Raw genomic sequence first — 55,037 nt, 5'->3', positions numbered from 1 at the left:
TGGAAGCCGATCCAGCAGGCGATGCCGGCCGCCGCGACCCGACCGAACACGTCCTCGCTGGCGGCCGCGATGCGCAGGGCACGCCAGACGACCAGGCAGAGCAGGGCGATCAGCACACCGGCGCCGGCCAGGCCAAGCTCCTCCCCCGCCACGGTGAAGACGAAGTCGGTGTGCTGCTCGGGCACGAAGCCGGCCCGGGTCTGGGAGCCGTGGAAGAGGCCCTGGCCGAAGAGCCCGCCGTTGCCTACCGCGATCCGCGCCTGCTCGGTGTTGTAGCCGGCGCCGCGCGGGTCGAGGTCGGGATTGGTGAAGGCCAGGAATCGGTCCAGCTGGTAGGGCTTGAGCACTCCCCCGACCACGGCGGCCACAGCGGCGACCGCGCCGCCGGCCACCAGGAGACCTAGCCACCGCCGGGTCACCCCGGCAGCGGCCAGCACGCCGAACACCGTCGCTGACAGCACCAGCATGGTGCCGAGGTCGGGCTGCAACAAGATCAGCACGCCGGGCAGGCCGGCGATCGCCAGCATCCCGAGCACGTCCCCGAGGTTGGGCTGATGCCGCCACCGGCCCTCGGAGCGCTCGGCGACGAACAGGGCCATGCCCACCACCACCGCCAACTTGGCCAACTCGGAGGGCTGCAGAGACAGACCGCCGATGTCCAGCCAGGAGCGGGAGCCGTTGACGGTCGACCCGATGAGCAGCGCGAGCACCAGGCCCACGAGGGCGGCGAGGTAGGCGACCGGGGTGAGGATGCGGACGCAGCGGTGATCGGTCACCGCGACGACGGCCAGCAGACCCAGCCCGATGGCGACGTTGACCAGCTGCTTGCTCAGATAGGCACGATCATCGGTCGCCGACCACACCAGCATGACGCCGAGTGTCACGAGACCGAGCACAGCCGCGAGCAGCACCCAGTCGAGCCCGAGCAGTCGTCTGGAATTGATGGTCATCGGCTGCCTTTCCCGGTGGGCGGCAGGATGGATCCGTCTCGGGTGAAGGTCGGCAGGCCGTGCGGCGGTACGACGCCGGGGATCGCTGCTTTGCCACGGTCCACGGTGTCGCCGCGGACGCCGTACAGCGCCTCCCAGATCTTGCGGACCGCAGGCCCGGAGGTGCCCGACCCGGTGCCGCCCTGGCTCACCATCATCACGACGACGTAGTTCTCGTCGTAGGACGCCACCCAGGATGTCGACTGCTTGCCGTGCACTTCCGCAGAGCCCGTCTTGGCCCGGATGTGCACCCGGTCCAACGGGAAGCCGGTCATCTTCCAGGCCATCGTGCCGACCTTGGCGGTCCCCAGGAGAGCCTGGTCGACGTAGCGCAGCGAAGCGGCAGTGGCCGGCACATGGCCCGCCACCTTGGGCTTGATCTCACGCACGACGGAGCCGTCCGGCGAGACGATTGCCTTGCCGACCCGCGGCTCGTAGAGCGTGCCCCCGTTGCTCAACGCGGCGTAGGCGCGCGCGAGCTGCAGAGGGGTCACCACGGTGTCGCCTTGCCCGATCGAGAAGTTCACCGCATCTCCGGCCCGGTAGTAGTTGCCTTCCAGGCAGAACTCGTGGGCGAACAGGTGCAGGAAGTCGTTGCCGGGCTCCTGGTCGAGCTTGCAGTAGTAGTCCTTCATGGCGTGGTAGTACTGCAGCTTCCACTTCCGGTCGGCGATCCGACCGGCGGCCTCGCCGGGGACGTCGATGCCGGTCCGCTTGCCGAAGCCGAAGTCCTTCGCCTCCTGCACGAGCGGGTCCTTGGCGTGGACGTCGGTCGGGTCGGAGCCGTAGCGCTGCCAGAACGACAGCCCGACCCGATAGAAGAACGTGTCGCAGGAGAGCTGGAGCGCGCGGTCGAAGCCGATCATCCCGTAGGACGCGGACTCGTAGTTCTTGAAGTAGCGGCTGCCGACCTGCAGGCCGGAGCTGCAGTTCAACTGCGTGCTGGTCGTGAAGCCGTTGTCGAGAGCACCGACCGTCATGATCGGCTTCCAGGTCGATCCCGGTGCGAACTGGCCCTGAGTGGCACGGCTCAGCAGCGGCGTCCCCGCCTTGGCGGAGTAGAGATGCTCGAGCTGGCTCTTGGTCACCCCGCCCACCCAGGTGTCGGGGTCGTACGTCGGCTGGCTGGCCATCGCCACGATCCGACCGGTCTTGGCCTCCATCACCACCACTGCACCCGAGTCGGCCACATAGTTCTTGTGGGTGACCTCGTCGTAGGTGTGTCGTGCGGTGCGGATGGTGCCGGCCAGCTGCCGCTCGACCACCCCTTGCACCTTGGCGTCCAAGGAGGTCACCAACGTGTCGCCGGGCGTGCTGTCGACGAGTGAGTCGTCCCCGAGCACGCGTCCTACCGAGTCCACGGCCACGCTGCGGTAGCCGGGCACCCCGCGTAGCCACTTGTCGTAGCTCTTCTCGACACCGGCCCGGCCGACCACCGAGGCCGCGTTGAGCGACTGGTCGTCCTGCTGGGTCGCCTCGTCGAGCTCCCCTTCGGTGATCGGGCTGAGGTAGCCCAGCACGTGGGCGAGGTTCACTCCGAACGGCTGCGGGTAGGCGCGCACGCTCTGCTGCTCCGCAACGACGGCCGGGAAGTCCTCTGGCTGCTCGAGCACGCGCAGTGCGGCCGCCCGTGAGACGTCTTGGGCGATGGGGACCGGCTGGTAGGGCGAGCCGTTCCAACACCGATTCGCCACCGCGTGGTCGGCCGTGCAGGGCACCAGCCGTTGGTCGATCTCGCGGCGGCTGACGTCGGCGACCTGGGCCAGACGCGCGAGCAGGCGCTTGCGGTCACCGGCGGACATCTTGTCGAGCAGGGTCGTGTCGATCGTCAGCACCCAGGAGGAGCGGTTGGCCACGAGCGGCCTCCCCTCGGCGTCCACGATCAGCCCGCGGTCGGGCTGCTGCACGATCTCGCGGACCGACTGCGAGGCAGCCTCGGCACGATAGTGCTCCCCGCCGACGACCTGGAGGTAGTACATCCGGGCGAAGAGGGTCGCGAACAGCGAGAACGCCAGCGCCTGGATCACCACCAGCCGCAGGCGGCTCCGCTCGGACGCCCTGGCCGCCCTGGACATCCTCGCCATCACGCGGCCACCGGCACCGGGTCGGCGCGGTCGAACAGCCGCACCAGCGGCGGCACGACCAGCAACCCGACGACGACGTCGAGGACGGCGGCGACCAGCACCACACCGAGAGAGCCCGTCACGCCGAGGGTCGACTCACCCAACAGCAGTCCGGTGAGTGCGAACACCGAGCCGCCCACGACGCTGCAGACCCCGATGATGGCGGCCAAGGAGGACCGCGCCGGGGGTTGGTCCTGACGCGCCGACCCGGCGACGAAGCCGACCAGGACCAACGCCAGCGCCCAACGGCCCGCGGCGTGGTCGGCCGGGGGCGCGAGATCGAGCAACAGACCGGTGCCGAAGCCGACGAGCATCGCGAACCGGGCGTCCTTGGCCAGTCCGGCAGCCACCACGACCAGCAGGCAGAGGTCGGGCACGATTCCGCGCCAGCTGAACGGCGGCAGCAGCGATGCCTGCAGCACCAGCGCGATCAGGACCGTTACCGAGACGACGGCGAGTCGGCCGGCCCTCATCGCATGCTCCCGTCGGCTCGCACCAGCGATCGGTCGCTGTCGGTCGAGGACGGCACGACGACGCCCACCACGTCCAGCGCGGTGAAGTCGACGTAGGGCTCCACGACCGCACGCCGCGAGCTGTCCCGCAGGCTGGCGAACACCTGGGTGACGGTGCCGATCGGCACACCGGAGGCGTACGGCGCTCCGCCGCGGCTGCCCCAGGTGACCACGACGTCCCCCTTCGCCGGTGCCGCCGTGTCGTCGACCAGCTCGAGGTCGAAGCGGCCGTCGTCACCGACGACACCCCGACCGCTCAGGAAGCCGACCTCCATGCTCGAGCCGACCCGTGCGCCGACCACCGAGCGGCTGTCCAGCGCGAGCAGGACCGTCGCCGAGGTTGCGGTCACTCGCAGCACCCGACCCACCAGCCCGTCGCCGTTGAGCACGGTCTGGTCGGGCCGCACGCCGGCGTCGCGACCGGCGTCGATGGTGACCGTGCGGGTGAACGACTGGGCCGGACCGATCGCGATCACCCGCGCCGGGACCAGCGTGCGCCCACTCGTCCGAGCAGCGGTGGCGAGGCCGTCGTACTCCGCCAACCGGTTCCTGTCCACGCCGCTGGTCTCCACCTGCTGGCGCAGGTCGGCGTTCTCCGCCGACAGTCTGGCCACGTCCTCACGGAGGTCGGACCGGCTGTCGAACCAGTCCGGCACCGCATCGAACGGGCGGGCCGCGGCGGCAGCGGCCGCCTCGGCCGGGCCGAACGCCTCCCCCAACACGCTCCGGGCCGAGTCGAGCGGCGAACCGGAGTCGTGATGCAGGTCCAGCGTCATCGCCGTCACCGAGGCGAGCACCAGCGCGATCAGCAGCGATCGCGTCCCCGTCACGCCGACCTCCGTCGATCCGCGACCAGGACCTGCTGCAGCGCGTCGTACTCCTCCACGCAGCGACCGGCGCCCACGACGACCGAGGTCAGCGGATGGTCGGCCACATGCACCGGCATCCCCGTCTCGTCACCGAGACGCTCGCCGAGGCCGGCCAGCAAGGCCCCTCCCCCGGTGACCACCATGCCGCGGTCGACGATGTCGCCGACCAGCTCCGGTGGAGTCTGGTCCAGGGTCTCCCGGACCGCGTCGACGATGGCGTTCAGCGGGTCGTCCAACGCCCGCCGCACCTCCGCGCTCGACACCACGACGGTGCGCGGCAGCCCCGAGACCAGATCCCGGCCCCGCACATCGGCGTCCGGCTCGGCCAGGCGCGGCCAAGCGGAGCCCACCGCGATCTTGAGCTGCTCGGCCGTGCTCTCGCCGAGCATCAGCGAGTGTTCTTTCTTGAACCAGCCGAGGATCGCCTGGTCGAGGTCGTCGCCGGCCGTCCTGACCGAGGTCGAGGCAACGATGCCGCCCAGGGAGATGACGGCCACCTCGGTGGTGCCGCCGCCGATGTCGACGATCATGTTGCCGGTCGCCTCGTGCACCGGGAGGCCGGCACCGATCGCGGCGGCCATCGGCTCCTCGATCACCGAGACGCGGCGGGCTCCCGCGAGGTAGCCCACCTCCTTGACCGCTCGCTGCTCGACAGCCGTGATACCGCTCGGCACGCAGATGACCAGGCGTGGTTTGGCGAGATAGCGCCGCCGGTGGATCTGGGCGATGAAGAACCGCAGCATCTGCTCGGTGGCCTCGAAGTCGGCGATCACGCCGTCGCGCAGGGGGCGCACCACCGAGATCGGACCCGGCGTGCGACCGGTCATCTGCTTGGCCTCGTGGCCCACGGCGAGCACCTCGCCGGTGGACTCGTTGACCGCCACGACCGAGGGCTCGTCGAGCACGACCCCGCGACCACGGACATAGACCAGCGTGTTAGCCGTGCCGAGATCCACGGCCATGTCACGGCCGATCAAGCTGTTCGCCATGCGGTCGCCTCGCCTGTGCTTCGGGGAAGAAGGGTCGGCGCAGGCTGGCACCGGCCCAGCCTCAGCGTAGGGAGCAGCTCACCCGGATCACGGGAGGACACGCGCGAGGGTGGGCACGAGGACCGGCGACCTCGTGCCCACCCCTTCAGGCTTCAGCCCAGGTTCCAGGCCTTCCCGTCCATCCGCGAGATGGGTTCGATGCCCATCCGGCGCAGGACGGTCGGCATGATGTCGACCGACCTGACCGGCGCGCGGGTGTCACGCGAGGGGACCCCGCCATAGGCGAACACGATGGGGATCTGCTGCGACCTGCGCTGCAGTCCGCCGTGGTCGCCGGCAGCCGAGTAGGTCGTGTCGTCGACCAACGACCCGATCACATCGGGCCCGCTCGGGGAGGCCTCGGTGTTGATCAACTCCTGGGCGTGGGTGGCAAACCACGTGCGTTCTGCCCGGCTGGGCATCAGATCCCAGCGCACCGGTGTGCTCCGCACGTAGTGCTTGCCGTGGCGCACCCACACCGCCGAAACGCCCGGCATCCTCTTGACGATGCCCACCGCCTGGCGGGTCTTCGTCGCCGAGGTGTCGGCGAGCCAGAACGACAGCTGGCTGTCGCTGTAGGCCTGGGCCAGGTTGCCGGTGTCGACGAGCGGCTGCAGGGCCGGCTGCGGGCTGTTGTAGCTCCCGTTGGCGCCCTCGCCGTAGTACCAGTTGTTGTAGCCGCGGTCCGCGGTGCCGTCGTCGAGGCCGTAGAAGTGCCTGCCTGGCACGGAGCCGTGGTCGGCGGTGAGCACGACCAGCGTGTTGTCCAACTCGCCCGTGTCGCGCAGGTGATCCACGATCTTGCCGACCTGGTCGTCGGCGACCTTCGCGGCGTTGGCAAGGTGCGTCATCGGGTCCGGGCCCCCCGGGTCGTCGACGCTGCCCCACATGTGCGCGGCCTTGTCGACTCCCGGGAGGGTGACGAAGATCCCGCTCCAGTCGGACTCGTTGTCCATCGCCGCAATCGCCGCGTCGGCTGCCCAGACATCGCCACCGTAGTGAGCCGGGTCCTTCCCGATGGTGTAGCGATCGCCGTCGAGGGGGTAGAGCCGCGCCGGCGACAGATAGGTGTCGTAGGTCTTCGAGCTCGCCGAGTCGACGTACCACCGACCGCACACCGGGCTGGACAGGTAGTCGGGCACGTTGACGCCGGACGGGCCGCGCCAGTTGTTCACGCCGTCACCATCGCAGTCATAGCTGCGCCCGGAGAAGGTGACGATGTGATCGGAACTGGGGCCACCGAAGGCATAGCCGGCATAGCCCTTGGGGCTGATGGTGACCACGGTCGAGTCGGGCCTGGCCTGATGCAGGTAGTCCGCGAGCTTCGGGTAGGCCTCGTGTTGCTGGACCGCGAACATCTGCTCCTTGGTCCAGTCACTGGTGAACCAGTACGGCGACCCGTTGGGCGACATCGAGGTGAGCGCGCCCTCGGCGTCTCGATAGCCCTCCGAGGACCAGCCCATGTTCTTGGGAAGCATCCCGGCGGTGATGACATTGTGGGTGACCACGGTGACGGACCCGAGGTGGCCGAGATAGGCGTTCGGTGCGTTCACGCCCGACCGCATCAGGTTCTTCACATTGGTCATGCCGTACTTGTCCACGATCTCGCGGGACAGGGCGTCGACCACGATGATCACCACGCGGTCGGGCTTGGTCTGGTGCTTCTCCGCCGAGCCGGAGGCACGATCAGCGGCTGGGGACGGACCCGCCCCGAGCACTGCCACCACTGCGGCTCCCGTGACCGCGGTCAAAGCACGGAAAACGGTCGAATGTGATATGCGTCTCATTTGGGGAGACTAGTGGGCGGTCACCCCGTTAGGCGAGCCCCGGGAACCAGAGCGCGATCTCGCGGGCCGCCGACTCTGCCGAGTCCGATCCGTGCACGAGGTTCTCCCGGTTGGACGTGGACAGGTCTCCGCGCACCGATCCGGGAGCCGCCTGACGCCCGTCCGTGGCACCGTTGACGGCCCGGACGCAGTCCACGGCGGAGTCTCCCTCCAGCACCATCGCAACGAGCGGACCGCTGGTCACGAACGCCCGCAACGGCGGGTAGAAGTCCTTCTCGACGTGCTCGGCGTAGTGCCGATCGGCCATCGCCGCGTCGATGGTGCGCAACTCCATCGCCACCAGGTCGAGGCCCTTGGCCTCGTAGCGGCGCACGACCTCACCGACCAGCCCGCGAGCGACGGCATCGGGCTTGAGCAGGACGAGGGTGCGTTCGGTCATGCGGGCAGACTACCGAGCCGATCCGTCGCCTCCCAGGGCGGCATAGGCAACAGCCCGGTCGCGCTCGATCTTGCGGCCGAGGAAGTAGGCCGTCGTCCACAATGTCGCGAAGACGACGCCGAGCACGAACATCATCGGGACCAGCAGGCCGAGCGCGATGGCGGCCACCTGCAGCACGAAACCGACCAGGTAGGCACCCTCCCAGCGCAGCAGCCCGGCCAGCACCAGGCACGCGAGCGCCAGGCCGAGTCCGAGCAGGAGCGCCTTGCCGACCGAGACGTCGGACAGGGCGATCATCACCGGTGTCGACAGGCCGACAGCGATGCCTTCCAAACTGAGCACGGCAGCGCACATCCCCCGCCGTGGGGACCGCTCCTGGACCACGGGCCCGCTCACGACCGCTTCCTCAACATCGCCCGCGCCTCCCCGACCGTGACGACCGACCCGGTGACCAGGACGGCACCGGAACCCAACGCCTCACCGTATGCCTCCCCGCGCTCGGCCAGCGCGGTCGCCTCGTCGATCGCGTCGGCGAGCCGCGTCCGGACCAGCACCCGGTCCTCACCGAAGACCTCGCGAGCGACCTCGGCCAGCCGCTCGGCCGGCATCGAGCGGGCATCCGAGTTCTGCGTGCACACCACCTGCGCCAACTGTGGCTCGAAGGCGGCCAGCACCCCTTCGTAGTCCTTGTCCGCCATCACCCCGATCACCCCGATCAGGGGGGAGAAGCTGAACGAGTCGGCCAGCGCCGCCGCGCTCGCCTCGGCGCCGTGCGGGTTGTGGGCGGCATCGAGCAGGATGGTGGGGCTGCGCCGGATCACCTCCAACCGGCCCGGCGAGCTGACCTCGCCCAGCGCGGCTCGCACCACCTCGTCGTCGAGAGGCTCCTCACCGACGAAGGCCTCGACGGCCGCGATCGCGGTGGCTGCGTTGTGGGCCTGGTGCGCGCCGTACAACGGCAAGAAGACCTCGTCGTAGTTGCCGCGAAGGCTGCGCAGAGACACCACCTGACCGCCGACCGCAGCGACCCGGCGCAGCACACCGAACTCGACGCCCTCCCTCACCACGGTGGCCTCCACCTCGGCCGCGCGCCGCAGCAGCACCTCCGCGACCGCCGGAGTCTGCTCGGCGAGCACGGCGGTGGCACCGGGCTTGATGATCCCGGCCTTCTCCACCGCGATGCCCGTGGGGTCGGCGCCGAGGTAGCGCTCATGGTCGACGGCCACTGGCAGCACCACGGCCACCTTCCCGTCGGCGACGTTGGTCGCGTCCCACAGCCCGCCCATACCGACCTCGACCACGGCCACGTCGACCGGAGCGTCGGCGAACGCTGCATAGGCCATCCCCACGATGGTCTCGAAGAACGACAAGGGGAACGGCTGGGTCGTGTCGACCAGATGGGTGTAGGGCGCCACGTCGTTGAAGGCCCGCACGAACTCCTCGTCGGTCAGCGGTGAGCCGTCGATGCAGATCCGCTCACTCATCCGCTCCAGATGGGGCGAGGTGAACCGGCCGGTGCGCAGCTCCAGCGTCCGTAGCAACGTGTCGATCATCCGGGAGGTGGAGGTCTTGCCGTTGGTGCCGGTCAGGTGGATGACGGGGTACGCCGTCTGCGGGTCGCCCAGCAGGTCCAGGAAGGCGCGGACCCGGTCCAACGACGGCTCGAGCTTGGACTCCGGCCAGCGCGACAGCAACGCGTCCTCGGCCTCGGCGAAGGTGGCCGCCGGACGCGCGGAGAGCTCGGACATGGTTCCGTGAGTCTAGATGAGCGCGGTAGCGTCCACCCTGGTGCCCGGCCACCGGAGCCGATCACCTGGAACGGGGGAACCATGACATCCACGCCGGGCCGCCGGGCGGCCATCGTCTTAGCCGCTGTCGGCGGTCTCGTGCTGGGCGCGCTCGGGGCGGTTCCTGGCGCCGCCACCGCTGCCCCACACACGACGGCCAAGCAGGTGAACGCACCCGTGCCCACGCTGGACTGGTCGCACTGCAGCCCGGGGAGCGACGCGATGTGCGCCACCGCCGCCGCGCCGCTGGACTACGACGACCCCACCGGAGCCACGGTGCTCCTGGATCTGGTCAAGATCCCGGCCAACAATCCCGGCCAGAAGCTCGGGACTCTGTTCGTCAACCCCGGTGGCCCGGGCGGCAGCGCCACCCAGTTCGCACCCTTCGCCGGTGAACTGCTCGGCAAGACGGTCCGCAACCGTTACGACGTCATCGGCATCGACCCGCGTGGTGTGGGCGAGCACTCGACGATCGTCTGCCGCGCCACCCAGCCGGCCCCGCGGGTCCGGGTCACCTTCCCGGTCACGCAGGCCCAGTCCAAGCAGGTGTGGCGGGCAGCGACCTGGGAGCGGACGGCCTGCCAGCAGAAGCCCAACCAGATCGTCGCGCACATGTCGACCGCCGACACGGCCCGCGACATGGATCTGATCCGTCAGGCCGTCGGTGAGGACCACCTCGACTACTACGGGATCTCCTACGGCACCTACCTCGGTGCGACCTACGCCGCTCTCTTCCCCGACCGGGTCGGCCGGTTCGTCGTCGACGGGGTCCTCGATCCGGTGGCCTGGGCCACCACGGCCGGGGCCGCGGCGAAGCCGTTCAGCACGCGGATCAACAGCGCCCAGGGTGCCTACGAGGCGCTGACCAGCGCGTTGACCGAGTGCGACCGGATGGGCGCCGCCCACTGTCGCCTCGCCGGCGACGCGACGGCCAAGTGGCACTGGATGATCCGCAAGGCCAAGCAGGGCAAACTGCGCGTCAGCGGCGCGCGGATCGCCTATCAGGACCTGGTCGACGCGACGCTCTACATGATGTACGACAACACCAGCTACCGCGATCTGGCCTCGGTGCTCCAACGGGTCTGGAAGAAGGCCCACCACGGCAAGCCGCACAAGGCCGGTGACCCGACCGCCGCGCACCTGCGGAAGATGGCCGACCGCTTCCGCGACGCCCCCTACGCCGCCCGCCAGGTCAAGATCTCCGACGCGTTCGCCGGGGTGGCCTGCGCCGACACTCCGAACCCCACCACCCGGGCGGCCTGGTGGAAGGCGGGACGGGCACAGGATCGGCAGTCCCCGTGGTTCGGATCGAGCTGGACTTGGGCATCGGCACCCTGTGCGAAGTGGCCCACCGCCTATGGTCAGGACAGTTTCCGCGGCCCGTTCGACACGACCACGGCCAACCCGATCCTGGTGGTCGGCAACAGCCACGACCCGGCCACGCCGGTCTCCGGAGCACGGCGCTTCACCACGCTGTTCGAGGGGTCACGCTTCCTGCTGATGGATGGCTGGGGCCACGGCGCGATCGGCAACAGCTGCGTCACTGCGGCCTTCAACAGCTACTACGCCGACGGTTCCCTCCCGCGGGAGGGAACCGTCTGCCCCAAGGACCGGCCGCTGTTCAGGCGCTGACGAGTTCGAGGCTGACCAGGTCGGCGACCGGCTCGTAGCCGAGCGCTGTGTAGATCTTGTTCGAGGTCGGGTTGGCCTGATCGGTGAACAGACAGACCCGAGCCCCGGAAGACCGGATCAGCCCAGACACCTCGGCCACGGCGGCGCTCGCGTAGCCGTGGCCGCGGTGCTCGGGCGGGGTGTAGACCGGTCCGACCCTGGACACCCCGAAACTCGGCGGGTTGGCCGCCGTCAGGTGAACCACCTCCCCGTCGGGGAGCTCCCACAGCCAGATCCGCTGGTCGGCGATGCGGCGCTGCATCTCCTCCAACGTGTGCGCGCCGATCTCCGGGCTTGAGCCCCGCTCACGGCCGGCCTGTTCGTCGGCGTCGGCGAGGAACGCGACGAACCAGGCCAGGCACAGCTCGGCGTCCGCCCCCTCGGCCAGTCGCAGCGCACCGGACGGTGAGGCGAGTGGTGGGCGCAACTCGCCGAGCTCGAAGAGCCGGGTCCGTTGGCTCTCGACCACCGACCGGCCAGCGCCCCGGGCGAGATGGTCAGCCACGACGCGGGTGGCCGGGAGGACTCCGTTGGCGGCGGTCACCTCCTCGCCCCGGTCGACCAGAGCCTGCGCGAAGGCGGCTGCGGCCTCGCCCGGCATCTGGAGCACGTAGAGCGGGTACGGCGGGCCGAGGGCGGTGCGCATCGCCACGCCCACCACCTCATGATCCTCGCTCGCCTCGTCGGTCAGCACAGCCCACCAGCGGGGCACGTCGGGATCGCGCTCGACGCCCAGCGCGTCCTCGGCAACGGCGCGGGTAGTCACCGATGCCACCACCGTGTTGAGCAGTCCGTCACGCGCCAAGAACTCGCCCGCTCGCTCGAGCACGAGGGCCGGATCGTCGAGAAACTCCACACGCACCATGCAGCGACCGTACGGCGCGACCGGGGCAGGCGTGAACTCGTTTTCGTCAGCCCGGCCCCGGCTCATAGGATTCGACGTTATGACCGATCGGATCCAGCAGCCCCAGTCCACGACGACGAGCCGCACCCGGCCCGTCGTCGTACCGGACCGGCCGGCGCTGGAGGGGCTCGAGGAGCGATGGTCGGCGACCTGGCAGGCCGACCAGACCTATCGGTTCGACCGCAGTCGCGAGCGCGCGGACGTCTACAGCATCGACACTCCCCCACCGACCGTCTCGGGCAGCCTGCACGTCGGCCACGTCTACTCCTACACCCACACCGACCTGATCGCTCGCTTCCACCGGATGCGCGGCAAGGCCGTCTTCTACCCGATGGGCTGGGACGACAACGGACTTCCCACCGAGCGCCGGGTGCAGAACTACTACGGCGTCCGCTGCGACCCGTCGCTGCCCTACGACCCCGACTTCACGCCGCCGGAGAAGCCGGACCCCAAGCGGCAGGTGCCGGTCGATCGGCCCAACTTCGTCCGCCTCTGCGAGCAGTTGGTCGAGGAGGACGAGCAGGTCTTCGAGGCGCTGTGGCGCACGCTCGGTCTGTCGGTGGACTGGGCGGAGTCCTACACCACCGCCGGGACGAAGTCCCGGCTGGTCAGCCAGACCGCCTTCTTGCGCAACTTCGCCCGCGGCGAGGCCTACCTGGCCGAGGCGCCGACGATGTGGGACGTCACCTTCCAGACCGCGGTTGCGCAAGCCGAGTTGGAGGCGCGGGAGTACGCCGGCGCCTACCACCGGGTCGCCTTCCACCGGCCCGACGGCGGCCCCGTCTACATCGAGACGACCCGGCCCGAGCTCATCGTGAGCTGCGTGGCCCTGATCGCGCACCCCGACGACGAGCGCTATCAGCCGCTGTTCGGCAGCACCGTCACCTCGCCGGTCTTCGGCGTCGAGCTTCCGGTGTTCGCCCACCACCTCGCCGAACCCGACAAGGGCTCCGGCCTGGTGATGTGCTGCACCTTCGGCGACCTGACCGACGTGCAGTGGTGGCGCGAGCTGCAGTTGCCGATGCGCACGATCGTGGGTCGCGACGGCCGGCTGCTGCGGGAGACACCCGAGTGGCTGAGCGACGCCGGCGCCTCGGCGTACGACCGGCTGGCCGGCAAGACCACCTTCTCGGCGCGCGCAGAGATGGTGGAGATGCTCGGGGAGACCGGCGACCTGGACGGTGAGCCGGTGCCCACGCAGCGGATGGCGAACTTCTACGAGAAGGGCGACAAGCCACTAGAGATCGTCGCCACCCGCCAGTGGTACATCACCAACGGTGGTCGGGATCCCGAGCTGCGCGCCGAGCTCCTCGCTCGGGGAGCGGAGATCGAGTGGATCCCCGCGCACATGAAGCACCGCTACGACAACTGGGTGGGCGGCCTCAACGGCGACTGGCTGATCTCGCGTCAACGGTTCTTCGGGATCCCCTTCCCGGTCTGGTATCCCCTCGACGGGGACGGCGAGCCCGACTACGACCACCCCCTGCTGCCCAGCGAGGCGGAGCTCCCCGTCGACCCGTCCACCGATGCACCACGGGGCTACGACGAGGACCAGCGCGGGAAGGCCGGCGGGTTCGTGGGCGACCCAGACGTGATGGACACCTGGGCCACGTCGTCGTTGACCCCGCAGATCGCCGGCGGCTGGCTGACCGACGAGGATCTGTGGGGTCGGGTCTTCCCGATGGATCTGGCCACCCAGGCCCACGACATCATCCGCACCTGGCTGTTCAGCCGGGTCGTCCGCGCCGACTTCGAGAACCACGTCGCTCCGTGGAGCCATGCCTTGATCTCGGGCTTCATCGTCGACCCGGACCGCAAGAAGATGTCGAAGTCCAAGGGCAACGTGGTGGTGCCCACGGAGATCCTCGACAAGTACGGCGCTGACGCCGTCCGCTGGCGCGCCGCGATCGGCCGGCCCGGGCTGGACTCCCCCTTCGACGAGTCGCAGATGAAGGTCGGTCGCCGGCTGGCGATGAAGGTGCTCAACGCCTCCAAGTTCGTCCTCGGTGGCGTCGGTGCCGTCGATCCGGACCCCGCAGCCGTCACGGAGCCGCTGGACCGGGCGCTGCTGGCGCGGCTCGGGCAGGTGGTCGACGAGGCGACCACCGCGTTCGAGGCCTACGACTACACCACCGCCCTGGAGACCACCGAGCGGTTCTTCTGGAGCTTCTGCGACGACTACCTCGAGCTGGTCAAGGAGAGGGCGTACGCCGAGGACGGTGGCGCCGCCACCGCATCGGCCCGGGCGACGTTGTCACTGGCCTTGCATGTCCAGCTGCGGCTGCTGGCGCCGTTCTTGTGCTACGTGACCGAAGAGGTCTGGTCGTGGTGGCAGGACGGCTCGATCCACCGAGCCGCCTGGCCGACCACCACCGAGCTCGGCGGCCACGACGGCGATCCGACCCTGCTCACCCATGTGGCTGCCGCCCTGACCGGGATCCGGGGAGCCAAGTCTCAGGCGAAGGCCTCGATGCGCACGCCGGTCGCGGCTGCCGAGATCACCGGCTCCACGGTCGCGATCGCGGCCGTGGACGCCGCCCGGGTGGACGTGACCAATGCCGGGAAGATCGTCGGCGCGCTGACGCTGGTGCGCGACGACAGTGCCGATCAGGTCACGGTGCGGGCGGAGTTGGCTCCGACGGAGGAGTGATCGCCGGGTCCGCGCCGGGCGGCTGCCACGGTTGTGCCCGGGCACGGCGGTGCCTGCGGTGTCCGTCAGCCTTCTTGGCCTGCATGGTGTGGTTGGACTCGCCGGTCTGATCGCGCTGCTGCCCTGCCGCTGGAACGCCGGGCGGCTTCGCTCGGGGAGACCCGGGGATCGAGGTGCCCTGCGTCTGCGACGGTGGCACGGTCGTCGGCAGCGTCGTCGGTGGAGCCGTCGCCGGCCGTGAGGGCGACGTCACCTCGAGCTCGGCAGCCGCCGTTGAGCGAGCGGCGGGAAGCCGCCCGCTGTGCTCGGAGGCCGCGGCGGCAGGCACTCGGGAGGGATGCAGCAGATCGGTGCCTGCGCGACCTCTGCTCTCGTGGAACAGCAGACCGGCGCAGACCAGCGCAACCACCATGAAGGCCACCATCGGGCCTCGGTGTTGTCCACTCACGCTCTGCCTCATCCCTCCCGGGTGCCGGTCCCCCGGCCCAGTCGAACCAGCCCATCTGTCCAGACCAGTCTGGTGGGGGCGGCGAGGCTCACCAACCCGCGCACGGAGTGTCGCGCCGAAATGACCCGAAGGGACTAGACCGGTCTAGTCCGTTGGGGCTATCTGCCAAGAGATCGCACCGATGAGAGCTGCCGTCGTGAGCGCCCGATCGGTCGAGAAGCTGTCGCAACTTCGTCCGTCGACACGCGTGGCGATCGCCGGGAGTGGCGGTGTCTGCCGCGGTGTTCTTGCGTCTCCTGCGGTCTTGTGGTGGCAAAGTGGCCTGTCTACGGGGTCCTCAGCCACCACAGCACCGCGGAAGACGGGCACCACTTTCCCGTAGGAGCCCTGTCGGTCGCACCCCAGACCACCGGAAGCTCCCGCCGGGCAGGAGCCTGCCGAATCAGGCAGACTTCTTCTTCTTCGCCTCGGACTCGCGCGGGATCAGGGTCGGGGCGACACCGTCGGTGACGGTCTCGCCGGTCACGATGACCCTGGCGACGTCGCCGCGCGAGGGCACGTCGTACATCACGTGGAGCAGGATCTCCTCGATGATGGCGCGCAGACCGCGCGCGCCGGTGCCCCGCTCCATCGCCTGGTCGGCGACGGCGGCGATGGCGTCCTCGGTGAACTCCAGCTCGACACCGTCGAGCTCGAAGAGCTTCTGATATTGCTTGACCAGAGCGTTGCGTGGCTCGGTGAGGATCTGGGTCAGGGCCTCACGGTCGAGCTTGCTGACGCTGGCGATCAGCGGCAGGCGGCCGATGAACTCGGGGATCAGACCGAACTTGGTGAGGTCCTCGGGGCGCACCTGGACGAGGAGGTCGTCGGCCTCCCGCTCGGCGGCCCTCCGCACCTCGGCGGTGAACCCGAGCGTCTTCTTGCCGACCCGCTGCTCGATGATGTGCTCGAGGCCGGAGAACGCGCCGCCCACCACGAACAAGATGTTGGTGGTGTCGATCTGGATGAACTCCTGGTGGGGGTGCTTGCGGCCGCCCTGCGGCGGCACCGAGGCGGTGGTCCCCTCCAAGATCTTGAGCAGTGCCTGTTGGACACCCTCGCCGGAGACGTCGCGGGTGATCGACGGGTTCTCCGCCTTGCGGGCCACCTTGTCGATCTCGTCGATGTAGATGATCCCGGTCTCGGCCTTCTTCACGTCGTAGTCGGCGGCCTGGATCAGTTTGAGCAGGATGTTCTCGACGTCCTCACCGACGTATCCCGCCTCCGTCAGAGCGGTGGCATCGGCGATCGCGAACGGCACGTTGAGCATCCGCGCCAAGGTCTGGGCGAGGTAGGTCTTGCCGCAGCCGGTCGGGCCGATCACCAAGATGTTGGATTTGGCGACCTCGACGGTCTCGTCCTTGGAGTGCTTGCCGCTCAACGGCTGCAGGCCGGCCTGAACCCGCTTGTAGTGGTTGTAGACGGCGACGGCCAACGACTTCTTGGCGTGCTCCTGGCCGATGACGTAGGCGTTGAGGAACTCGAAGATCTCGCGCGGCTTGGGCAACTCCTCGAGGCTGACCTCGGCGCCCTCGCTGAGCTCCTCCTCGATGATCTCGTTGCACAGCTCGATGCACTCGTCACAGATGTAGACGCCAGGGCCGGCGATCAGCTTCTTCACCTGTTTCTGGCTCTTCCCGCAGAAGGAGCACTTCAGCAGGTCCCCTCCGTCACCGATGCGTGCCACGTGTGGTCCCTTTCGGATCGTGCGAGGACGGGAGCCTCGAACCAAGCTGCAAACCCCGCCACGGTACCCCGACCGGGGCCCCATCGGGGCCCTGGACACGGGAAACCGGGCGCGTCATGTCGCCGCCAAGCCGCTCTCAGGCCAGCGCCGGAGTCGTCTTGAGGGACTCCAGCACGGAGTCGATCAGGCCGTATTCGACCGCCTGATCCGCGGTGAGGATCTTGTCGCGCTCGATGTCGTGACTGACCTCCTCGATCGACCGGCCGGAGTGCTCGGAGATCATCTTCTCCAGCAGTTCACGCATCCGCAGGATCTCGTTGGCCTGGATCTCGATATCGGAGGTCTGCCCGAAGGTGCCCTCGGTATAGGGCTGGTGGATCAGGATCCGGCTGTTCGGCAGGGCGAGCCGCTTGCCGGGTGTGCCCGCCGCCAGCAAGATCGCCGCCGCGGACGCGGCTTGGCCGATGCAAACGGTCTGGACATCCGGCTTGATGAACCGCATCGTGTCGTAGATCGCGGTCAACGCGGTGAAGGAGCCACCGGGTGAGTTGATGTAGATGCTGATGTCCTGGTCGGGGTTCATCGACTGCAGGCAGAGCAGCTGGGCGATGACGGCGTTGGCCACGTCGTCGGAGATCGGCGTGCCGAGGTAGATGATGCGGTCCTCGAACAGCTTGGCGTAGGGGTCGATGCGGCGGAAGCCGTAGGACGTCCGCTCCTCCCACTGCGGGATGTAGTAGTTCACGCCTGACCCTCCTCGCTCTGGTGCGCCGGGCGGCCCTGGTCGGCGGCCTCCCGCGCACTGGTGATCACCTGGTCGATGAAGCCGTACTCCAGCGCCTGGTCGGCGGTGAACCAGCGGTCGCGGTCGGCATCGGTCTCGACCTGCTCACGCGACTGACCGGTGTGCTCGGCGATCAGGTCGAGCAGGACCTGCTTGATGTGCAGCGACTGCTGCGCCTGGATCTTGATGTCGGAGGCCGAACCGCCCATGCCCGAGGACGGCTGGTGCATCATGATCCGTGCGTGCGGCAGCGCATAGCGCTTGCCCTTGGTGCCGGCGCAGAGCAGGAACTGCCCCATCGACGCGGCCAGACCCATGCCCACGGTCGCGACGTCGTTGGGGATGTAGTTCATGGTGTCGTAGATCGCCATGCCGGCGTCGACCGAGCCGCCGGGGCTGTTGATGTGCAAGAAGATGTCTGCCTCGGGGTCCTCCGCCGAGAGCAGCAGGAGCTGGGCGCAGATGGCGTTGGCGTTCTGGTCGCGCACCTCGGAGCCGAGGAACACGATGCGCTCGCGCAGCAGGCGCTGATAGATGTGGTCGTCAAGGCCGTACGTCGGGACGCCGCCGTCCATGGTCGGGCCGTTCATCGTGGGATTCGGGTACACGACAGCGACCCTAGCCGGAACCACGGACGGTTCCATGGTGAAGACCGCCCTGTTCGCCCAGGGCGGATTTTCACTCCTCGGTGGTCTCCTCGGCCGGAACTTCTGCGCCGCCGTCCGTCTCGGCCTCTGCCTCGGGCTCACCGATGGTGCCGTCGGGACGCAGGTTGGCCAGCTCGACGTGCTCACCCGAAGCGTCGGTCACCACGGCCGACTCCACGATCGAGGCGAGCGCCTTGCCGCGCAGGATCTCCTGCACCAGCTCGGGGATGTGGTTGTGCTCGAACATGTGGTTGGCGAACTGCTGCGGGTCCTCGCCGGACTGCTGGGCACGACGCACCAGGTGCTCGCTCAGCTCGGCCTGGTCGACCCCGAACTTCTCGGTGGTAGCGACCTCGTCGAGCAGGAACTGTGCCGTGACGGCGTCGCGGACGCGACGCTCCAGGTCCGCCTCGAACTCCTCGACCGTCTGGCCCTCGTCCTCGAGGTACTGCTCCATAGTCATCCCGGCGTAGGCGAGCTGCTGCTCGACGCTGGACCGGCGGGCGTTGAGCTCGTCGGTGACCAGCGCGTCGGGAAGCGGGATCTCGACCCGCTCCAGCAACGCGTCCAGCACGGCGTCGCGAGCGGCGGCCGCCTGCTCCAGGCGGGCGCCACGGCCGAGCCGCTCACGGACGTCCTCGGTGAGCTCGGCGACCGTGTCGAACTCGCTCGCCAGCTGCGCGAAGTCGTCGTCGACCTCGGGCAGCTCCTGCTCCTGCACCTGGGTGACGGCGACGGTCACCTCGACCTCCTCGCCGACCAGGTCGCCACCGACCAACTGGGAGGTGAAGGTCTTCTCCTCGCCGGCCGACATGCCGACCAGAGCCTCGTCGAGTCCGTCGAGCATGCCGCCGCGGCCGACCTGGTAGGACATGCCGGTCAGCTCGGCGCCCTCGACACCTTCCCCGTCCTTGGTCGCCTTGAGGTCGATGACCACGAAGTCGCCGTCCTCGACCGGGCGCTCCACGTCCTTGAGGGTCGCGAACCGCTCGCGGAGCACCTGCAGCTGCTCCTCGACGTCGGCGTCGGTGACCGTGGCGTCCTCGACACTCGCCTGGAGGCCGGCGTAGTCGGGCACGACGATCTCCGGCTTGACGTCCACCTCGGCGGTGAACTCGAGGGTCTCGTTGTCCTCGAAGCGGGTCACCTCGATCTCGGGCTGCGCCAGCGGGACCAGGGAGTTCTCCTGGAGCGCCTCGACGTACTTCTGCGGGACCACTTCGTTGATGGCCTGGTCGAGCACGGCACCACGACCGACGTGCCGGTCGATCATCAGCGGGGGCACCTTGCCGCGGCGGAAGCCCGGGACGTTGATCTGCTTCGCGATCTGCTGGTACGCCGCGTCGAGGCTCGGCTTGAGCTCCTCGAAGGGCACCTCGACCCTCAGCTTGGCCCGGGTCGGGCTCAAGGTCTCGACGGCGCTCTTCACAGGTGGTCTCCGATCGTTGGTCGTGCTGGTCAAAGGGTCGGGGCGACAGGACTCGAACCTGCGATCTCCTGCTCCCAAAGCAGGCGCGCTAGCCACTACGCTACGCCCCGCCGACAGGCCCGGACCGGGGTCCGAACATGCCGCGAGCGGATGACGGGAATCGAACCCGCGTAGCCAGTTTGGAAGACTGGGGCTCTACCATTGAGCTACATCCGCAGTCGGTCACCCGGCGTCGCCGCGCCGAGGGAAATCCGCGGGTGTCATGGTGCCACACCCGAGGGTCCAGCCCCCAACCGGCGCTGCTCCCAGCGGGCCTGCTCAGCGCCGATGGATCATGATCAGCGCTCGGTCGTCGTTGCGTGAGCCCAACCCGTCCACGAGCCGGTCGGCGCCCTTCTCGAAGTTGCCGCGCAGGTCCCGCTCGGCCTGACCGACCAGCCGGTCGATGCCGAGGTTGATGTCCCGGGTCGGAGTCTCGACCATGCCGTCGGTGTAGAGCAGGATCACATCACCCGGTCGGACGATGCTCCGGGTGCCGGTGAACTCGGCGTTGGGGATCAACCCGAGCAGCGGGCCCTCGGTGTCGTGCACCGACCAGCGGCCGCTGCCCGCGGTGAGCTGGACGGCTGGCGGGTGGCCTGCGGTCCAGACCCGGGCCTCGCCCGTCTTCAGGTTCAAGGACAGGTGGACCGCGGTGGCGAAGCCCTCCTCCCAGTCCTGCTGGATCAAGAACTCGTTGGCCGCCGGGAGGAAGTCCTCGGGTCGCAGCGCACCGAGCAACCCGCCGAACGCGCCGGACAGCAACAGGGACCGAGTGCCGGCCTCGTCACCCTTGCCGGACACGTCGACCAGGACGACGTCGAACCGGTCGCCGTGGTGGGGGCGCGAGGCGACCACGAAGTCTCCGGCGAACGGCGAGCCGCTGGCCGATCGCAGCGCGCTCTCGGCCTCCCAGTCCGCGGGCAGGTCGGGCAGCCCGCCGTGGCGGTTGATCCGGTCGCGAAGGTCCACCAACATCGACTCCCCCCGCGCCCCGGCCACGCCCAGGCGGGACCGACGGAAGGAGGAGAGCAAGATGATGAACCCGAGGACGAAGACGACCACCACCTCGAGCACGACCCGCAGCGAGAGGCTGGGCTGGAGCGGTGAGACCACGGCGAGCCCCATCATGGTGGCGACCACGAACCACGGCAGCTCGCGCGGGCCCAGCGCCAGGTGGCCGATCAGCAGGGGCACCGCCACGATCGCCACCGGGATGTGCTCCGGCCACACCGCCAGCGCGACGATCGCGGCCAGGGTGGTGACCGCCAGGAGCACCAGGAGGTTGGTGTCGCCGGCGCGCCGGCTCCGGGTGAGCGCAGCGCGAACCCGCCCGCGGCGCACCGGAACGGCGGGCGCGGGCGCTCGGTCGACGCTCATCGTCGTTCCTCCGGCGGTCTGCATGGTTGTCTTCACTGTAGAGCCCGCGAGCGAAACGCACGTTGACATTGGGGACACCAGAAGGAGTTCCTGCCAGCCAGCACTCCGGTCCGGACCAGGCTGCCGCACACCAGGCAGGGCTGCCCGTCCCTGCGGTAGACGTAGACCTCGCCGCCGTGGTCGTCGACCCGAGGCGCACGGCCCATCGCCTCGGGCGTGTGCTCGGGCCGGACGGTGTCGATGCGGCCGACCCGCACTCCCTCCGCCATCAGCGCCGTCAGATCGGTCCAGATGGCGAGGAACTGTCCGCGGCGCAGAGTGCGGCCCGGGCGAAGCGGGTGCATCCGGTGCCGGAACAGCACCTCGGCGCGGTAGACGTTGCCGACGCCGGCCAGCACCGCCTGGTCCATCAACAGCTCACCGATGGGCCGATCCGAGCGGGAGATCTTCGCCCACGCCCGCATCGGGTCCGCGTCCGCCCGAAGGGGGTCGGGGCCGAGTCGGGCCAGCACGCTCTCGCGCGCGGTCGGAGTGACGAGTTCACACACGGTCGCGCCGCGCAGATCGGCGTACGCCGTCGGGCGGTCCGCGGTCACCAACCGCAGCCGGACCGCGCCGACCGGCGCCGGCACCTCCGCGACGCCACGGTGCACGTCGAGCCCGCCGATCAGGCCCAAGTGGATGTGCACGACCCGATCGCCGGTGAAGTCGATGAAGAGGTGCTTGCCGGCGGAGTCCGCGCCGTCGACCACCGAACCGTCGAGCTCCTCGGCCTCCGCGGCGAACCGCCCTTGGGGCGAGCTGACCCGCGTCCGATGGCCGACGAACGCCTCGGTCAGTTGGGTCGCCAGACGCCGGAGAGTGTGCCCCTCAGGCATCGCCGCCTGCGGCGCCCCCCGCAGCCGACGCAGGCAGCGGCGGCAGCTCCTTGGTCGCTTCGTACGCCGCGAGCTGGGCGATCCGTCGGATGTGTCGCTCACCCTCGCTGAACGGAGTGGTCAAGAAGACCTCGACGAAGCTGGTCATCTCCTCCACGGTGTGCATCCGCCCGCCGACGGAGAGCACGTTGGCGTCGTTGTGCTCGCGAGCCAACGACGCCGTCTGCTCGGACCAGGCCAGCGCGCTGCGGATGCCCGCCACCTTGTTGGCGGCGATCTGCTCACCGTTGCCCGACCCACCGATCACCACGCCCAGCGCGTCGACGCCGCCGGCCTGATCGGTCGCGACTCCCTCTGCCGCGCGGAGGCAGAACACCGGATAGTCGTCCTCGGCGTCGTAGACGAACGGTCCGTGGTCGACCGGTTCGTAGCCATGCTCGGTGAGCCAACTGATCAGGTGGTCCTTGAGCTCCAGGCCGGCATGGTCGCAACCGAGGTGAACGCGCATAGGTCGATCAAACCAGATATCCGACGGCCCGTGACCGTGACCGTTGGCCAAGATGGTGGGCGTGACCGACCAGCACCCGATCCAGGTCGTCCGAGCCGACGACCCCGAGCGGTTCATGGCGACCGATGAGCTGGTGTGGTCCGGCGAGCCCAGCTCGTTGCCGGTGGCGGCTGGTCGTGCGGGACGGCGAGGCGACAGCCACCCGCACCACCGATCCCGTCGAGGTCGGCCTGCATGTCACCGACCTGGGCGCGGCTGGCTCGGTGCGATCAACCTGGTCGCCCGGCATCGAGCCGGAGTGCTCGTCGAGCACCGGTCCGACGTCGTCGCTGAACTGGACCGTGCGCTGCGCACGGCGCTCGCACCGGCGCCCTGCCCGATCTTCTAGGTCCATCTTCTAGGTCTCGCGATTCAGCGAGGGAGGACGCCGTTGAGGAACACCACCGTGTCGGCGAGGGCGAGCTCGGCGGCGTCGAAGGCATCGGGGTGGCGCCAGAAGCCGTGGATCATGCCGGGGTACGCCGTCGGACTGACCCGGCCGCCGGACAGCTCGATCCGACGAACCAGCAGCAGATCCTCGTCGCGGAGGATGTCGTGCTCGGCGATCAGCACCTGGGTCGGCGGGAGGCCGCCCAGGCCGGCGGCGTCCAGCGGACAGAAGTCGGGATCGTCGCGCAACACCGCGACCCGTTCCGGCCCGCCCGCATAGCTCTGCCAGTACCACTCCGCCTCGGCGGAGTCGAAGCCGTGCTCACCCTGGGTGCCCATCGAGGCCCCGCGCCGCTGCGGATCGACGAAGGGGTAGACCAGCACGGTGGCGGCGAACAGGCCGGGGTCGCGCAGCGCGGCCACCAGGGCCAGGCTGCCACCTGCGGAGTCGCCGAGCGCTACCAGTCTGGTCGCGTCGAGGCCCAGCTCCTCCGCCGAGCCGGCCAGCCACCGGGCGGCGGCGGAGACATCGTCGTGGGCGGCGGGAAAGACGTGCTCCGGTGGTCGGCGGTAGTCGACGGCGAGCACTGCCAGACCGGTCCGGTTCGCAAGCCGTCGGGCCTGGGCGTCGTGGGTCTCCAGGTCACCGAACACAAAGCCACCGCCATGGGCGAAGACGATGGCGCCGCCCGACTCCCCCGTTGGACGGAACAGCCGGCACGCCACCCCGTCCGCGTCGAGATCGGTCGCCTGCGCCACCGGCTCGCGCTTCTCCTGGGCCGCCTCTACCTGCGCTGCCACCCGGCGTCGCTCGATCTCGGCCCGGTCGGCGCCGACCACGCTGGGCTCGCTGGCCCGTGCCTTGATCGCAGCCGCGGCCTGGGGGTGCAACGTCATGAGGTCGAGGGTAATGGCGTCGCGGCTGTCAGACTCGCGACATGGACGATCTGGTCGTCGAACGCGTCCTGGTGGCCGTGGAACAGGTGCCGAGCGGGTGCGTGGTCTCCTACGGCGACCTGGCGGAGCTGGTCGGCATCGGCCCGCGCTTGGTGGGCCGAGTGATGTCGCTCTACGGCGGCAACGTGACCTGGTGGCGGGTCACCAATGCCTCCGGCGACCTGCCGCCCCACCTCCACGACGAGGTCCGGCCGCAGTGGGCGGAGGAGGGCATCACCTGGAAGCCCAACGGCCGCGGCTGCCGAATCAAGGACTTCCGGGCCGACTTGGCCCAACTCGCGGTCGACTACGAGTGTGCGATCGGCGACCTTGGTGAGCGCCACTAGCCGAGCCGGCCCAACTCCTCTTCGATGACCGCCGGGTCGAGCTTGGTGAAGACCGGGGTCGGCTTGGCGACCGGGGCGCCCACCGTGATCGGACAAGATGCCCAGCGTGGCGTGCCGGTGTAGTCGCCGGTGATGACCGGATAGCTCTGCAGACCCGCGCCTGCACCAGGGTCGAGCTCGTCGACCTGTTCGATCCGCGGCATCGGCATCAGCTCGCCCTCGCCACCGAGCACCCGGTGGACCTTGTTGGCCGAGTGAGGCAGGAACGGCGCCAGGATCGTGTTGCAGTCGCTCACGCACTGCGCGGCGACATGGAGGACCGTCGCCAGTCGCTCGCGCTGGGCCGGGTCCTTCATCTTGTAGGGCTCGGTGGCGGTGAGGTACTTGTTCACCTCGCCCACCACTCGCATCGCCTCGGCGATCGCCGCCCGCAGCTTGTGGTGGGCCAGCAGGTCGCCGACGGTGTCGAAACCGGTGCGGCAGGCGGCCAGCACCGCCTCGTCGACCGGTTCGAGGTCCGCACGCGGGGGGATCTCGCCGAAGTTCTTCGCGATCATGGTGGCGGTGCGATTCACCAGGTTGCCCCACCCGGCGACCAACTCGGAGTTGTTGCGCTGGACGAACTCGGCCCAGGTGAACGCCGCGTCGGAGCTCTCCGGTCCGGCTGCGCAGATGAAGTAGCGCAACGGGTCGGGGCCATAGCGCTCCAACACGTCCCGGACATAGAGGACGTGGCCACGCGAGGAGGAGAACTGCTGGTCGCCCATGGTCAGGAACTCCGAGCTGACCACCTCGGTCGGCAGGTTGAGCCGACCGAACTCGCCAGGCTCGCCACCGCGTGACCCCTCGCCGTTGTAGGCCAGCAGCTCGGCCGGCCAGATCTGGGCGTGGAAGACGATGTTGTCCTTGCCCATGAAGTAGTAGGACAACGCCGACGGGTCGTTCCACCAGCGCCGCCACGCCTCGGGATCCCCGCTCCGCCGGGCCCACTCGATCGCCGCAGAAAGGTAGCCGATCACCGCGTCGAACCAGACGTAGAAGCGCTTGGTGGGCTGGTTCTCCCAGCCCGGCACCGGGATGCCCCAGTCGATGTCGCGGGTCATCGACCGGGTCCGGATCTCCTTCAAGATGTTCCGGGTGAACCTGATGACGTTGGGCCGCCAGGTGCCCGAGGCCTCCCGCTCGTCCAGCCACTCCTCCAGCCCGGCGGCGAGCGCCGGCAGGTCGAGGAACCAGTGCTGGGTCTCCACGAAGTCCGGTGTCTTCCCGTCGATCTTGCTGCGAGGGTTGATCAGGTCGGTGGGATCGAGCTGGTTGCCGCAGTTGTCGCACTGGTCGCCGCGGGCCTCGGCGTACCCGCAGATGGGGCAGGTGCCCTCGATGTAACGGTCGGGCAGCGTGCGGCCGGTGACGGGGTCGAGGGCGACGGCCTGCCCGTGCTCGACGAAGTAGCCGTTGGCCAGGCAGCGCCGGAACAGCTCTTGGACCACGAGGTAGTGGTTGCCTGTCGTGGTGCGGGTGTAGAGGTCGTAGGAGCAGCCCAGGTCGGCCAGCTCGTGGGCGATGATCTCGTGGTTGAGGTTGACGAAGTCGAGCGCCGGCTGTCCGGCCGCGTCGGCCAGCACCAGGATCGGTGTCCCGTGCTCGTCGGAGCCGCTGACCATCAGCACGTCGTGTCCGGCCATCCGCATGTAGCGGCTGAAGACGTCGGAGGGCACGCCGAAACCGGCCACGTGGCCGATATGGCGCGGGCCGTTGGCATACGGCCAGGCAACGGCGGACAAGACGTTGGTCATGGCGTGAATCCTAGGAGGCTGGCTACCTCAGTCGTGGAAGCGGTCCATCCGCTTCCCGACCCGCTTGCGGATGCGCGGGAGCAGGTCGTAGAGCTCCTCGCCGGGGCACTCGGTCTGGTTGGTGTCGCGATGCCCGTCGATGACCGGCAGGCGGACCACCTTGCCTTCGCGGTAGAGATCGCTGCCCTGCGATCGCACCCGGATCTTGCGGCGGGGGTCGCGGTCGTACTTGTCCAGCTTCCAGGCCGCCAGTCGGATCAGCCTGCCGACCGCGGCATCCGCCGGCGCCTCGTCTGTGAACGTGCCGATCAGGGCGACGCCGACCGAGGTGTTGTTGAAGCCCAGCGTGTGGGCGCCGCGCACCGGTCGGCCCGGCCCGCCGGCTCGGCCGACCCAGATCCGGCCGAACTGGTCGATCAGGAAGTTGTAGCCGATGTCGGACCAGCCCAGCGTCTTGGTGTGGTAGCGGTAGATGCCGCGCAGCAGCCGCGGCACGTCTTGGCGGCCGTAGTCGTTGCCGGTCGCGGTGTGGTGGACGTGCAGCTGCTTGATCGTCTTGTTGTAGCGCGGTCCGCCGTTGCGCCACTTTTCGTTGGCACCCCAGCGCTTCCGGCTGAGCAGCGCTGGCTTGGGGGCGCTGGTCGGCGGCTTCGGCTTCTTGCTCTGGGTCGCGGCCGCTCTGTTCGTCGTACGACGCACCGCGTCGCCCGGCCTCCCCGCAGGGTCGAGAAGCACCAGCCGCACGCCGGTTGCGGCCGAGTCGGCGCGTCGCACCTGCACCCGGTCTGAGTCGCCGAACCAGACCAGGTCACTGCCTTGCACCCGGCCGACGCCCTCGGTGAATCGGTGCAGGTGGTGCCACCGGGACCAGCCCGCGGCGCCATGGGCGCGAACCTGGCAGCTCGGCTCGCCGGTGTGCCAGACCACTGCCACCTGGGCGAAGGACGCCTCGATCGTCGTCAGCCCGGGCCGCAGCGGGTGCGTGCGCTCGGCGACCCGCCCGAGCGCGGGCAGATGGTCGGCCGCCACCGCCACCCGAGTCGTGGCGGCGGTGAGTGCCGCGGCCGCACCAGCGACGAAGTGGCGGCGGCCCATCCCCCTTCGGCTCAGGCCTCCCATGTTCAGCTGAAGTCGAGATCGCCGGTGCGGGTGCGTTTGAGTTCGTAGAAGTACGGGAACTTCGCCACCGCGACGCAGCCGTCCCAGAGCGTCCCGGCGTCCTCGCCGCGGGGGATCTTCGAGAGGACCGGACCGAAGAACGCCGACCCGTTGACGTGGATGGTGGGCGTCCCGACGTCGTCGCCGACCGCGTCCATCCCCTCGTGGTGCGACTTCGCGACGGCAGCGTCGAGCGAGGCGTCGTCCATCGCGTCCACCAGCTCGGCCTCGAGTCGGGCCTCCGCCACGGCCTCGGCGATCAACTCACGGGTGATCGGCTGACCACCGAGATGGATCCGGTTGCCCAACGCGGTGTAGAGCGGCAACAGCACGTCGTTGCCGTGTCGCTCCTCGGCGGCGATGCACACTCTGACGGGGCCCCACGCTGGACGCAGGATCGCGCGATACTCCTCGCTGATGTCCTTGTCCTGGTTGAGGTAGGCCAGGCTCATCACGTGCCAGCGCACCTCGATATCGCGCACCTGCTCCACCTCGAGGATCCACCGTGAGGTGATCCAGGCAAACGGGCACAGGGGGTCGAACCAGAAGTCGGCTGTATTCACCTCGCCAGCCTAACCAGACCACTCCAGCGACGTGCGGTCCCACGCGCCGGGCCGTGACATGATGCCTCGCATGCCTGGAACCAACCTGACCCGGGACGAGGCCGCTACCCGCAGCTCGCTCCTGACCGTCGAGTCCTACACCATCGACCTGGACCTCACCGTGTCCGACAAGGTCTTCGAGAGCACGACCGTGATCAGGTTCTCGTGCTCGCAGCCAGGGGCCGCCAGCTTCGCGGACCTGAACGGTGCGACCGTCCACGAGATCACCCTCAACGGCCGCACTCTCGACCCGTTCGACGTCTACCGCGACCAGCGGATCCGCCTCGACGATCTCGCCGAGGACAACGAGCTGCGGGTCTTCTGCGAGCTGCCCTACAGCCACACCGGTGAGGGGTTGCACCGCTTCGTGGATCCGGCAGACGGGCGGGTCTATCTCTACACCCAGTTCGAGGTGCCGGATGCGCGCCGCGTCTACACCACCTTCGAGCAGCCGGACCTGAAGGCCACGTTCACCTTCAACGTCACCGCACCGGCGCACTGGACAGTCGTCTCCAACTCCCCGACGCCGGAGCCCGAGCAGCTGTCGGACGAGACCGCCGTGTGGCGATTCGCGCCAACCGAGCGGATCTCGACCTACATCACCGCGCTGGTGGCGGGTGAGTATCACGCCGTCTACGACGAGTACGTCGGCCGGCACGGCACCATCCGACTCGGCCACTTCTGCCGACAATCGTTGGCCGACCACCTCGACCACGAAGACCTCAACCTGGTCACCAAGCAGGGCTTCGCGTTCTTCGAGGACGCCTTCGACTTCCCCTACCCGTTCGGCAAGTACGACCAACTCTACGTGCCGGAGTACAACATGGGCGCGATGGAGAACGCCGGCTGCATCACCTTCCGCGACGAGTACCTCCCCCGCTCCCGCCAGGTGCACGCGTTCTACGAGCAGCGCGCCAACACGGTGCTGCACGAGATGGCGCACATGTGGTTCGGCGACCTGGTGACCATGAAGTGGTGGGACGACCTGTGGCTCAACGAGTCGTTCGCGGAGTGGGCCAGCCACCACGCCATGGTGGAGGCAACCGCCTTCGACGAGGCGTGGACCGGCTTCGCCAACGCACGGAAGAACTGGGCCTACCGGCAGGACCAGCTGCCGTCGACCCATCCGATCGCGGCCGACAACTACGACCTCCAGGCCGTCGAGGTCAACTTCGACGGCATCACCTACGCCAAGGGGGCCTCCACCCTCAAGCAGTTGGTCGCCTGGGTGGGCATCGAGGAGTTCCTGGCCGGGCTGAGGGAGTACTTCAAGGCTCACCAGTTCGGCAACTCGGAGTTCTCCGACCTGCTCAGCGCGCTCGAACGGTCCTCCGGCCGCGAGCTGACCTCCTGGGCGCAGGAGTGGCTACAGACCTCGGGAGTGAACACCCTAGCCCCGGCCTTCGAGGTCGGCGAGGACGGCACCTACACCTCCTTCACCGTCGCGCAGTCGGCGATCCCCGCGTTCCCGACCCTGCGCCGGCACCGGATCGGGATCGGGCTCTACGACCTCGTCGACGGCCACCTGTCGCGACGCTCCTCGCTCGAGATCGACATCTCCGGGGAGTCCACCGACGTGCCGGAGCTGGTCGGCGTCCGCCAGCCGGACCTGCTGCTTCTCAACGACGGTGACCTCACCTACGCCAAGATCAGGCTCGACCAGCGCTCCCTGGCCACCGCAGTGTCCTCGATCGACAAGGTCGACGACTCCCTGGCTCGGGCGCTGCTCTGGGGCGCAGCCTGGGACATGACCCGCGATGCGGAGATGTCGACCACAGACTTCGTGGAGCTGGTGCTGCGGGGGATCGCCTCGGAGACCGACACGACCGCCGTGAGCCGACTGCCTGCCTACGTCAACATCGCCACGAACTACTACTCCGACCCGGCTCGACGCGCCGAGCTCCGGGCGCGATGGGAGTCCGGCCTGTTGCGGCTGCTCGATGGGGCGGACGCCGGCTCGGACCACCAGCTCGCCTTCGTCCGTGCCCTGGCCACCGCCGCCCGATCGGACGACGCGTTGGACGTCGTCGCCGGTCTGCTCGACGGCAGCCGCCGACTCCCGGGCCTGGAGGTCGACGCGGACCTGCGCTGGACGTTGCTGACGGCATTGGCCCGCGCGGGCCGCGTCGACGAGGACCAGATCGCTGCCGAGTTGACCCGCGACAACACCATCTCCGGGCAGGAGCACGCAGCGCGGGCACGGACGGTCCGACCGACCGAGGACGCCAAGGCCCAGGCCTGGCGCGACGCGATCGAGCGGGACGACGTGCCCAACGAGACCCAGCGTCAGATCGCGATCGCCTTCCCGGTGCCCGACCAGGCCGCGCTGCTGGCGCCGTACCTCGAGCGCTATCTCGAAGTGGCCGACACCATCTGGGAGGAGAAGGGCACCCAGCGCGCCTCGACCGCGCTGGAGTGCATGTTCCCGATGCCGCTGGTCTCCCCCGAGGCGGCGCAGCGCATCGAACAGTGGTTGGAGAGCTCCTCGGCCAATCCGGCCGCCAAGCGCTACGTGCGTGAGGGGTTGTCGGACATGACCCGCGCCCTGGCCGCGCAGGCCAGGGACGCCGAATAGCGCTTCCCTAGTCGCGCGACTCCAACGCGGCCGGCTCCTCGTGGCCGCCGAGGATCGCGTCGAGGTTGCTCTCGACGGGCTCCAGCTCGGTGACCGTGGGCGCAGCCTGGGCGCCGCCAACGAGACTGGGCAGCGAGGCCAGCAGCACAGTTGCTCCCCCGAGGACGAGCGGGCCGACCACGAAGACCAGGACCACCTCCTGCCAGGACACCGGGGCAGGATCGCTCCACCCCACCGGCGCCGCCTGCGCGGGCCAAGCCGCCAGCGCCAGCCCGACAGCGGCGACGACGATGCTCAGACGGACGGTACGACGAACGGCAGCCTGGATGGTCACGCCCATAGAGTAACGAGCCCGACATACTAAGCGACATGGACTGGCGCGAGGTGGGCCAACGACTGCTCGGCTGGCCATTGGCCGTCGTCGGTCTGATCGTCGGCGGGTTGGTGGTGCGGTGGCTGCTGTTTCGGGCCATCGACCGGATCGTGCGCCGCACCGAGGACGGCGTTCTGCCGGACCGGATGGCGGCTCTGTCGACCACGGACCCCTCTCGCCGGGTGCAGCGCGCACGCACCATAGGCAGCCTGCTGAAGAGCATCATCAGCGGGGTCACCTTCGCCGTGGTCGGAACGATGATCCTCAGTGAGTTCGTCAACATCGCGCCGATCATCGCCAGCGCCGGCATCGCTGGTGTCGCTCTCGGCTTCGGTGCGCAGAGCCTGGTCAAGGACTTCTTGTCGGGGATCTTCATGATCTTCGAGGATCAGTACGGCGTCGGCGATGTGGTCGATGCCGGGGAGGCGACCGGGACCGTGGAGGCGGTCGGATTGCGGGTGACCCGACTGCGCGACGGCAACGGCACGGTCTGGTATGTCCGCAACGGCGAGATCCTGCGGGTCGGCAACATGAGTCAGAGTTGGGCGCGCACCGTGCTGGACATCGCGGTGTCCTACACCGAGGACATCGACCGGGCGAAAGCAGTGCTCGAAAAGGTGGCCGGAGACCTGTGGCACGACCCCGAGTACAAATCGCTGGTCATCGCCGAGCCGCAGGTCTGGGTGGAGGATCTGGGCGCCGACCGCGTGACGATGCGCGTGGTGCTCAAGACCGCGCCGATGGAGCAGTGGCGGGTGGCTCGCGAACTGCGCGCCAGGATCAAGACCACCTTCGACGACGAAGGGATCAAGGTCCCCCCGCCGGTGACCCCGCCAGCCGGCGGGGCTACCCCAGGGATGCCTCCAGCGTGATGGTGGTGCCGGTCAGCGCGGCGCTCACCGGGCAGTTGGCCTTCGCGCCCTCCGCGGCAGCCTGGAAGTCCTCCGCCGTCAGGCCCGGGACCACGCCCACCACGGTGAGGTGGATGCCGGTGATGCCGGTGCCGGGCTGGAAGGTCACCGCTGCGCTGGTGTCGAGCGAGGTCGGCGGGGTGCCGGCCTGAGCGAGGCCGTGCGACAGCGCCATCGAGAAGCAGGCCGAGTGGGCGGCGGCGATCAGCTCTTCGGGGCTGGTCTGACCTCCTGGCTCCTCGGCACGGGACGGCCACGAGACGTCGAAGGTGCCCAGACCGGAGGAGGCCAGGGTCACCTGACCCGAGCCCTCCATCAGGCTGCCTTCCCAGCGAGTGGTCGCGGTGCGAGTCGTGCTCATCGAGGCTCCTTGGCTGATCGGGTGATGGTCGAGTCGAGTCTTCCACGCCGTGTCAACGACACCGATGCCACCCGGCGCCACCGGGCTCGGCACAATAGCGGAGTGAGCACCTTCTACGACGAGATCGGCGGCATGGACACCATCCGCACCATCGTCCACCGGTTCTACGAGGGCGTCGCCACCGACGATCCTCTCCGGGCGCTCTATCCAGAGGAGGACCTCGGGCCTGCCGAGGAGCGGCTCACCCTCTTCCTGGCGCAGTACTGGGGTGGTCCGACGACCTACTCCGAGCGGCGTGGACACCCGCGTCTGCGGATGCGGCACGCGCCGTACGCCGTCACACCCGACCAGCGTGACCGCTGGCTCCGGCACATGCGCGACGGACTGGACGCAGCCGGCCTCACGCCGGAACAGGACGAGCGGTTCTGGACCTACCTCACCTATGCCGCCGAGTCGATGGTCAACCAACTGGCCTGAGTTGGGCCTCGGCGAGAGCACGCACCCCAGGATCCGGCTCCACCGATCGTCCGGTGGCCGGGTCCCAGAAGACGAGCACGACCGTGGCCGCGGCACACACGGTGTCCCCGTCGCAGATCGCCGCCTCGAGGGAGATCGACCGGCGTCCGACCCGGCTGACCTGGGACCACAGGTCGTAGGGCTCGGCACGGAAGACGAGCGGCACCCGATAGTCCACGTCCACCTGCGCGACGACCATGCCGGTGACGTGTGGACTGGGCCCGCTCCAGAGTCGGGACACGTAGGAGATCCGGCCCTCTTGGAAGTACTCGAAGTACTTCACGTTGTTGACGTGGCCATAGGCGTCGACATCGGAGAAGCGGACATGCACCGGCCAGTGCCCGATCTCGGTGCGGCGGATCTCGGGTGCCGGTCGTGGCCTGACCCGGTCGTCCGGCTCGAGGAACAGCTCGAGGCCGGTCCGCTCGTCGGGGGTGATCCGTCGCGGCCGTTCCGTGGCGAAGACGTACGGCGTGAGCAGGGTCTTGGCCCGCAGATAGACCTGCCGGCCGTTATCGGTGTCATCTCGCGCATCTGCGTGGAAGACCTCGTAGGCCATCGTGAACGACGCCGGTCGGACCTCGGTGACCCAGCACTCGATGTCGACGGTCCCTCGGTCCAAGAGCAGCGGCGCCCGATAGCCGACCTCGTGCCGGACGACGACGATTCCCTCGGCCAGACCGGCCGAGCGCGCACCGCTGACCTGCGATCTCATCAGGTCGACGCGGGCCTCCTGCAGGTAGTCGACGTAGACCACATTGTTGACGTGACCCAGCAGATCCAGGTCGGCCCAGCGCATCGGACATCGATAGAGGTGCCGCACCCGACGATAGTGTCAGACCATGGCGACCCGATGGCTCAACACCCGACAACAGCATTCGTGGCGTGCGCTCATCGTGGGGATGACCCTCCTGCTCGACCGGCTCGACGAGGATCTGCAGAAGGCGCACGGCCTGTCCCTGACGGAATACGAAATCCTGGTCCGTCTCTCGGAATCACCCGACCGGCAGATGCGGATGGCGCGCCTCGCCGATGCTCTCGCGCACAGCCGGAGCCGGGTCACGCACACCGTCAAACGGCTGGAGGATGCCGACCTGGTCAGGCGCTGCGATTCACCCGACGACGGCCGCGGTCGGCTGGCGATCCTCACCGACCGCGGATTCGAGGTGCTCGAGCAGGCCGCCGTGACCCATGTCGAGGGCGTTCGGAACTACTTGGTCGATCTCGCTTCGGCCGGTGACTTCGCAGCGGTCGGACGGGTGATGGATGCCGTGACCGACACCCTGGTCGAGGCCCACCCAGCGATGGACCTGCGCACCTGAGCCGAGCCTGGTGGTTCAGTCGCGGGTGAGCCGCCGGTGGGTGACCCGGTGCGGTCGGGCGGCCTCGGTGCCGAGCCGCTTGACCTTGTTGTCCTCGTAAGCCGCGAAGTTCCCCTCGAACCAGAACCACTTGGCGTCGTCCTCGTCGTCGCCCTCCCAAGCGAGGATGTGGGTCGCGACCCGGTCGAGGAACCACCGATCGTGGGAGGTGACCACGGCGCAGCCGGGGAACTCCAGCAGCGCATCCTCCAGGGACTGCAGGGTCTCCACGTCGAGGTCGTTGGTCGGCTCGTCCAGCAGCAGCAGGTTGCCGCCCATCTTGAGGGTGAGGGCGAGGTTGAGTCGGTTCCGCTCGCCGCCGGACAGCACGCCGGCCCGCTTCTGCTGGTCGGGCCCCTTGAAGCCGAACGAGGCGACATAGGCGCGTGAGGGCATCTCGAAGTTGGCGACCTTGATGTGGTCCAGGCCGTCGGAGACGACCTCCCAGACGTTCTTCTGCGGGTCGATGCCGCCGCGGCTCTGGTCGACGTAGGAGATCTTGACGGTCTGCCCCACCTTGAGGTCGCCTGCGTCCGGCTTCTCCTCGCCCACGATCATCCGGAACAGCGTGGTCTTGCCGACGCCGTTCGGGCCGATCACACCGACGATGCCCGCGCGGGGCAGCTTGAAGGTCAGGTCGTGCATGAGTTGCCGGTCGCCGAAGCTCTTGGCGACACCATGCGCCTCCAGCACGACGTCGCCGAGTCGCGGACCGGACGGGATGTTGATCTCGGCGGTGTCGATCTTGCGGGAGCGCTCGGCCTCGGCCGCGAGCTCCTCGTAGCGCTGTAGGCGGGACTTGCTCTTGGCCTGTCGCGCCTTGGGGTTCGATCGCACCCAGTCCAGCTCTCGCTCGAGCATCTTGGCGCGCTTGGCGTCCTTGGCGCCCTCGATCTTCAGCCGCTCCTGCTTGGTCTCGAGGTAGGTGGAGTAGTTGCCCTCGTAGGGGTGGGCCTTGCCGCGGTCCAACTCGAGGATCCACTGGGCGACGTTGTCGAGGAAGTAGCGGTCGTGGGTGACGGCCAGCACGCAGCCGGGGTACGACGCCAGGTGGCCTTCCAGCCACTGCACCGACTCGGCGTCGAGGTGGTTGGTGGGCTCGTCCAGGAGGAGGAGGTCGGGCTGCTGGAGCAGCAGCTTGCACAGTGCGACGCGGCGCCGTTCACCGCCGGAGAGGTTGTCGACCAAGACGTCGCCGGGCGGGCAGCGCAGCGCGTCCATGGCCTGGTCGAGCCTGCTGTCCAGGTCCCATGCCCCGGCATGGTCGAGGTCTGTCTGCAGGTCGCCCATCTCGGGGAGCAAGGTGTCGTAGTCGGCGTCCGGGTCGGCCAGCGCCTCCGAGATCTCGTTGAAGCGGTCCAGCTTCGCCTTGATGTCGTGCACGGCCTCCTCGACGTTCTCTTGCACCGTCTTGCCCTCGGTGAGCGGTGGCTCCTGCTGGAGCATCCCGACGGTCGCGTCGGGACCGAGAATCGCGTCACCGTTGTTGGGCTGCTCGAGCCCCGCCATGATCTTGAGCAGGGTGGACTTGCCGGTGCCGTTCGGCCCGACGACGCCGATCTTGGCGCCGTGCAGGAAGGACAAGGTGACGTTGTCGAGGACGACCTTGTCCCCGTGGGCCTTGCGCACGTTGCGCAGGGTGAAGATGTAGTCCGCCATGGTCAGCAAGCCTACGGTCGAGACACCGTGAGACCCGAAACGACACCGACCTCGGTCAACGGTCGCCGATCAGGCCGCTGGTTCGGCGGGCGTCAACTCCTCCCCGTTGTGGTTCAGGCGAGGACCCGACTCGTCGTAGGAGTGGATGACCTCGCGCACGCGCGGGTCCTCCCGGTCCGCGGCATCCTCCTTGCGCGCCGTCTTGGTGAAGGAGCTGGTGCCCCGGTTGAGGTCGTGTCCGATCGCGGTGGCCACGACGACGTAGCGCACGGACTTGGTGCCGTCGCCCTTGTCCCACACGTCGGCCTCCAGCCGGCCCTGGACCATCACCGCGTCGCCCTGCCGGACCGAGTCGTGCACGTGCTCGGCGAGGGCACGCCAGGCCTTGACGGTGTACCACGCTGTGGTGCCGTCCTCCCAGGAGCCGTTGCGGAAGCGTCTCGGCGTGCTGCCCACCCGGAAGCTGGCCACGGAGGCGCCGTTGCCGATCTCGGTGAGGGTGACGTCGCTGCCCACCCAGCCGCAGAAGCTGATGTGCGTGTCGTTCATGGTGTCCTCCTGTCGGGGCGAGCCGGTGCCCGCCGAGATCCAGGCTGGACATCACCGCCGACGAAACGGACGTGCGGAGCGGCCGGTTGTGGAGAGCGACCTTTCCGGGCCGCCTGTGGACGTTTCGCGGGCCGGGCAGGGTGTGGTGACTAGCTCAGCGCCTTCGCGAGCCCGTCGCGAGCCTGGGCGTAGGCGGCCAGCTCGGCGTCGATCGGAGTGACGACCAGGTCCTGGGAGACCTCGCCGATGACGGCACGCAGGCGGTGGTCGGCAGCCTTCGCGCGGCGCGAGGCGGTGCCGGCGACTAGCAGCCGACACACGAGCGCAAGCAGGATGCCGAGCGCGACCCCACCGAGCAGGAGCAGCGTCGGAAGCGGGAAGCCGTGCCAGGCCGGGAGCGGCAACGCCGGCAGCTTGAGGTAGTCGAAGACGAAGACGACCCCGAGCCAGACCAGTCCCACGACTGCGGCCAGGGTGAGCAGCCACTGCAACATCCGCACCACGCCGGCCCAGGCGGGGAGCCGGGCGACGCCCAGATCGGTGCGCGCCAAGGCGCCGTCCAACCGGTCGCCGAGCTCGTCGAAACGAGAGACCGACGCGCGGCGCACCGAGCTGGCCCATGGCTGGGAGAGATCGCGGGTGACGTCCTCCACCAGCTCGCGCACCTCGGAGTCGACTCGGGCGCGCTGCACGGGCGTCGCTTCGGGCACCGAGGTCCGAGCGGCACCGGTCAACTGCTTGCCGGCGGCGCCGAGGTCGAGATGCAGGCGTTTGAGCGGGTCGGGCTTGAGCTTGCTCAACCAGGCCACGATCGGCCAGCCTGTCGCTCGGTTGGCCCGCAGCCGGGTGGAGTCTCGGACCGCGGCGACCACCGTCGGCACCCCGGCGGCATCAGCGAGCGCGTCGTCCAAGGCAGCCACCCGCTCCTTGTCGAGGCGACGGGGCTTGGCGGTGCCGGTGACGGCCTCGAGTCGGGCGGCGGCGTTGCGGACGTCCGCCTCGACTCGTTGCCGAGCGGCCTTCTTGGCTGCGACCCGCGAGGTGATCTCGCGGCGCAGCTCCTCGATGCCGTCGCCGGTCCTTGCGCTGACCGGGAGGACCGGCACTCTGTCGAGACCGTCGTCGGCGAGCAGGCGGCGTACGTCGTCGACCATCGCGGCACGTTTCTCGACCGGCACCGTGTCGATGTGGTTGAGCACGACCAACATGACGTCCTGGTGCTCGGAGTGCGGCGCGAGATAGCGCTCGTGGATCGCCGCGTCGGCGTACTTCTGCGGGTCCAGGACCCACACCATCAGGTCGGCCAGCACGACGAGCCGGTCCACCTCGAGGTGGTGGGAGACCTCGGTCGAGTCATGGTCGGGCAGGTCGAGGAGGACCACACCCTGCATCGCGGCATCGACCTGACCGGAGTCCAGCATCGAGTCACGCATGGTCTGGTGGCGCGGCGGGATGCCCAGCCACTCCAGCAGCTCGTCGGCTCCCTGCTGGCCCCACACGCAGGCCGTGGCCCAGGAGGTCGTCGGCCGCCGCACCCCCACCGAGGAGAGGTCCAATCCGGTCAGGGAGTTGAAGGTCGAGGACTTGCCCGAGCCGGTGGCTCCTCCGATCGCGACCACCGTGTGGTCGGCGGAGAGCCGCAGCCGCCCGGAAGCACGGTCGACGACCGCACTGGCGTCGTCGAGCAGGGCATCGTCGAGGCGGCCGCGGGAGGCGTCGACGGCAGCAGCGAGCCCGCCCACCCGGCCGTCGATATCGGCGCTGCGGGTGACGAGTCGCTTCGCTCCCTCGAGCAACGAAGTCATGTTCTCCCTCGACCGGCGAAGTGTCCGGCTTTACCTTCTCGGGCCTCAGCCTAGTTGGTCGGGACCACCCGAATCGGGACCGGCATGCGGAGCGAATCGGACGTCGTCCACCCGCCGGGCGGCCTCGCGCAACTGCTCGGCGCCGTTCGCCTCGATCTGGAGGCTGTCGAGGAGATCCAGATAGCGTGCGCGCTCGGCATCGAGCAGCTCACTGACGTGCCGGTCGAGATCGGCACGAGCCCGCTCGGCGAGAGTGCGCACGGCCTGGTCTCCGAAGATGGCTTCGAGCAGCTTCTGCCCGAGCACCGCGGAGCCGCCCGCGATGCCCGCCTCTGCGCCGGTGACACCGCCGGTGTGGGCGAAGACGACGATCATCAAGGCGACGGAGAGGCCGTTGACGCCGTACGCCATGAACCGCGCGCTGGTGCGCTTGTCGGCTCCTTCGGTGCGGACCATCTCCAAGACGCCCTGCTGCCAGTCGCGCACGGCGCGCTCCGCGCGGCGTCGGAAGTCCCGGGAGGCGCGACCGAGGTCCTCCCCCGCATCGGCGAGCAGCGCCTGTCCCGACGCGAGCGACTGCCAGGAGGCCTCGGCGCGCTCGGCCGCCGCCTCCGCGTTCTCCAGCAGCAGCGTCTCCAGGCCGGACTCGACGGCCACGGTGACCCGCTCGGCCTGCGCCGGACGGCCCTTGATGGCGTTGACGATCCGATCGCGGATCAGACCGATCCGGGTCTCCAGCGAGCGGAGCAACTCGCCGGTGCCGACGAACTCCTGCCAGCGGGCGAGCACCTCCCCTCGCAGGAGGGTCCCGTCGGCGGACGCTTCGGCGATGCGCTTGCTGGCCTCGTCGTAGGCACGGGTCGCGTCCTCGCGGAGACGACGCTCCGCCTCGGCCTGCTCCTCGGCAGCGTCGGCCACGGCATGGGTTCGTAGGGACAGCGTCCGGATCGCCCCGTCGAGGGTCTGGCGGACGACCGCGGTGCGGGCGACGGCGTCGGCGGCCAGCGACTCCAGCCAACTGCGGATCTCGGCCACCGAATCAGGTGGCAGCACGCCGTCCTCGCTCACCGGCCCCTCTCGCACGATGAAGAGCGGGGAGTCCTTCAGCCCACGGCTCGCCAGCATCCGGGCCAGGTGCGTGGAGACGGTCTCGACGGCTTCCTCCGGGGTGCGGTCGAGGACGATCGCGACGGCGGCCGAGCGGTCGGCGGCCTTGCGCAGGAAGTCCCAGGGCACCTGATCGGCATAGCGAGCTGCCGAGGTGACGAAGAGCCACAGGTCGGCGGCCGCGAGGAGCTGGGCGGCCAGGGTGCGGTTCTGCTCCTCGACCGAGTCGATGTCCGGAGCATCCAGGATCGCCAACCCCTCCGGCACGCTGTCGGCGGGGACGAGTTGCAGCGCACCGGGGTCGCTGGTGGTGCGGGCGACCCGCTCCAGATCGGGCAGCAGCCGGTCCTGTCCGAACCACTTGGCGTCCTCGGGGTGGTGCACCAGCACCGGCGACCTGGTCGTCGGCCGCAGCAGACCCGGCTGGGTGACCTTGTGGCCGACCAGTGAGTTGACCAAGGTGGACTTGCCGGCGCCGGTCGAGCCACCGACCACCGTCAGCATCGGGGCATCGATGGTCATCAGGCGAGGGATCACATAGTCCTCGAGCTGATCGACCATCTCGATCTGCGCCTGGCGCTGCTCGTCGACACCCGGCACGGCCAACGGCAGCCGCACCTTCTGGAGGGCGCCCCGCAGCCGCACCAGCGCGGTGAGCATGCGGGTGCCGTCCATGCCGGGCTCGGAGGAAGCGAGCGTCATCGGATGGGCACCACCTGTCCGGGGAACGAGATGTAGGGGCGGGCGGCCGCGATGCGAGCGACGTACTCCTGGCCGCGCGCAGCGAAGTCGGGGGGCGGGGTGCCTCGAAGATATCGGTAGTGCAGGAAGCCAAGCTCGACGGCCGCCTGCTGATAGGCCCGCATGGCCTGCTCACCGGGGCGTCCGCCCATCTGGCGGGCGAACCGACGGCTGCGGCGACGGGCGCCCAGGTCGACCAGCCAGCCGATGTCGGTGGCGGGCAGCAGGCCCCGGTTGGCGGCATCGCCCAGTGCGGCGGTGAGCATCCTCCGCTCCGAGCGGCGGCACCAGACCGCGAAGCCGACCATCGACAAGAACGCCGGCGCCATGATCACCAGGTAGATCCCGACGAACTTCTCGGCTCCGAAGACGGTCGAGGCGTTCCAGGCCGCGTGGGCGAGCACCGCCACCAGGTAGCCGCCGATCGGCGCAACCCAACGCAACAGCGTGCTCCGACTGCTCACCGCGATGCCCACCCCGATGCCGGTGAAAGAGGTGAAGAGCGGATGGGCGAACGGGCTCGCCAGACAGCGGATCACGAAGGTTGCGGTCAGCGCTTGGGTGCCGCCCGGACCGAACCCGTCGGTGCCGTTGTAGGCGGCCGCGAGATAGAGGATGTTCTCCACGAACGCGAAGCCGATGCCGACCATGCCGGCGTAGACGATCCCGTCGAGGATCCCGTCCAGCTCATGCCGCCGCCACCACAGCAGCAGGAACAGGAAGAGGCCCTTGGACGCCTCCTCGGTCACCGGTGCCAGGATCGCCAGCGCCTGTTGGCTGTCGACGCCGGCGGCGAAGCCGATGCCCTGCAGCACTAGCGCCGCCGCGGTCGCCACGAAGCCGCCCCAGAGCAGTCCACTGACCAACAGCAGGCGTGGCTCGGGCTCGTAGCGGTCCAGCCAGACGTAGCAGCCCACCAGCGGACCGACCGGCAGCGATGCCAGCAGGGTCGCGATGAACAGGCTGCGTGGGGCCGACGAGAGGCCCAGCACGACCATCATCGCGGCCGCCCCGACCACGGTCAGCACCGTCACCACGATGGTGAAGCCGAGCCCCGATCGCCGTGCTCTTGGCATGGCTGGAAGCCTAACGGAGCGCCACCCCGCTCCCGGCGTACAGTGACGGTTGTGACGGACTCCACCTTGCCCTCTGCCGAGGCATCTGCCGAGCAGACGACCGACGAGCTCCACACCGAGCAGCACGACCCGTCGGTGCCCGCGGCCTATGCGGCCTTCATGCGCACCGGCTGGGGCGACCGCGAGCTCGACCTGCCGGAGCACCCGATCGCGGCGTACGCCGCCCAGCGGCGGGCGCGACTCGCCGAGGCATTCCCCGGCGAGCGGCTGGTGTTGCCCGCGGGCACGTTCAAGGTGCGTGCCAACGACACCGACTACCGCTTCCGCTCCGACACCGCCCACACCTACTTCTGCGGCAACCAGACCACCGACGCGGTGCTCGTGATCGAGGACGGCGAGTCGGTGCTCTATGCCCGGCCACGCTCGTCCCGGGAGACCGACGAGTTCTTCCGCGACCGGCAGTACGGCGAGCTGTGGGCCGGCCGACGTCCCTCGCTCGGAGAGCTGTCCGCCTCGCTCGGCCTCGAGGTGAGGCATGTCGACGATCTCGAGTCCGCGCTCGGCTCCTCGGCGAAGACCCGTGTCCATCGCGGGATCGACCGGCGCGTGGACGGCCTGGTCTCCGGCGACGACTCTCGTGACGACGAGCTGGCTCGGGTCGCCTCCGAGATGCGGCTGGTCAAGGACGACTGGGAGATCGCCCAGCTGCAGGAGGCCTGCGACATCACCACCCTCGGCTTCGAGGACTCGGTGCGGGAGTGGGACCGAGTGATCGAGTTCGGCGAGCGGTGGCTGGAGGGCACCTTCTTCCGGCGCGCTCGGGCAATGGGCAACGACATCGGCTACGACTCGATCGTGGGCGGTGGGCGGCATGCCACGACGTTGCACTGGATCGACAACGACGGTCCGATCACCCCCGGCGAGCTGGTGCTTTTGGACATGGGGGTCGAGGGTCGCAACCTCTACACCGCGGACGTGACCCGCACCCTGCCCATCAGCGGCAGCTACACCCCCCTGCAGCGGGATCTCTACGATCTGGTGCACGCCGCCCAGCAGGCCGGCATCGACGCGGTCCGGCCAGGAGTGCCGTTCCTGGCCGCCCACAACGCCGCCATGGACGTGCTGGCCCACGGGCTGGAGTCGATGGGTCTGCTCCCCGTCTCGGCCGACGAGGCGCTGAGCCCCGACTCGAAGATCTACGCCCGCTGGACCCTGCACGGCACGTCGCACATGTTGGGCATGGACGTGCACGACTGCGGTCGCGCCTCGGTCGACATCTACCCCAAGGGCGACCTCGCCGAGGGGATGGTGCTCACCGTCGAGCCCGGCCTCTACTTCCAAGTCGACGACCTGCTCGTCCCGGAGGAGCTGCGCGGGATCGGCATCCGGATCGAGGACGACATCCTGGTCACCGCCGACGGCGCGCGGAACCTGTCCGCCGCACTGCCGCGCTCCTCGGCCGAGGTCGAGGAGTGGATGGCGCGGCTGCGCGGCTGACAGCCCCGATCACGGGGGTAGGGCCGGTGGCGCGTTGCTGGAGTAGGTGTGGCCCGTCGGCGTCGTGATCTCCACGATGTGCCGACCGGGTGAGGCATCGACGACCCGGCTGCTCCAACCGGGTGTCTCCTTGGTCAGGTTGTGTGCCGCGCAGAGGCCTTGCCCGTTGGCCACGGTGGTCGAACCGCCCTCGGCGACCCAGACCACATGGTCGGTGTGCTCGATCGGGGCGTCGCACCACGGATGGCGACAATGCCGGTCTCGGGCCTGGATGAAGCGGAGCTCAGGTCCGCCGAAGAACCGCTTGCGGGCCCGGTCGACGCTGGTGGTGACCCCCGTCGCCGGATCGGTGAACCATCGCCGCAGCCACACCGGCGCGTCGGGCTGGGTGACCAGGTCACGCGCGGTGTCCGCGGTGCACGGGGTGCCGTCGGTGAACCAGCCCGCCTGGTCGGACTCGCCGATCAGAGTGTCGGCTCCGATCACCACGCCGATCTCGACCGGGACTGCCTCGAGGTCACGAAACGATAACGATCCCAAAGGGTCCTCCGTGCCGCTCCCCCGCTCCAGCCCCGACCGGCACGGTCCGTCACAATGGAGCCCTTGCCTCCGTAGCTCAGCTGGATAGAGCAGCGGCCTTCTAATCCGCTGGTCGCAGGTTCGAGTCCTGCCGGGGGCGCCACCCTGTCTGTGCCACACACGCCGAGGACAGTGGGACGACGAAGCCCACACCGATCCGCGGATTCACGAGTGCTCTCCTCGGTGAATCCTCCTGGCCTGGTCGACGAACTCCGCTAGGTCGCGCCACGGGTCCGCGACCTGCGCTGACTCTCCCGACATGCCGGCAGGGTCCTCCCGCCAGGCGCTGCGCACTGCCGCCCCGGCGTCGGCGGCATCGCCAGCCACTTGCGCGGAGAGCTCTTCCATTCGACCCACGATCTTCTGCACCCGCGGGTCATCGGGGCGTGCTCCGGTCAGGCGCAGCTGGTCAGCGCTCCGATACAGGTGAGGCCATTCAACCTCGATCCGATAGGCCAGCGCCGGCCCGACGCCAGACGCAGCGACAGCGAGCCGCTCGCGTTGCTCCTCGTTCAGATGCCGGTCAAGGACGTCACCTGCGCCGGTGCGTGCGGCCCGCATGAGGTGGAGCATCTCGGCGGGATCGGTTCCCCCGACTTGATCGGCACCGGCCGCTACGACCCGGGCGAGTCGCTCCCGCAGCCTGCCCAGAGCCGTCAGGGCCTCGTCGATGTGACTGAGGTGATCGGCCAGGACTCGAACGGGATCGAGCCCGCCGTCGAGGCAGGTCCGGATCGACTCAAGATCAAGGCCGAACTGGCGCAGCGTGAGCACGAGGTACAACCGCCCGAGATCAGCATCGGTGTACTCTCGGCGACCCCCCGCGCCACGTACTTCGGGGGAGAGCACCCCGATCTCGTCCCAGTGGTGCAAGGTTCGCACCGTCAACCCACTCGTCTCGGCAACCTCGCCGACGCTCCATCTCTTGGTCGCGTTTGTCATGACATCGAGCATGCAACCTCACCTCGGGTGAGGTGCAAGCTCCTCGGACGCCGATCGAACTCTGAGGGGTGCGGCCTGCTCGCAAAGCGAGGTATCTTGTACTACGCCTACTACGTATCAGGAGCGACATGAGGCTCAACAGCAAGGGTCAGGTGACGATCCCGGCAGACCTCCGGCACAAGCACGGGTTCACCGAGGGCGACGAGGTGGAGGTCGTGGAGGACGGCGACACGCTGCGCATCGTGCACGCGCGTGCCGCCAGGAGCGGAGGCGAGCGAATCGTGGCCCGCATGAGGGGCACGGCCAGCACCAAGAAGACCACGGCCGAGCTGATGGAGCTGCTGCGTGGCGAGTGAGACCTCGACGACCACCCTCGTCGACTCCAACGTCCTGCTCGACATCATGACCGACGACGCCACGTGGGCTGCCTGGTCAAGCGAGATGCTGGCCGACGCACTGGAGTCGGGTCAGGTTGTGATCAACCCGATCATCTACGCCGAGGTCTCGGTGGGGTACGACGACATCGAGGAGCTTGACCGGGCCTTGCCGCAGTCCGTGCTCCGCCGTGAACCCCTTCCCTATGAGGCAGGGTTCCTCGCTGGCAAGGCCTTCCTCTCGTACCGCGAGCGAGGCGGCGCCAAACGAGCCCCGCTTCCCGACTTCTACATCGGCGCCCACGCAGCCGTCGCGGGCCACCGTCTGTTGACCCGCGACGCTCGGTTCTATCGGACCTACTTTCCACGAGTGGAGCGCATCACCCCCGACAGCCTTACGCCCTGCAACGGCCCCCGGTCGGATCGATGAGGCGATCGGCCCGGGGAGCGGTGATTCGGACCGGATCTCCCAGACCGTTGATCGAGACCTCCCAACGGGTCCCGCCGAGGCTGGCGAAGAAGCTCGTCGAGCCCGCGGGAATGGATGTCTCTGGGAGCGAGTTCAGAGCGGCCACGATCGCGTCCGCAGAGACTCCCCAGCCCGCTGGCGTGCCGTCCTCTGTCAGGCTGAGCGAGGCGTCCACGCGTGCGGGCTTCATGGCTCGTTCGGCGAGGTTGACCATCTTCTGATACCCCAGCGCACTAAGCATATCCCCTAACCGCATCGTGACGTTTGCGGCCTCTTCGTTAACAGCATCCTTGGCCCGTGCGTAGACGAGTGGAACAACCGCCGCCGGATACCACGACGCCGCCAACTCGGGGGTAGCCCAACAGTCCGGCGCGAATATCGAATCGTCGAATAGGGCCTGAACGTACGCCCTCCTGTCCACGGTGATCATCGTCACCGTCAGCTGGCCGGCGTCAGGGGTATCGCTGGTCATGACCATCTTGCTGGTGTGCTGGGCCAAGCTCCACTCACCCTCGACGGTGGGCAGACTCGACGTGGTCGCCTGACCCTCAGGCGGTGCGGCCACCCGAGCCGTTGACCTGCCCGTCCCGGCCCGACCTACCTGCTTCCATGCCCGACGGATCTCCCCCGCGGCCAGGCGCACGCCTCCAATGGGTGTGCTCGGCGACTCAGCGCTACTCGCGGTAGTCACCTTCGGCTCATCGTCGCCGTCTGAGGTCGACCCACATGCCGCTACGGACGTCGCCAACAGCAGCAGACCGGTCGCGACGGCCGTAGTCCTCATGGTTCCCGCCCCTGTCATCTGGACCATCGGTCCGAATATCTCGGCGTCAGCATAGGTCTCCAGTCGCCGCCACCGGATCACATCGGCCCTACTGGTGCGTACGACGCATATCCCGACCGTGGGCACCAGCTAAGCGTCGATCCGAGGCCAGGGCACGGTCGAGGAGGTCCGGCTGGAGCGTGGCGGCGATGGGGATCACGAAGAGCGAGAGTGGGCGGGGTTGGCGACGCGGGTCGGGGAAGCTCGGCGAGAGAGCGCAGGAGCGGATGCTCGATCGAGGTGACCAGGGCACCCATCAGCCGCCGATGGCGTCGCAGGATCCGCGCCCAGTCGACGGTCTGATAGCCACCGCGCTGCCGATCGACCAGGCGGGCGACCCGCAGTCGGCGACTGTCGAAACCCGCCGGGTCGACCCGACCCATCCGGCGCAACGTCTCGCGATAGAGCGCCTGATCGCGCAGGGAGTCGGCGTCGCGGGTCAGGAGATATCTGATCAGGGCACGGTTGAAGAACGGACTGGCGATCTCGACGTGCTGGTGCATCAGCGTGAACGTCTCGGCGATCCGCTGCGGCTGACGATGCAGCAGGTTGACCATGTGGTGCCTGCGCGGGAAGGACAGCCGCGACCACCGCGCAAGCTCCTGCTCGAAGGCGTCCACGGCCTGGTCGTAGAGCTGGGGATGCTGGTGCCGCAAGGCAGCCGAGTATGCGGCTCCGAGGTGGGTGAAGTGCGCCATCACGCCGCGCAGACTCCGTGTGGTGGCGAAGTGCATGCCGGTGAGGGCGTCGCCGAGATATCCGTGCAGTGCGACAGGAAACAGGTCACCTGCGACCGCTGCCCCGGCGATGTGCTGGGTGGCCTGCAGCCCGACACTGCCCCCGCCCAGCTCGACCACGGTGTCCCAGTGGTCGAACGGATCGAGCTCGCGCGGACCGACCTTCCGGCTCGGCATGCCCAGCTGCTCCGCGACGTAGGGAGCGGCAAGGCGGTCGAACGAGCGCCAGCCGCCGTAGGTCAACGCCGTCACCGAAGCGCGGCGGCGCTCGCGCAGGCCCAATGCGACGGCCTGCGAGTCCTGCCCAGCGCTCAAGAACAGTGCGCCGACCCTGCCCTCACGGGCCACCGCGGCACGGATCAGCTTGGCCAGCTTCTGGGGGTTCCCCGGCTTGCGTGAACGCTGGGGGCCACCGGCGATCGCCCCCAGTGCGGCGTAGCGGCCGCGTCGGACGATCCTGCTCATCGACTGGTCCAAGACGAGATACTCCCCGTCGAGCAGACGGCGCACCGAGGCGTACGGCGTCTGCCCGCCCAGCACGATCCCGGTCGTCGCCGCAACCATGGTGGCGCGCTCGTCGAGCTCGAGAGGTGCCGCGCGGGCCACCGGCCCCAGGTGCGTCCCGAGGACGACTCGGGCGGTGTCGTCGCGGTAGTAGACAGGACCCGCGCCGAGCAGGTCGGTCGCGACCACCCACTCCTCGTCCCACCGCAGCACGACGGAGAACTTGCCGTCCAGATTGCGGAGCATCTCCTCGAGATGACCCGCACCGGTCGACCTGAGGACGAACGGCCGCCCGAAGACCCAGCCGTCGCCCAGGTCACACGTCGGGGTGCTCGCCCCCGTGCCCCGGACCCTGCCGTCGAGGACCAGGAAGGACCGCACGAAGCAGGTGCCGGAGGACACGGCTACCTCTCGCGCGTCCACGCATCGCAGTGTTCCAGACCCGGACGGTCGCCTCGGGACGTGGCGCGCCTGGCCCGGCGTACGGCGATCAGGCTGGTCGTCGTGGTGACCAGCAAGATCCCCATGATCACCGCCAGCGAGAGAGCTGTCGGGATCTCCGGCACCGAGGGCCAGACCAGGTGCGCCCAGTGCAGGACCAGCTTCGCGCCGATGAACGCCAAGATTGCGGCCAGGCCGAAGTTGAGGTGGACCAGGTGATCCAGGGCGCCTCTCAGCACGAAGTAGAGGGCCCGCAGGCCCAGCAGCGCGAAGGCGTTGGTCACGAACACGAGGAACGGGTCACCGGTGATTCCATAGACGGCAGGCACCGAGTCCACCGCGAAGAGGAGGTCGGTCGCCAGCACGACGACGACCACCAGGCCGAACGGCGTGAGTGCCCGTCGACCAGCCAGTCGAGCGGCCATGCGCGGACCGTCGTACTCCTCGGTGACCGGCACGAACCTCCGGATGACGCGCACGATGCGCAGCGAGTTGACGTCGGTCTCCTGGTGACCACGGACGGCGTCGACCAGCAGCTTCGCGGCCGTGGCAGCGAGGACCAGGCCGAAGATCAAGAAGACCCAGTCGAACCTGCTCAGCGCGGTCGCTCCGAGGGCGATGAAGATCCCTCGGAGGACGAGGGCACCGGCGATGCCGTAGAGCAGCACCCTCTGCTCGAGCTCCTTCGGGACCGCGAATCCGGCGAGGATCAGCATGAAGACGAACAGGTTGTCGACGCTCAACGACTTCTCGACCAGGTAGCCGCCGTAGTACTCCAGGCCGATCTCTGCGCCGTGGTCCCACCACACATAGACGCCGAACACCAGCGGCAGCGCAAGATAGAACGCCGACCAGAGCAGCGCCTCGCGCATGCTCACCTGGTGTGGTCGGCGGGTGAGCAGGAAGTCGAGCAGCAGCAGGCCGAGCACGGTCACGAGTGCGACGCCCCAGAGCACGGGGGTGCCGATGGTCTCCGACGGGGACACAGGACTCCTCAGGTTGATCCCTGAGGTCTCCTTCACCGCCCATGTCTGTGGCCGGCTCGCCTTCGAGACGCCGGATGGCGTCGTATTGACCGAAAGGCGACGGGTGGAAGTACTCCCCTCGTCGAGCAAACACTACTGGTCTGATCGAGAATGGCCAAAACGTGGCCGCCGGGCCGACACACCGGGCAAATGCCGGGCGGCATCGAGGTCAGCGGTTTCAATGGATTCGGCCCCGCAAAGTATGAGTTTGCGGGGCCAATGAGCGCCGTCGGCAGGTCAGTGTGCGGCGACGTACTCCGTGATCTCGGCCAGCAGCCGCTGCTTGACCGCATCGTCCGCGAACAAGGCGCGTACGCCGGCGCGCGCGACGTCGGCGAGACCGGCCCGATCCAGGTCGAGCAGGTCGGCGGCGACGAGATACTCCCGGTTGAGCGTGGTGCCGAACATCGGGGGTCGTCGGAGTTGATCGACACCACGACTCCGGCCTCACTGCGGCCTCTGCACGCCGATCTCGGGTCCGCCGAGACCGAATCCGATCAGCGCGCCGACCCGATGATCCAGCGCGAACCGCAGCGTCTCGTCCGCGGCCGGGAGGCCGGCCTCGCCCGGGATGTCGTAGATCCAGCGCAGCACGATCCCGAAGTCGCGCTCAGCGGAGACCCGGGCGTCCTCGATGGCCCCGGTGTAGGCCTCGATCGGCATCCCGCGGGTGGGGTCGTGCGGCCATACGGAGGTGTACGGCGTGCAGGTGAGCTCGGCTTACCGAATCTATTCGGCCGCCATCTCCCTGGCCACCTCGTAGGTGAGCAGGCGGACATCCTCGGCCGTGCGGACCAGGTCGACCGCGGCGAGGTGGACGTGCAACTCGGCCTTGGGCAGACCCGCCACGAAAGCCGCCAGTCCGTGCCGATCCTCGGCCACGGCCATCGGCCGTCAGCCGATCGCGGTCAGCACCTGGGCGACCACGCCGTCAATGGTGCCAGCCTCGACGATGTCGCCGTTGACGTAGACCGTGGGTGTGCCCTGGATCTGTGAGGCGTCCTTGGTCGCCTCGTCCACCCATTTCTGCTCTTTCATGTCCTCGATGGCGGGCCGAATGGTGTCCTCGTCGGCACCCGCGGCGACGGCCTTCTCGACCAGCCAGTCATTGTCGGGGAAGGGGCCCTCCTCCGACGGCTGGTTCTCGTAGAGCTCGTTGTGCATCTTCAAAGCGGCGTCGTCGCCCGACTCGACCCAGACCGCCCGGAAGGCGTTGGTGGCCCGCTCGGAGTAGTCACCGAACTGCTGGAGGAAGAAGAACGGGCGATACTCCACGCTCACGTCGCCGGCGTCGGCTGCGGCCTGGAGCTTGTCGCGGGTCTTGCTCTCGAAGTACTGACACACCGGGCAGAGGAAGTCTTCGTAGACCACGATCTTGGTCTTGGCGTCCTCAGGCCCGATCACCAGCCCGAACTCGCTGTCCTTGGCGGTGTGCGGAGTCGGGTCGTGCTTGAGGGCGAAGAACAGATAGACCCCGACGATGAGCGCCAGCACCGCCGTGATCACCACGACGATGGTGAGCTGGCGCCGCCGCTCGGCGCGCTGCTGCTCCTTGATCAGGGCAGCGGTGCGCTCGGCGCGGGACCGCTCAGTGGACTTCTTCGACATCGGGGATCCTTTCGAGGGGTCGCCGGAAGATGAGGTTGTCGAGGGACAGCTTGGTGCGTGGCCAGATGATCAGGTAACCCGCCATCAGGAGGAACCCGACGTCACGGGCGATCTCCCAGGGGTACTTCTCCCGGGCATTGGGATCATACGTGCCGCCCTTGCCGAAGCAGCTGCAGTCGATATTGATGCCCTTGGCCCAGACCCAGGCGATGCCGAAGATGAACGCCACCATGCACAGCGCTCCGAAGGCGGCCGCCACGCGCGTGAACAGACCGGTGACCAAGCAGACGCCGACCGTCACCTCGACGAGCGGCAGGGCATAGCCAAAGATCTTGTACCACGGGTAGCCGAGCAGCTCGTAGGCCTTGACGGCCTGCACGTTGGCATAGGGATCGGCGAGCTTGTGCCAACTCGCCCAGATGAAGATGATCCCCAGCGCGACACGCACCAACGTGCCGAACCACTGCCTGTTCTCGCTCACGAACCCAAAGCCTAGGTGAGATCTCTTAACCAATTCTGAGGAAGCGCGGAGTTGGTCGACGTGAGTTCGGTCGCAGGGAGGCTCGCGGCCGCGGCGCGGATCGCCGGTAGGGTGCTCTGCGTGAACGACCGCCTTGTCTGGATCGACTGCGAGATGACCGGCCTCGACCTGGAGGCCGACGCGCTCATCGAGGTGGCCGCGCTGGTCACGGACTTCGACCTCAACGTGCTCGGCGACGGGATCGACCTGATCATCAAGCCGCCAGCCGAGGCCGTCACGCAGATGGGCGACTACGTCCGCACCATGCACGAGACGTCCGGTCTGCTCGCCGAGCTCGGCGGCGGCCTCACCCTGCAGGACGCCGAGGACCAGGTGCTCTCCTACATCAAGGAGCAGTGCCCCGAGGGCAGTCGCCCGCCGCTGGCCGGCAACAGCGTGGCCACCGATCGGGCCTTCCTGAGCCGGGACATGCCGGCCCTCGAGGCGTTCTTGCACTACCGGATCGTGGACGTCTCCTCCATCAAGGAGTTGGCGCGGCGGTGGTATCCCCGGGTCTGGTACGCCGCCCCCGAGAAGCGCGGCAATCATCGGGCGCTGGCCGACATCACCGAGAGCATCGAGGAGCTCCGCTACTACCGCGAAGCGGTCTTCGTTGCCCCTCCCGGACCCGACAGCGACACCGCCAAGGAGATCGCCGCCCGTCACGGCGGCTCCCTGTCCGACCGAGCGTCCTCGACCGACGCTCCCGATGCGGAACAGAGCGCCGACAACGGGTAGACTCCACGCCGTCCTGACGCCTGGAGCACATCCGGGCGTCACGTCATGGTGGGTGTAGCTGAGCTGGTAGAGCACCTGGTTGTGGTCCAGGTGGTCGCGGGTTCAAGTCCCGTCACTCACCCGGAGATAGACTGCCCCTGACCTGCGAGAACGCGGGTCAGGGGCAGTTGTCATTTTCCCGTGTCAACGGCCTTTCAACGCCCAACGGGTAGGATTTGGGTCATGTCAACACAGGCAACGGACGGGAAACTCCTTCATTTCGTGCGAGAGATGGCGGACCAGATCGCCGCGAGAATCGGTGACACGGACCCCGAGACGGGGTGCTGGCCATGGATCGGCGGCCGCACTTACAACGGCTACGGCCAGATCAGCACGCGGATCTACTATGGCCGGGACTACCCACCACCGTTCCCTGGGCAGGTTCGTGGAACACGCACATTCCGGGCGCACCGCGCAGTATTCATGCTTCACCACGACCGCGCCATTGCTGACGGCGCAGTGCTCCACCACGAGTGCTTCAATCCGCCCTGCGTGAACCCAGCCCACCTACGGGAGGTCACCCAACTGGCGAACATGCACGCAAGCCACACGCCTACGGGCGGTGGCTCAATCCGGCGGCGAGTCACCAAGGCGGGCGAGGAGCGATACATGGTCCTCTTTCGCGAGAATCGAATGCAGCGGTCACGCACGTTCGCAACTGAAGCCGAAGCGCTCAGATTCGCGTCCGTGAGGCAGGAGACCGCATAGTGGCGAGCGTGCGCGAACACATCGCGAGCACCGGCGAGACCTCCTATTCCGTACTGTTCCGGCACGGCGGAAAGCAGACGTCCGAGACTTTTTCGAGCGCCGAGCGAGCCGACTGGTTCCGCCAACTGGTCGAACTTCTAGGCCCCGAGAAGGCCCGCGCCGAGCTGAACGGCGACGATTCCGGAGGGCTCACCGTCAATGAACTGGCCGAGAGGTTCTTCGCCTGGAAAGAGCCGCAGGTCGAGCAGCGCACCATCAAGGACTACCGCCGCGACTATGCCAACCACATCAAGCGGACACTCGGCCACCGGCAGGCCGACAGCGTGGACGAGACCGACGTGCAGGCCCTGGTCGACGCCATGTCACGTCGCGGGGCCGACCCCAAGTCGGTGGCCGACCGGCACATGGTGCTGTCCTCGATGTTCAAGTACGGGTCGGCCCGCTCCCGTCGCCTCGTGCAGCGCAACCCCTGCTTGGAGACCCAACTGCCGTCGCGGCGGGCCAAGAAGCGCCAGCGGCCCAAGGGCTTCACGCTCGCACAGTGGGCCGCCATCCACGCCTACGCCGCCCGGCACTACTCCGACGCCGACGACCTGATGCTGTTCCTCGTCACCTCGGGCTGGCGGTTCTCCGAGGCCACTCCCCTGACGCCCGCGGCGGTTGAGGACTGGGGCGATGTCGAGAGGGAGGACGACGACCCCGTGCCGCAGGTGTGGGTTTCCATGCTCGGCGTCCACCGCCGTGGCGCCGATGACCGGATGGTCTATGTCAGTGGCGAGGGCAAGTCGCAGGCCGCGTCCCGGCGCATCAACCTGCCACCGCCCGCGGCCCGGATGATCCGCCGGCGCCTGGTCGGCCTCGGGCCGGAAGACCTCGTCTTCACCACCTCGACCGGCAGGCAGTGGCGGTCCAACAACTTCAACGAGCGCACCTTTCCTCGCATCCTCGCCGGGGCGGGCATCGCCAAGGTGAAGGGCATGGGCGCCCACTACCTGCGGCACACCCACGTGGCGATGCTCGACCGAGCCGACGTGTCCACCGCGCAGATGCAGCGGCGTATCGGCCACGAGGACATCTCCACCACGCTGGGCGTCTATGGAGGCATGATCGACAACACGCTCAGCGACGACGAGCTGCTGCGGCTCGGCACCATGGCAGAGGGCAAGCTCGCGGCACTGGCTGCCGGGCCGGTCGTGCAGGGCGAGGTCGTGGGCGAGGCCAAGGAGCTGGACTAGGAGTCGTCGCGACTGTTGTCGACCTCGATGTTGACCTCGCCGTGGATGTCCCCAATGACGCCGATGCCCTGCTGTCCGGCGCCGCCGTGGGTCAGGCCGGGAAGGCGCCGCTCGGCTCTGCGCAAGAACTCGCTGAATGTGAGCTGGAGCTTCTCGACAACGACCTCCAGGGTCGCAAAGTCGATCGCCTCGCCAGCCTCCATCGCAAGGAGGACGTCCACTTCAATGCCGCTTTCGTCGGCAAGGGGGATGGCTTTGATGTCGAGAGCCGCCCGCTCGGCTCGCAATTGTGCGGCGACGGCCGCGGTCATCGGGGGTTGTGACATCTGGCCAGGCTAGACCACCGGGCCATACGCCTGCGGGAAACAGGCCACCAGGTGCATCATGCCCAGATCCGGAGTAACGGAGGTGGTGACAGTGGGAGACATGAGCGCTTTCGTGGCCCTAGAAGCGATGGGGATCACCGTCCGAGAAATGGCCAGACTCGGCGACGACGCGCTGTTCTACCCGATGCGACGCAAGCTCCTGGTGGATGCCGAGTTGAGTCAGGCCGAGCGCGAGCGGGTGGCATGTAGGACGCTCGGCATCCTCGCTACTCCTGCCCGCTGATGCGGATGCGGTCCTCGCGGGGCATGGCTCGCAACGCTTCAGTGACGATGGTCCTCGGTGAGACCTTTGCCACTACGGCGATCGCCGAAATGATGTCCGTGTCGCAGGGGCGCTTGCCGCCCGTACGCTCCGAAACATAGGACTGGTTGCAACCGATCACGTCGGCGACGGGCTGTTGTTTGACTCCGCGAGCGTCCATGACGTGACGGATGCCCACCGAGAACGCCTTCGTGAAAGCTGAGGTCGGGCGGATCTCTGTCGCTCTTACCATGAGCGAAGGCTAGCGGCTTATGGGATATGCGGCAATCGGTTCACAGATGCTCTTGACTTGTTCATGGGATATCCCATAACGTCGGAGTCATGACATCCCACCTCCTGGCTGAGACTCGCGAGGCAGTCGCGGCAGAGATCAGGGCAGCGATGGCTCGGAAGCGGCTGACGCGGGGCGAACTGGCACAGCGTCTCGGAGTCGCCCGCACCACGCTCGCCGACCGGCTCGACGCGAACCGCCCGTTCGACACCGACATGCTCGCCGCGATCTGCGGCGAGTTGGAGATCGACCTGCTGTCGCTCTTCCCGGTATCGGCCAGCGCGGTGGAGTCGGCATGACCGAGCGCCTACTCACCGCAGCCGACCTGGCCGAGCTGCTCGGCGCCCCCGAGTCCACCGTCATGGAGTGGTGCCGCACCTACAGGTGGCCCCACGTCCGCCTCGGCCGTCGCTTCCGATGGACGCCCGAACAGGTCGAGCAGATCGTCGCCGCGCACGTCGTGGTCGGCGAGAAGCCCGACACATCGGGCCGGACCGCGCGGGCGATGCAGCGGAGGCGGTCGGCATGACCGACCTCGCCACCGTCACCGACCTCGACATCGAGCGCCTGGTCCACCTCGACCAGCGTGTCGATGCCGCCGAGGGCGATGGGCTGCGGGCGCGCTGGGAGTTCGGGCAGCAGATGCTCGCGGCCCGCGACGGAGCGGGGCGTCTGCCCAATGGCTACCTCGCGGCACTCGTGGAGCGCACGGGCAAGAGCCGGACCGAATTGGCCCGCCGCATCCGCTTTGCCGACCGCTTCCCGGGTGAAGACGAACTGTGTCACGCCGTGACGCAGTTCCCTTCGTGGCACGAGGTCGTGAAGCACCTCAAGGCCGAGAAGGACGCCGAGGACTCGCTGCCCGTCCACCCCGCCGAGGCGCCCGAGGGCACCTTCCGCACCTTCGTCGCCGACCCGCCCTGGGACTACGGCAACACCTCGACCCGCAACGCCGCCGCGAAGCACTACAAGACGATGA

Annotated in this window: 59 protein-coding genes, 4 tRNA genes and 1 pseudogene (2 of these 64 only partly in view); 20 read left to right on the top strand and 44 right to left on the bottom strand. The window is 68.7% G+C overall.

Features of this window, described 5'->3' with window-relative positions; all coding sequences use genetic code 11:
• The 9 genes from rodA to QM714_RS00675 all read right to left on the bottom strand — a co-directional run.
• Positions 1-950, bottom strand: the 5' portion of a protein-coding gene (gene rodA / locus QM714_RS00715; RefSeq protein WP_415096630.1) for a rod shape-determining protein RodA. Its footprint begins 193 nt before the window's first position; only the first 950 of its 1,143 coding nucleotides appear in the window; its start codon is at positions 948-950; its stop codon lies off the left edge, out of view.
• Positions 947-3,064, bottom strand: a complete 2,118-nt coding sequence (mrdA, locus tag QM714_RS00710; RefSeq protein WP_415096628.1) for a penicillin-binding protein 2 — start codon at positions 3,062-3,064, stop codon at positions 947-949. The genes rodA and mrdA overlap by 4 nt, the downstream gene beginning before the upstream one ends.
• An 8-nt stretch (positions 3,065-3,072) precedes the next feature.
• Positions 3,073-3,585 carry a rod shape-determining protein MreD gene (mreD, locus tag QM714_RS00705; RefSeq protein WP_415096626.1) on the bottom strand — a complete coding sequence of 171 codons (513 nt, stop codon included), beginning with the start codon at positions 3,583-3,585 and terminating at the stop codon, positions 3,073-3,075.
• Complete coding sequence (mreC, locus tag QM714_RS00700) at positions 3,582-4,454, bottom strand: rod shape-determining protein MreC (RefSeq protein ID WP_415096624.1); 873 nt, start codon at positions 4,452-4,454, stop codon at positions 3,582-3,584. Before mreC ends, mreD begins: the two co-directional genes overlap by 4 nt.
• Positions 4,451-5,482 (bottom strand): rod shape-determining protein, encoded by a 1,032-nt coding sequence (locus QM714_RS00695; RefSeq protein WP_415096622.1) that lies wholly within the window; start codon positions 5,480-5,482, stop codon positions 4,451-4,453. The genes mreC and QM714_RS00695 overlap by 4 nt, the downstream gene beginning before the upstream one ends.
• A 152-nt stretch (positions 5,483-5,634) precedes the next feature.
• Positions 5,635-7,245 carry an alkaline phosphatase family protein gene (locus tag QM714_RS00690; RefSeq protein WP_415096620.1) on the bottom strand — a complete coding sequence of 537 codons (1,611 nt, stop codon included), beginning with the start codon at positions 7,243-7,245 and terminating at the stop codon, positions 5,635-5,637.
• 91 nt (positions 7,246-7,336) lie between these two features.
• Positions 7,337-7,747, bottom strand: a complete 411-nt coding sequence (ndk, locus tag QM714_RS00685) for a nucleoside-diphosphate kinase (RefSeq protein WP_415096618.1) — start codon at positions 7,745-7,747, stop codon at positions 7,337-7,339.
• 9 nt (positions 7,748-7,756) lie between these two features.
• The gene (locus tag QM714_RS00680; protein ID WP_415096616.1) at positions 7,757-8,143 is read right to left on the bottom strand and encodes a DUF4233 domain-containing protein; all 387 of its coding nucleotides are present in this window, start codon (positions 8,141-8,143) and stop codon (positions 7,757-7,759) included.
• Positions 8,140-9,495 carry a bifunctional folylpolyglutamate synthase/dihydrofolate synthase gene (locus tag QM714_RS00675; protein ID WP_415096614.1) on the bottom strand — a complete coding sequence of 452 codons (1,356 nt, stop codon included), beginning with the start codon at positions 9,493-9,495 and terminating at the stop codon, positions 8,140-8,142. Before QM714_RS00675 ends, QM714_RS00680 begins: the two co-directional genes overlap by 4 nt.
• An 81-nt stretch (positions 9,496-9,576) precedes the next feature.
• Between QM714_RS00675 and QM714_RS00670 the strand changes: the two genes are divergently transcribed.
• Positions 9,577-11,166: an alpha/beta hydrolase gene (locus QM714_RS00670; protein ID WP_415096612.1), complete on the top strand. Its 1,590-nt coding sequence runs from the start codon at positions 9,577-9,579 to the stop codon at positions 11,164-11,166.
• Here QM714_RS00670 and QM714_RS00665 read toward each other — a convergent pair.
• Entirely contained in the window at positions 11,156-12,070 is a 915-nt protein-coding gene (locus QM714_RS00665) for a GNAT family N-acetyltransferase (RefSeq protein WP_415096610.1), read from the bottom strand. The genes QM714_RS00670 and QM714_RS00665 overlap by 11 nt on opposite strands.
• Positions 12,071-12,149: 79 nt before the next feature.
• Here QM714_RS00665 and valS point away from each other — a divergent pair, with 79 nt between their 5' ends.
• Positions 12,150-14,759, top strand: coding sequence for a valine--tRNA ligase (valS, locus tag QM714_RS00660; RefSeq protein ID WP_415096608.1), 2,610 nt, complete (start codon positions 12,150-12,152; stop codon positions 14,757-14,759).
• On the opposite strand, the gene QM714_RS00655 is transcribed toward valS, so the two are convergent.
• The 10 genes from QM714_RS00655 to QM714_RS00610 form a co-directional block, all read right to left on the bottom strand.
• Positions 14,722-15,207 carry a hypothetical protein gene (locus tag QM714_RS00655; RefSeq protein WP_415096606.1) on the bottom strand — a complete coding sequence of 162 codons (486 nt, stop codon included), beginning with the start codon at positions 15,205-15,207 and terminating at the stop codon, positions 14,722-14,724. The genes valS and QM714_RS00655 overlap by 38 nt on opposite strands.
• 442 nt (positions 15,208-15,649) lie before the next feature.
• Positions 15,650-16,933 carry an ATP-dependent Clp protease ATP-binding subunit ClpX gene (clpX, locus tag QM714_RS00650; protein ID WP_415096604.1) on the bottom strand — a complete coding sequence of 428 codons (1,284 nt, stop codon included), beginning with the start codon at positions 16,931-16,933 and terminating at the stop codon, positions 15,650-15,652.
• A 136-nt stretch (positions 16,934-17,069) separates the two neighbouring features.
• Complete coding sequence (locus QM714_RS00645; protein WP_415096602.1) at positions 17,070-17,678, bottom strand: ATP-dependent Clp protease proteolytic subunit; 609 nt, start codon at positions 17,676-17,678, stop codon at positions 17,070-17,072.
• Positions 17,675-18,307: an ATP-dependent Clp protease proteolytic subunit gene (locus tag QM714_RS00640; RefSeq protein WP_415100921.1), complete on the bottom strand. Its 633-nt coding sequence runs from the start codon at positions 18,305-18,307 to the stop codon at positions 17,675-17,677. The genes QM714_RS00645 and QM714_RS00640 overlap by 4 nt, the downstream gene beginning before the upstream one ends.
• An 88-nt stretch (positions 18,308-18,395) precedes the next feature.
• Positions 18,396-19,793, bottom strand: a complete 1,398-nt coding sequence (gene tig / locus QM714_RS00635; protein ID WP_415096600.1) for a trigger factor — start codon at positions 19,791-19,793, stop codon at positions 18,396-18,398.
• Positions 19,794-19,830: 37 nt separating this feature from the next.
• Positions 19,831-19,903 (bottom strand) — tRNA-Pro (locus QM714_RS00630).
• Positions 19,904-19,938: 35 nt separating this feature from the next.
• Positions 19,939-20,009, bottom strand: a tRNA-Gly gene (locus tag QM714_RS00625).
• Between the two features lie 102 nt (positions 20,010-20,111).
• Entirely contained in the window at positions 20,112-21,212 is a 1,101-nt protein-coding gene (locus QM714_RS00620) for a PP2C family protein-serine/threonine phosphatase (protein ID WP_415096598.1), read from the bottom strand.
• A gap of 32 nt (positions 21,213-21,244) precedes the next feature.
• Positions 21,245-22,090 (bottom strand): Fpg/Nei family DNA glycosylase, encoded by an 846-nt coding sequence (locus QM714_RS00615; RefSeq protein ID WP_415096596.1) that lies wholly within the window; start codon positions 22,088-22,090, stop codon positions 21,245-21,247.
• Positions 22,083-22,598 carry a ribose-5-phosphate isomerase gene (locus QM714_RS00610; RefSeq protein ID WP_415096594.1) on the bottom strand — a complete coding sequence of 172 codons (516 nt, stop codon included), beginning with the start codon at positions 22,596-22,598 and terminating at the stop codon, positions 22,083-22,085. Before QM714_RS00610 ends, QM714_RS00615 begins: the two co-directional genes overlap by 8 nt.
• Positions 22,599-22,659: 61 nt before the next feature.
• On the opposite strand from QM714_RS00610, the gene QM714_RS00605 reads away from it, so the two are divergent.
• Positions 22,660-22,986 carry a hypothetical protein gene (locus tag QM714_RS00605; protein WP_415096592.1) on the top strand — a complete coding sequence of 109 codons (327 nt, stop codon included), beginning with the start codon at positions 22,660-22,662 and terminating at the stop codon, positions 22,984-22,986.
• 23 nt (positions 22,987-23,009) lie between these two features.
• Here QM714_RS00605 and QM714_RS00600 read toward each other — a convergent pair whose 3' ends face one another.
• Complete coding sequence (locus QM714_RS00600; protein WP_415096590.1) at positions 23,010-23,924, bottom strand: alpha/beta hydrolase; 915 nt, start codon at positions 23,922-23,924, stop codon at positions 23,010-23,012.
• Between the two features lie 41 nt (positions 23,925-23,965).
• Between QM714_RS00600 and QM714_RS00595 the strand changes: the two genes are divergently transcribed.
• The gene (locus QM714_RS00595; protein WP_415096588.1) at positions 23,966-24,310 is read left to right on the top strand and encodes an MGMT family protein; all 345 of its coding nucleotides are present in this window, start codon (positions 23,966-23,968) and stop codon (positions 24,308-24,310) included.
• On the opposite strand, the gene metG is transcribed toward QM714_RS00595, so the two are convergent.
• Genes metG through QM714_RS00580 form a run of 3 tightly spaced genes read right to left on the bottom strand, consistent with a single transcriptional unit; the run spans position 24,307 to position 27,827 of the window.
• Positions 24,307-26,106, bottom strand: a complete 1,800-nt coding sequence (metG, locus tag QM714_RS00590; RefSeq protein ID WP_415096586.1) for a methionine--tRNA ligase — start codon at positions 26,104-26,106, stop codon at positions 24,307-24,309. The genes QM714_RS00595 and metG overlap by 4 nt on opposite strands.
• A gap of 27 nt (positions 26,107-26,133) precedes the next feature.
• Positions 26,134-27,201, bottom strand: coding sequence for a peptidoglycan recognition protein (locus QM714_RS00585; RefSeq protein WP_415096584.1), 1,068 nt, complete (start codon positions 27,199-27,201; stop codon positions 26,134-26,136).
• A 26-nt stretch (positions 27,202-27,227) separates the two neighbouring features.
• A complete protein-coding gene (locus QM714_RS00580; RefSeq protein ID WP_415096582.1) occupies positions 27,228-27,827 on the bottom strand; it encodes a disulfide bond formation protein DsbA in 600 nt (199 codons plus the stop codon).
• Positions 27,828-27,897: 70 nt separating this feature from the next.
• Between QM714_RS00580 and pepN the strand changes: the two genes are divergently transcribed.
• A complete protein-coding gene (gene pepN, locus QM714_RS00575) occupies positions 27,898-30,441 on the top strand; it encodes an aminopeptidase N (RefSeq protein ID WP_415096580.1) in 2,544 nt (847 codons plus the stop codon).
• 7 nt (positions 30,442-30,448) lie between these two features.
• Here pepN and QM714_RS00570 read toward each other — a convergent pair whose 3' ends face one another.
• Positions 30,449-30,775 (bottom strand): hypothetical protein, encoded by a 327-nt coding sequence (locus QM714_RS00570; protein WP_415096578.1) that lies wholly within the window; start codon positions 30,773-30,775, stop codon positions 30,449-30,451.
• A 35-nt stretch (positions 30,776-30,810) separates the two neighbouring features.
• On the opposite strand from QM714_RS00570, the gene QM714_RS00565 reads away from it, so the two are divergent.
• The gene (locus QM714_RS00565) at positions 30,811-31,686 is read left to right on the top strand and encodes a mechanosensitive ion channel family protein (RefSeq protein ID WP_415096576.1); all 876 of its coding nucleotides are present in this window, start codon (positions 30,811-30,813) and stop codon (positions 31,684-31,686) included.
• Here QM714_RS00565 and QM714_RS00560 read toward each other — a convergent pair.
• Entirely contained in the window at positions 31,661-32,086 is a 426-nt protein-coding gene (locus QM714_RS00560; RefSeq protein ID WP_415096574.1) for an OsmC family protein, read from the bottom strand. The two genes, QM714_RS00565 and QM714_RS00560, sit on opposite strands and share 26 nt — an antisense overlap.
• A 102-nt stretch (positions 32,087-32,188) precedes the next feature.
• On the opposite strand from QM714_RS00560, the gene QM714_RS00555 reads away from it, so the two are divergent.
• Positions 32,189-32,563, top strand: a complete 375-nt coding sequence (locus QM714_RS00555; RefSeq protein ID WP_415096572.1) for a globin — start codon at positions 32,189-32,191, stop codon at positions 32,561-32,563.
• On the opposite strand, the gene QM714_RS00550 is transcribed toward QM714_RS00555, so the two are convergent.
• Positions 32,547-33,401 carry an acyl-CoA thioesterase gene (locus QM714_RS00550; RefSeq protein ID WP_415096570.1) on the bottom strand — a complete coding sequence of 285 codons (855 nt, stop codon included), beginning with the start codon at positions 33,399-33,401 and terminating at the stop codon, positions 32,547-32,549. The genes QM714_RS00555 and QM714_RS00550 overlap by 17 nt on opposite strands.
• Positions 33,402-33,444: 43 nt before the next feature.
• On the opposite strand from QM714_RS00550, the gene QM714_RS00545 reads away from it, so the two are divergent.
• The gene (locus QM714_RS00545) at positions 33,445-33,924 is read left to right on the top strand and encodes a MarR family winged helix-turn-helix transcriptional regulator (RefSeq protein WP_415096568.1); all 480 of its coding nucleotides are present in this window, start codon (positions 33,445-33,447) and stop codon (positions 33,922-33,924) included.
• Positions 33,925-33,939: 15 nt separating this feature from the next.
• Here the strand turns inward: QM714_RS00545 and ettA are convergent, their stop codons facing one another.
• From ettA to QM714_RS00520, 5 genes are all read right to left on the bottom strand, one after another.
• On the bottom strand, positions 33,940-35,622 hold the full coding sequence (ettA, locus tag QM714_RS00540; protein ID WP_415096566.1) for an energy-dependent translational throttle protein EttA: 1,683 nt from the start codon (positions 35,620-35,622) through the stop codon (positions 33,940-33,942).
• Positions 35,623-35,691: 69 nt separating this feature from the next.
• Positions 35,692-36,171, bottom strand: coding sequence for a single-stranded DNA-binding protein (locus tag QM714_RS00535; protein ID WP_415096564.1), 480 nt, complete (start codon positions 36,169-36,171; stop codon positions 35,692-35,694).
• Positions 36,172-36,320: 149 nt separating this feature from the next.
• Complete coding sequence (locus QM714_RS00530; protein WP_415096562.1) at positions 36,321-37,976, bottom strand: GTPase; 1,656 nt, start codon at positions 37,974-37,976, stop codon at positions 36,321-36,323.
• A gap of 45 nt (positions 37,977-38,021) precedes the next feature.
• Complete coding sequence (locus QM714_RS00525; RefSeq protein WP_415096559.1) at positions 38,022-39,785, bottom strand: dynamin family protein; 1,764 nt, start codon at positions 39,783-39,785, stop codon at positions 38,022-38,024.
• The gene (locus QM714_RS00520; protein WP_415096557.1) at positions 39,782-40,900 is read right to left on the bottom strand and encodes a PrsW family intramembrane metalloprotease; all 1,119 of its coding nucleotides are present in this window, start codon (positions 40,898-40,900) and stop codon (positions 39,782-39,784) included. Before QM714_RS00520 ends, QM714_RS00525 begins: the two co-directional genes overlap by 4 nt.
• A 51-nt stretch (positions 40,901-40,951) precedes the next feature.
• Here QM714_RS00520 and QM714_RS00515 point away from each other — a divergent pair, with 51 nt between their 5' ends.
• On the top strand, positions 40,952-42,397 hold the full coding sequence (locus tag QM714_RS00515; RefSeq protein ID WP_415096555.1) for an aminopeptidase P family protein: 1,446 nt from the start codon (positions 40,952-40,954) through the stop codon (positions 42,395-42,397).
• Between the two features lie 9 nt (positions 42,398-42,406).
• Here the strand turns inward: QM714_RS00515 and QM714_RS00510 are convergent, their stop codons facing one another.
• The gene (locus tag QM714_RS00510; RefSeq protein ID WP_415096553.1) at positions 42,407-42,937 is read right to left on the bottom strand and encodes an HNH endonuclease; all 531 of its coding nucleotides are present in this window, start codon (positions 42,935-42,937) and stop codon (positions 42,407-42,409) included.
• 65 nt (positions 42,938-43,002) lie between these two features.
• Here QM714_RS00510 and QM714_RS00505 point away from each other — a divergent pair.
• A tRNA-Arg gene (locus QM714_RS00505) sits at positions 43,003-43,079 on the top strand.
• A gap of 62 nt (positions 43,080-43,141) precedes the next feature.
• Here the strand turns inward: QM714_RS00505 and QM714_RS00500 are convergent.
• The gene (locus QM714_RS00500; RefSeq protein WP_415096551.1) at positions 43,142-43,930 is read right to left on the bottom strand and encodes a MerR family transcriptional regulator; all 789 of its coding nucleotides are present in this window, start codon (positions 43,928-43,930) and stop codon (positions 43,142-43,144) included.
• Between the two features lie 116 nt (positions 43,931-44,046).
• Between QM714_RS00500 and QM714_RS00495 the strand changes: the two genes are divergently transcribed.
• Entirely contained in the window at positions 44,047-44,274 is a 228-nt protein-coding gene (locus QM714_RS00495; RefSeq protein ID WP_415096549.1) for an AbrB/MazE/SpoVT family DNA-binding domain-containing protein, read from the top strand.
• Complete coding sequence (locus QM714_RS00490) at positions 44,264-44,722, top strand: type II toxin-antitoxin system VapC family toxin (RefSeq protein ID WP_415096547.1); 459 nt, start codon at positions 44,264-44,266, stop codon at positions 44,720-44,722. The genes QM714_RS00495 and QM714_RS00490 overlap by 11 nt, the downstream gene beginning before the upstream one ends.
• Here QM714_RS00490 and QM714_RS00485 read toward each other — a convergent pair.
• The 8 genes and pseudogenes from QM714_RS00485 to QM714_RS00450 form a co-directional block, all read right to left on the bottom strand.
• The gene (locus tag QM714_RS00485; RefSeq protein WP_415096545.1) at positions 44,688-45,671 is read right to left on the bottom strand and encodes a hypothetical protein; all 984 of its coding nucleotides are present in this window, start codon (positions 45,669-45,671) and stop codon (positions 44,688-44,690) included. The two genes, QM714_RS00490 and QM714_RS00485, sit on opposite strands and share 35 nt — an antisense overlap.
• Positions 45,623-47,248 (bottom strand): asparagine synthase-related protein, encoded by a 1,626-nt coding sequence (locus tag QM714_RS00480; protein WP_415096543.1) that lies wholly within the window; start codon positions 47,246-47,248, stop codon positions 45,623-45,625. Before QM714_RS00480 ends, QM714_RS00485 begins: the two co-directional genes overlap by 49 nt.
• Positions 47,230-48,252, bottom strand: coding sequence for a TerC/Alx family metal homeostasis membrane protein (locus QM714_RS00475; protein ID WP_415096541.1), 1,023 nt, complete (start codon positions 48,250-48,252; stop codon positions 47,230-47,232). The genes QM714_RS00480 and QM714_RS00475 overlap by 19 nt, the downstream gene beginning before the upstream one ends.
• A gap of 276 nt (positions 48,253-48,528) precedes the next feature.
• The gene (locus QM714_RS00470) at positions 48,529-48,699 is read right to left on the bottom strand and encodes a hypothetical protein (RefSeq protein ID WP_415096539.1); all 171 of its coding nucleotides are present in this window, start codon (positions 48,697-48,699) and stop codon (positions 48,529-48,531) included.
• A gap of 39 nt (positions 48,700-48,738) precedes the next feature.
• Positions 48,739-48,996, bottom strand: a pseudogene (locus QM714_RS00465) (adenosine deaminase); the annotation flags it as partial.
• Positions 48,997-49,020: 24 nt separating this feature from the next.
• Positions 49,021-49,179, bottom strand: a complete 159-nt coding sequence (locus tag QM714_RS00460; RefSeq protein WP_415096537.1) for a hypothetical protein — start codon at positions 49,177-49,179, stop codon at positions 49,021-49,023.
• A 6-nt stretch (positions 49,180-49,185) separates the two neighbouring features.
• Complete coding sequence (locus tag QM714_RS00455) at positions 49,186-49,899, bottom strand: DsbA family protein (protein ID WP_415096535.1); 714 nt, start codon at positions 49,897-49,899, stop codon at positions 49,186-49,188.
• Positions 49,880-50,380 carry a DoxX family protein gene (locus QM714_RS00450; protein ID WP_415096533.1) on the bottom strand — a complete coding sequence of 167 codons (501 nt, stop codon included), beginning with the start codon at positions 50,378-50,380 and terminating at the stop codon, positions 49,880-49,882. Before QM714_RS00450 ends, QM714_RS00455 begins: the two co-directional genes overlap by 20 nt.
• 120 nt (positions 50,381-50,500) lie before the next feature.
• On the opposite strand from QM714_RS00450, the gene orn reads away from it, so the two are divergent.
• The 4 genes from orn to QM714_RS00430 all read left to right on the top strand — a co-directional run bounded on the left by orn (position 50,501) and on the right by QM714_RS00430 (position 53,139).
• The gene (gene orn, locus QM714_RS00445; protein ID WP_415096531.1) at positions 50,501-51,157 is read left to right on the top strand and encodes an oligoribonuclease; all 657 of its coding nucleotides are present in this window, start codon (positions 50,501-50,503) and stop codon (positions 51,155-51,157) included.
• Between the two features lie 48 nt (positions 51,158-51,205).
• Positions 51,206-51,278 (top strand) — tRNA-His (locus QM714_RS00440).
• A 101-nt stretch (positions 51,279-51,379) separates the two neighbouring features.
• Positions 51,380-51,904, top strand: a complete 525-nt coding sequence (locus QM714_RS00435; protein WP_415096529.1) for an HNH endonuclease — start codon at positions 51,380-51,382, stop codon at positions 51,902-51,904.
• A gap of 8 nt (positions 51,905-51,912) precedes the next feature.
• Positions 51,913-53,139, top strand: coding sequence for a tyrosine-type recombinase/integrase (locus tag QM714_RS00430; RefSeq protein WP_415096527.1), 1,227 nt, complete (start codon positions 51,913-51,915; stop codon positions 53,137-53,139).
• Here QM714_RS00430 and QM714_RS00425 read toward each other — a convergent pair.
• Positions 53,136-53,450, bottom strand: coding sequence for a hypothetical protein (locus QM714_RS00425; RefSeq protein WP_415096525.1), 315 nt, complete (start codon positions 53,448-53,450; stop codon positions 53,136-53,138). The genes QM714_RS00430 and QM714_RS00425 overlap by 4 nt on opposite strands.
• Positions 53,451-53,565: 115 nt before the next feature.
• On the opposite strand from QM714_RS00425, the gene QM714_RS00420 reads away from it, so the two are divergent.
• The gene (locus QM714_RS00420) at positions 53,566-53,748 is read left to right on the top strand and encodes a hypothetical protein (RefSeq protein WP_415096523.1); all 183 of its coding nucleotides are present in this window, start codon (positions 53,566-53,568) and stop codon (positions 53,746-53,748) included.
• Here the strand turns inward: QM714_RS00420 and QM714_RS00415 are convergent.
• Positions 53,732-53,965, bottom strand: a complete 234-nt coding sequence (locus QM714_RS00415; protein ID WP_415096521.1) for a hypothetical protein — start codon at positions 53,963-53,965, stop codon at positions 53,732-53,734. The genes QM714_RS00420 and QM714_RS00415 overlap by 17 nt on opposite strands.
• Before the next feature lie 143 nt (positions 53,966-54,108).
• On the opposite strand from QM714_RS00415, the gene QM714_RS00410 reads away from it, so the two are divergent.
• The 3 genes in view from QM714_RS00410 to QM714_RS00400 are tightly spaced (each overlapping or abutting the next) and all read left to right on the top strand, a layout consistent with a single transcriptional unit that may run on beyond the window.
• On the top strand, positions 54,109-54,357 hold the full coding sequence (locus QM714_RS00410; RefSeq protein WP_415096519.1) for a helix-turn-helix domain-containing protein: 249 nt from the start codon (positions 54,109-54,111) through the stop codon (positions 54,355-54,357).
• Positions 54,354-54,587, top strand: a complete 234-nt coding sequence (locus tag QM714_RS00405) for a helix-turn-helix domain-containing protein (protein WP_415096517.1) — start codon at positions 54,354-54,356, stop codon at positions 54,585-54,587. The genes QM714_RS00410 and QM714_RS00405 overlap by 4 nt, the downstream gene beginning before the upstream one ends.
• A protein-coding gene (locus QM714_RS00400) for an MT-A70 family methyltransferase (protein ID WP_415096515.1) crosses the window boundary here: on the top strand, positions 54,584-55,037 show its 5' portion. The gene runs 440 nt beyond the window's last position; 454 of the gene's 894 nt are visible here — the first part of the coding sequence; its start codon is at positions 54,584-54,586; the stop codon falls past the right edge of the window. Before QM714_RS00405 ends, QM714_RS00400 begins: the two co-directional genes overlap by 4 nt.

The organism is Nocardioides sp., assembly GCF_047602075.1.
Classification (GTDB): Bacteria; Actinomycetota; Actinomycetes; order Propionibacteriales; family Nocardioidaceae; genus Nocardioides.
The sequence above is the reverse complement of the archived record's forward strand: the minus strand, read 5'-3'. Positions and strand labels throughout refer to the sequence as shown.

Coding starts and splice junctions, on each gene's coding strand:
- mrdA (WP_415096628.1), bottom strand. CDS start 3,064: ATGTCCAGGGCGGCCAGGGCGTCCGAGCGGAGCCGCCTGCGGCTGGTG.
- mreD (WP_415096626.1), bottom strand. CDS start 3,585: ATGAGGGCCGGCCGACTCGCCGTCGTCTCGGTAACGGTCCTGATCGCG.
- QM714_RS00695 (WP_415096622.1), bottom strand. CDS start 5,482: ATGGCGAACAGCTTGATCGGCCGTGACATGGCCGTGGATCTCGGCACG.
- ndk (WP_415096618.1), bottom strand. CDS start 7,747: ATGACCGAACGCACCCTCGTCCTGCTCAAGCCCGATGCCGTCGCTCGC.
- QM714_RS00675 (WP_415096614.1), bottom strand. CDS start 9,495: ATGTCCGAGCTCTCCGCGCGTCCGGCGGCCACCTTCGCCGAGGCCGAG.
- QM714_RS00670 (WP_415096612.1), top strand. CDS start 9,577: ATGACATCCACGCCGGGCCGCCGGGCGGCCATCGTCTTAGCCGCTGTC.
- QM714_RS00665 (WP_415096610.1), bottom strand. CDS start 12,070: ATGGTGCGTGTGGAGTTTCTCGACGATCCGGCCCTCGTGCTCGAGCGA.
- valS (WP_415096608.1), top strand. CDS start 12,150: ATGACCGATCGGATCCAGCAGCCCCAGTCCACGACGACGAGCCGCACC.
- QM714_RS00640 (WP_415100921.1), bottom strand. CDS start 18,307: ATGAACGGCCCGACCATGGACGGCGGCGTCCCGACGTACGGCCTTGAC.
- QM714_RS00620 (WP_415096598.1), bottom strand. CDS start 21,212: ATGAGCGTCGACCGAGCGCCCGCGCCCGCCGTTCCGGTGCGCCGCGGG.
- QM714_RS00615 (WP_415096596.1), bottom strand. CDS start 22,090: ATGCCTGAGGGGCACACTCTCCGGCGTCTGGCGACCCAACTGACCGAG.
- QM714_RS00610 (WP_415096594.1), bottom strand. CDS start 22,598: ATGCGCGTTCACCTCGGTTGCGACCATGCCGGCCTGGAGCTCAAGGAC.
- QM714_RS00600 (WP_415096590.1), bottom strand. CDS start 23,924: ATGACGTTGCACCCCCAGGCCGCGGCTGCGATCAAGGCACGGGCCAGC.
- QM714_RS00595 (WP_415096588.1), top strand. CDS start 23,966: ATGGACGATCTGGTCGTCGAACGCGTCCTGGTGGCCGTGGAACAGGTG.
- metG (WP_415096586.1), bottom strand. CDS start 26,106: ATGACCAACGTCTTGTCCGCCGTTGCCTGGCCGTATGCCAACGGCCCG.
- QM714_RS00585 (WP_415096584.1), bottom strand. CDS start 27,201: ATGGGCCGCCGCCACTTCGTCGCTGGTGCGGCCGCGGCACTCACCGCC.
- pepN (WP_415096580.1), top strand. CDS start 27,898: ATGCCTGGAACCAACCTGACCCGGGACGAGGCCGCTACCCGCAGCTCG.
- QM714_RS00565 (WP_415096576.1), top strand. CDS start 30,811: ATGGACTGGCGCGAGGTGGGCCAACGACTGCTCGGCTGGCCATTGGCC.
- QM714_RS00560 (WP_415096574.1), bottom strand. CDS start 32,086: ATGAGCACGACTCGCACCGCGACCACTCGCTGGGAAGGCAGCCTGATG.
- QM714_RS00550 (WP_415096570.1), bottom strand. CDS start 33,401: ATGCGCTGGGCCGACCTGGATCTGCTGGGTCACGTCAACAATGTGGTC.
- QM714_RS00545 (WP_415096568.1), top strand. CDS start 33,445: ATGGCGACCCGATGGCTCAACACCCGACAACAGCATTCGTGGCGTGCG.
- ettA (WP_415096566.1), bottom strand. CDS start 35,622: ATGGCGGACTACATCTTCACCCTGCGCAACGTGCGCAAGGCCCACGGG.
- QM714_RS00535 (WP_415096564.1), bottom strand. CDS start 36,171: ATGAACGACACGCACATCAGCTTCTGCGGCTGGGTGGGCAGCGACGTC.
- QM714_RS00530 (WP_415096562.1), bottom strand. CDS start 37,976: ATGACTTCGTTGCTCGAGGGAGCGAAGCGACTCGTCACCCGCAGCGCC.
- QM714_RS00525 (WP_415096559.1), bottom strand. CDS start 39,785: ATGACGCTCGCTTCCTCCGAGCCCGGCATGGACGGCACCCGCATGCTC.
- QM714_RS00520 (WP_415096557.1), bottom strand. CDS start 40,900: ATGCCAAGAGCACGGCGATCGGGGCTCGGCTTCACCATCGTGGTGACG.
- QM714_RS00500 (WP_415096551.1), bottom strand. CDS start 43,930: ATGCTCGATGTCATGACAAACGCGACCAAGAGATGGAGCGTCGGCGAG.
- QM714_RS00495 (WP_415096549.1), top strand. CDS start 44,047: ATGAGGCTCAACAGCAAGGGTCAGGTGACGATCCCGGCAGACCTCCGG.
- QM714_RS00470 (WP_415096539.1), bottom strand. CDS start 48,699: ATGTTCGGCACCACGCTCAACCGGGAGTATCTCGTCGCCGCCGACCTG.
- QM714_RS00460 (WP_415096537.1), bottom strand. CDS start 49,179: ATGGCCGTGGCCGAGGATCGGCACGGACTGGCGGCTTTCGTGGCGGGT.
- QM714_RS00455 (WP_415096535.1), bottom strand. CDS start 49,899: ATGTCGAAGAAGTCCACTGAGCGGTCCCGCGCCGAGCGCACCGCTGCC.
- QM714_RS00435 (WP_415096529.1), top strand. CDS start 51,380: ATGTCAACACAGGCAACGGACGGGAAACTCCTTCATTTCGTGCGAGAG.
- QM714_RS00425 (WP_415096525.1), bottom strand. CDS start 53,450: ATGACCGCGGCCGTCGCCGCACAATTGCGAGCCGAGCGGGCGGCTCTC.
- QM714_RS00420 (WP_415096523.1), top strand. CDS start 53,566: ATGAGCGCTTTCGTGGCCCTAGAAGCGATGGGGATCACCGTCCGAGAA.
- QM714_RS00410 (WP_415096519.1), top strand. CDS start 54,109: ATGACATCCCACCTCCTGGCTGAGACTCGCGAGGCAGTCGCGGCAGAG.
- QM714_RS00405 (WP_415096517.1), top strand. CDS start 54,354: ATGACCGAGCGCCTACTCACCGCAGCCGACCTGGCCGAGCTGCTCGGC.